Consider the following 57,472-nt stretch of genomic DNA (forward strand, 5'->3'; position numbering starts at 1 on the left):
GCACGCGTTCGAACAACTCAACTGCCAGCGCCACGGCCCGTCGCCGCGAAAGTCCCAGGTTCACCTCCGCCACTTCCGCGACCTGCGCGCCGACCGACATGACAGGATCGAGCGTACCGCCGGGATCCTGGAACACGAAGCCGACATCTTTTCCGTTGCGAGGCGGCTCGGCCAGTCCCGGCCATCGGATGATGCCTTCGCCAGTCGCCTCGCGCGGCAGCAGACCGGCAACTGCCAGCGCCAATGAACTCTTTCCCGAGCCGCTTTCGCCGATCACCGCGACGCGCTCGCCGGCGCCGAGTGACAGATCGATGCCGCGCAACGCCTCCACTTCCGAGACGCCGGAGCGATAGCGGACGCGCAGTCCTGAAATCCCCAGCAGCGGTTTCAGGATAGACTCCTGCGCGCGGCGGATGCCTCAACAATGCCTTCGCCGGTCAGGTAGACACCCAGCACCGACAGGACCAGCGCGATGCCGGGAATGATCGACAGGAAGGGCGCCGAGCGCAGCACCGTCCGCCCCTCGGCGATCATGCCCCCCCAGGTCACTCGGTTTGGGTCGCCAAGCCCGAGGAAGGAGAGCGACGCCTCAATCAGGACTGCGCCCGCGACGATGACAGAGCTTAGCGCCAGCACCGGCGGAAGCGCATTGGGCAGCACCTCGCGCAACGCGATCTCCACCGGATGCATGCCGACGACCCGTGCCCCCGCGACGAAATCGCGCTCGCGCAGCGACAGGATCTCGGCGCGTGCGATGCGCGCCGGTCCGGTCCATGCGCCAAGTGCGATAGCCGCCACGACGGTGGTCAGCGACGGTCCGACGACACTGACGAAAGCCAGTGCCAGCAGGAAGGCAGGGACGGTCTGGAACGCGTCCGTGATGCGCATCAGAACCTCGTCGGTCCAGCCGCCGGCAAAACCGGCCGCGGTGCCGACCATGCTGCCGATCACGATTGCAGCGGCCGCGGCGGCCAACCCGACTGCCAGCGATGTCCGCGCTCCGTGAAAGAGCCCTGCGAGGACATCGCGGCCAAGCCGGTCGGTTCCCAGGGGATGTGCCCAGTCCTGGAAGGGCTGGGTCAGCGGCGGTCCGGCAATGGAGAGCGGGTCCGCGGGAAACAGCGCCGGCGCCAGAAGCGCCATCGCAGCTAGCGCCGCCAGGATCACCATACCGGCGACGGCCTCCGGCGACCGGAAGAACCGCGCGGCATTCATGCTGCCGCCTCACTTGCGCCGACTCGCGGATCGAGGGCTGCGTAGAGGCAATCGACGACGAGGTTGATGAGGATCACCAGGACGGCGCTGACTAGGATGATGCCGAGCAGCAGCGGCGTGTCGCGCGCGCTCACCGCCTCCTGCGCCAGCCGGCCGAGGCCGGGCACGGAGAACAGGCTTTCAATGACGACGCTTCCTCCCAGCATCGCGGCGGATTGCAGGCCGAGCATGGTCACCAGCGGCAGCAGCGCGTTTCGCGCGACATGTCGGATGGCAATGCGCCGCCGCGGTACGCCGCGGGCCCGGGCGGCCAGCACGAAATCCATACGCCAGGCCTCGGCCATTCCAGCGCGCATGACCCTGAGATAAAGCGCCAGATAGATGAAACCGAGGCTGGCCACCGGCAGCACCAGATGCCGGGCGATGTCCAGCGCCCGCTCCAGACCCTGCTTGCCGGAAGCAATGGTCTCCATGCCGCTCACCGGCAGCCAACGCAGTTGAACAGCGAAGACAACCGTCAGCACCAGACCGAGCCAGAACCCCGGCACGGCATAAAGCGCGAGCGAGCCGATCGACAGCAGGCGGTCACGCAAATTGCCCGGCCGTGAGCCGGCAAAGAGTCCCAGCAGCGAGCCGAGCGAGAACGACAATGCGGTGGCGCTGCCCATCAGCAGCAGTGTGTTGGGCAGCCGCTCGAGCACCACGTCGAGCACCGGCCGGGAGAAGGATACGGACTGCCCGAGATCGAGGTGGACGAGCGACCAGAGGTAAAAACCCAACCGTGCCAGCGCTGACTGGTTGAGACCCCAGGATTGCCGCAGCTCTTCGATCATTTTCGCATCGCCGCCGATCGAAACCACATAGGCGTCGACGGCGTCGCCGGGTGCGGCCTCCAGAAGGAAAAACCCGCCGACGATGACGATCGCCAGCACGGGAACAGCGCCGACCAGCCGGCGGAGGATGAGCTTTCGGATGCGGGTCATGACCGCCGGCAAAATGCGAGGAGGGTTGCGCTCACCTCAGGAATTGAGCATTCGCAACGACTCCACGCAAGTCGTACGGGCGCCTCACGCCTCCACCCACGTATCCGCCCAATTCGACACCACCCAGCGCGGGTTGTTGGCGATGTTCTTCACGCTCGTCCGCGCCACCGAGATGAATCCCCATTCGGCGACGTTGATCAGCGGCAGGTCCTCCTCGACCTTTTTCTGGAACTCGCGGTATAGCTCGGTCCGTGCCGCAGGGTCGATCGTCTCGGCTGCCTTGGCGATCAGCGCGTCGATGCCGTCGTTCTTATAGCCGCCCTGGTTGGAGAACGGCACGCCGTCCGGAATGCCGCTCTGTACCAGGATCGTGGTCGAGATCGCCGGGTCGCCGCGGAACACAGGCGGCGCCACCGCCAGATCGAAGGCATGGTCGGTGTAGACCGCCTTCTGGTGGGCGGCGGCGTCGTTGTTGACAAGCTGCGCGTCGATGCCGACGGCGGCCAAAGCCTGACGCAGATAATCGCCGAACTGGCGCGTCTCATTGAAATAAGGAGCCGGCAAAAGTTTGAGCGAGAACCGGTTGCCGTCGGCGCCGCGCTTGTAGCCGGCCTCGTCGAGCAGGGCGTTGGCCTTGGCCACGTCGAATGAATATTGCGGGACATCACCCGTATAGAACTGCTTGTCGTTGACCGGCACCGGGCCGGTCGATGCCGTCGCGTAGCCGAGGAAAATCGTGTCGACCACGAATTTCTTGTCGATGGCATGGGCGATCGCCTGCCTCACCTTGAGGTCGGCCAGTTCCTTGCGGCGATGGTTGATCTCGACGACGAGCTGATAGGTAAGCCCCTCATAACCTCGTGAAACCACCGCGATGCCTGGAACTTTGGAGATGCGGGCGAGGTCGGCCAAAGGCACCGCCGAGAACGCGGCGAGATGGATTTCTTCCGCCTCCAGCGCACCGGCCGCCGCCGCGCGGTCGGGCAGCACGCGATAGACGATCTCGTCGAGATAGGGCAGGTCCTTTCCCCAATAGGAGGTGTTTTTCTCCAACCGGTAGTATTCGCCCGGTTTGTATTCTGCGAATTTGAACGGGCCGGTGCCGACCGGGGCATTGTTAGCCGGATTCTTATCTATCTCGCCGACTTCATAGAGATGCTTCGGCAGCACGCTGGTCAGCGGCGGCAGGGCGTTGCGGATAAGCTGGAACGGCGTCGGTTTCGAGAAGCGGAAGATGGCGGTGTGTTCGTCCGGCGTGTCGACGGCCTCCAGATCCTTGAACACCACGCGGCCGAGATTCTGCAGCGGTTTCCAAACCTGGAGCGCGGAGAAAGCCACGTCGGCGGAGGTGAAGGGTTTGCCGTCATGCCAGGTCACACCCTCGCGCAGCTTGAAGGTGACGGTCAGCCCGTCGGCGGACCCTTCCCAACTGGTCGCCAGTCGTGGCTCCAATCCGTCCTTGCCTTCAAAAGAAGCCTCGGCCAGCGGCTCAACCACCTTGCTCGATACGAAAAAAACGCCGTTCGAGGCGACCATGGCGGGGTTGAGGTTTCGCGGTTCGGAATCGGCGGCGACGATCAACCGGCCGCCTTTCGTCGGTGTCTGTGCCCAGAGGCTCGACGGCAGGGCGGTCGAGGCGAGCAGAGCCGCCGTACCAGAAAGCAGTGAACGTCTCGAAATCGGCAGAAGCGGCATTGTCGTGGGTCCCTGGCTCGGCGTCCTTGCCCAGCATCAATTAGGCAGATTAAGCCGGTCAGCCACAAGGGGCGAGGAAGGAAATGTTGCTGGCACAAGCTTGTCAGGAAATCGGCGTGCCGTGGAAGCACAAAACGGGGAAAAGACCGGTTCCGGCAAGCGCGTGAGAGCTCCGCGTCAGCGCATCTGACCTCCGATACCTTGCCCTTCCGCCTAAGCCTATGATCGGGAACGAAATTACGGACTTGCCGCGGCAAGGATCGGCCTGCCAGATGCGTCGCGCAGCGCCGGATCGCCCACGGCAACAAAGGCGGGATTGGCGAAATCCGCCTCGCCTGCCTGGCCTCGTTTCCCGTAAGTCATTGGAATCCCGTCGATCGTCGCCGTCATTCCGCCGGCGGCGCGCAAGATCGCGTCTCCCGCCGCGGTGTCCCATTCCATGGTGCGCCCGAAACGCGGATAGATGTCTGCCTCGCCGCACGCAATCAGGCAGAATTTGAGCGAGGAACCGCGCGAGACGAAGCCATCGACATCGAAGCGCTCCAGCCAAACCATTGTTTCGTCTGTACAATTCGAGCGGCTGCCGACCGCGGCGAGGCGTTTTGGCACCGGCCGCGCCTTGATCGGCCGCAATTCGTCGGCCAGCCCATGGGTCACATCGGCGCGCCAGGCGGTGCCTTTCGCAGCCACGAAAATCTGACCCAGAGCCGGGGCGTAGATCATGCCCAGAACCGGTTTATCCTTTTCGATCAAGGCGATATTGACCGTAAACTCGCCGTTGCGGTTGATGAATTCGCGCGTCCCGTCGAGCGGGTCGACGAGGAAAAACCGGTCCGAAATCTCTGGCACCCGGCCGGCGGAAACCTCCTCTTCGGCAATCACCGGTATATCGGCCGCTTCAGAGCTAAGCGCCTGAAGAATAACGGCTTCCGCCCTCTGGTCCGCCTCGGTCACCGGCGAGCCGTCGCCCTTGTGAATATGGCGAAATGTGCTGTCGGCATAAACCGCCATGATTTCGCGGCCGGCGGCAAGGCCGATCTCGATCAGGGTTTTTGGCGTCAGGGGCACTGGGCTTGCCGAATTTTGTATGAAATCTTTCGTCTTGGCCTAGCGCACCGGTTTGTCAAAATCCAGACCGATCAAGACATTAGCCCCGCAATTCACGCGCATGGCTGGGATGTATAGACAAGCTTCCCGATTTCATGCTCCGCTGGCTGGATCGGCAAATTTTCCTCCATCCGGGCATCGGCATGACCAATCTTTTCGACCTCAGCGGCCGCAAGGCGTTTGTGACCGGAGCCAGCAGGGGCATAGGCCAAACTATCGCAGTGGCTCTGGCCGATGCCGGCGCCGATGTCGCCATCTCCGCGCGGAAGCTGGATTCGCTCGTGGAAACAAAGGTTACGATCAAGGCACTCGGCCGCAGATGTGTCGTCCAGGCGCAAGACGTCAGCGACGTCAGCGCGTCGGCAGAAGCCATCAAGGAGGCCGCGAAAGCACTCGGCGGCCTCGACATCCTCGTCAACAATGCCGGTTACGAGGAGGTCCGTCCCTCGCTGGAAGTGGATGAAGCCCTGTGGGACCGCATCGTCGAGACCAATCTGAAAGGCGCCTTCTTTGCCGCCCAGGCCGCCTCCAAGATTATGGAATCAAATGGAAAAGGCGGTGCGATCGTCAATCTTTGTTCGCTGACTTCCTATGTCGGCATCCCCACCGCCGTGGCCTACGGCTCCTCGAAGACGGGGCTTTTGGGCATGACCCGGGCGCTGGCCACCGAATGGGCGCCGCTCGGAATCCGCGTCAACGCCATCGCGCCCGGCTATTTCCATACAGCTATGACGGATGTTTTTTATCAGGATGCCGGCTGGCAGCAGGCCATGCTCGACAAAATTCCGCAAAAGCGCTTCGGGACCATGCAAGATATTGGCGGAACAGTGGTTTTCTTGGCGAGCGAAGCGTCGGCCTATGTGACCGGACACTGCATCCCGATCGACGGCGGCTATCTCGCGTCCATCTGAAACCGGCGAAATTTAATCCGGCTTTCGAAGCGAAAACTCTTGTCTACCGAACGGATTCCCGCTTGTATAAGGTTGTATATACGAGTTAACGGCCGCGCCACGCGCTGTTTGGAGGGTAAGCATGCAGCAGGCGATGCGGGCGGCGGCGGCAAAAGATGCCGCGAAGGCCCCGCCGTTCGCAGTCGCGGCGCGGAACGTCGGCATGGATTTCGATGGGATCCATGCGGTGAAAAATGCGTCCTTCGACCTGCCGAAGGGCAAGTTTTTGACGATTCTCGGCCCGTCCGGCTCGGGCAAGACGACGCTGCTCCGAATGATCGCCGGGTTCCAGACGCCCACCTCCGGCGAAATCTTTATCAATGGCGATGCCGTCAGTGCCGTGCCGCCGCACAGGCGCTCGATCGGGATGGTGTTCCAGCGGCTGGCGTTGTTCCCGCACATGACCGCCGCCGAGAACGTCGCCTTTCCCTTGAAAATGCGAAGGCGCGACGCCCGTACGATTCCTCAAAAAGTCGAACGTTATCTGGAACTTGTGAAACTCGGCGGCTATGGCGGCCGGCGAATCCACGAGCTTTCCGGTGGCCAGCAGCAGCGCGTGGCGATCGCCCGCGCGCTGGTGTTCGAGCCGGATCTTTTGCTGCTCGACGAGCCACTTGCCGCGCTCGACCGCAAGCTGCGCGAGGAAATGCAATTGGAGTTCCGCCGCATCCAGCGGGAACTCGGAGTGACGACAATCAACGTCACCCACGACCAGCGTGAGGCCCTCGTCGTCTCGGACGAGATCATCGTCATGGACAAGGGCGAGATCCAGCAGATCGCCCGACCCGCAACGACCTATCGGCAGCCGCACAACGCCTTTGTCGCCAATTTCATTGGTGTGACCAATTTCCTTACGGGCACCGTGCGGAAGGTCGAGGGTGGCCTTGTGTCGCTGGTTCATGACGACGTCGAAATCCAGGGAGCGGCCAGCGACCAGCGGTCGCCGCCTAAGATTGGCGGAACCGCGTCGGGTGCGATCCGCGCCGAACAGATCAGGATCGCGGGCGAAGCCAGCCGACTGACGGAGCTGAACAAGATTCTCGATGGCGTGGTGTCGGACGCGATCTTCGAAGGGGAGCGAGTCGTCTACGAGGTGACGGTCCCTCAACTAGGCGGCTTGCTGTTCAGGGTCTTCGACCATGATCCCGAAGGCCATTCCCAGCATGAAATCGGTTCGAAGGTGTTCCTCGGCTGGAATGCCCGGGACGTGCTCGTATTTTCATAGAGTCAACCAGAGGAGAACGACAATGAAAGAGCAGAAATTGTCCATGCCTTTTGTCAATCGCCGTACCTTGCTGCAGGGGGCGGCTGCGCTCGGGGGCGCATCGGCGCTCGGTCTGCGCGGAGCCTTCGCGCAGGAGCCGCCTAAACCCGCCGAGATCATCGTGCGCGCCTGGGGCGGAAGCTGGGTCGACAGTTTAAAGGCGGGCGTGTCGGACCCCTTTACAAAGGCGACCGGTATCGCCGTCCGCCACGATCTCACCGAGGACAACGAGATCCAGCCGAAAGTGTGGGCCGCTGTGGCGCAGAAGCGCGTGCCGCCGATCCATATCAATTGGGACACGACCACCAACGCCACCAAATCGGCGTTGCGGGGCGTGACGGAGGACCTGTCCGATCTTTCCAACCTGAAGGACGTCACCGATCTCGCCAAGCCGGTCGGGCTGGACGGCTATCCGATCGTCAATACCTATGGCTATGTCTACGTGCTTGCCTACCGGCCGGCAGCGTTCCCGGACGGTGCGCCGAAATCGTGGAAGGATTTGCTCGACCCGAAGCTGACGGGGAGGGTCGCTTTCTACAATGACGGCATCGGTTTCCATTTTCCGGCGCAGGTAGCCGGGGGCGGCAAGCTGGAGGACATTCCAGCCAACATGCAGCCGGCCTGGGATTTCATCACCAAGATGAAGGCGCAGAAGCCGCTGCTCGGCGAGGACCCGGACTTCACGACCTGGTTCCAGAACGGCGAGATCGATGCCGCCTGCACAATCTCCACCAACGCTCGCGAAGCCAAGAAGAACGGCATCGACATCAAATGGGTGGTCCCGGAAGAGGGCTGCAAGTTCGACACGGATGGACTGTGGATCCCGAAGGGCCTGCCCGAGAACGAACTCTACTGGGCCAAGCAGTACATCAATTTCGCGCTGACCAAGGACGCGCAGCAGGTCTGGCTCGACGGCCTCGGCCTGCCGGGCGTCGTGCCCGGCCTGACGCCGCCCGCCGATCTCGTCGGCGACCCGTCCTACCCGACCAAGGAAGAGGATTTCAAACACCTCATCCGCATCTCGTCCAAGGTGCAGGTCGAGAACGAGAGTGACTGGTTCGGAAAATTCAAGGCGATCATGCAGGGGTGAGAAACGTCCGGCCGGAGGCCGGCGAAAAGCCAACGATTTGGCTTTTCGAGTTTCGAACGCCCGGAGCCATAGCGGAGGGCAGGGGCGCGGAGAAAGACGAGTGGAAGATTGAACAGGGGGATGGGTCATTCAAGAGGTACTCCATCCTGAAGCGACCCCACCCCCGCCTTGTCGGCTTCGCTTCGCTCCGAGCGTCGCGCCTCGCCCTCCGCTTTCGCTCCGGGCGTTCGTCGTTCGAAAAGCCAAATCGTTGGCTTTTCGTCCGCTTCGCGGACCACTCCTCACCCCCGCAAGGGGGAGGGTGAGACGGCGCTCATTTGAGTTAGGAATTTGATGGCGACATCACGCACGGCCTATCCCCTCTCCTGGCGCATCATGGATGCGCTGGAAGGTTTTGCGGCGGCCGTATGGCCACGCTCGATGGCGCGCGCCACGCCATACCTGATGCTGGCGCCGGCGCTGCTGTTGGTCGGCCTGCTGGTGCTCGGTCTGCTGCAGATGGCCGATGCCAGCCTGCGCACGCTCGACACCAACACCTTCCTGCTTTCGGACAATTATTCGCTGGCTAATTATCATCGCGCCGTCACCGAACCGCTGTTCGCCGTCGTCGCCTGGCGCAGTTTTCTGGCGGCCGTCATCGTCACCGCCCTCACGCTGATCTTCGCCTTCCCCTATGCCTATCTGATGGTGCGGACGAGCTCGTCCGCGCTGCGAAAGATCCTGCTTATCGCACTGTTCCTGCCCTTCTTCATCGGCCAGGTGGTACGCGCCTATGGCTGGCTGATCATCCTGGGCAACCAGGGCATGGTGAACGAGGCACTCGGCCTGGTCGGCATCCCGCCGATGCGGCTGATCTACAATTATCCGGCGGTGCTGTTCGGCCTTATCCAATACATGCTGCCCTTCGCGGTGCTGATGCTGGCGCCGGCGTTGACGGCGATCCCGGAAGAACTGGAAGCGGCCGCCGGCTCGCTTGGCGCCAACTGGGCGCGCAGCTTCCGTCATGTCGTGCTGCCGCTCTGCCGGCCGGGTTTCATCGGCGCAGGGGTGGTGGTGATGACGTTGTCGCTGACGGATTTCGCCGTGCCGGCCATTCTTGGCGGCGGCTCGCAGGATTTCATCGCCAATGCGATCTACGACCAGTTCTTCCGTACTTCCGACCAGGGGCTGGGCGCGACACTGGCGCTGATGCTCGTGGCGCTGGGGTCGATCGTTGTCGGCCTGGTCTTCGCGCTGTTCGGCGCGGGCACGCTTGCCGTATCGAGGAAGCGCCGATGACCGAGCCGCTGTCCAAGAGACTGGTGCTGTGGGCCTTCGTCATCGTGGCGATCGTGACGCTGTCTGCGCCCACCATCGTGGTGCTGGGCGCCTCCTTCACCGCCGGCAACATCATCACCTTCCCACCTGACGGTTTTTCGCTGAAATGGTACGCGGCGATCTCGCAGGCGAGCGACCTGCGGAATGCCTTTGTGCGCACTTTGTGGGTTGCGGCCGTCTGCACCGTCGTTGCCATTCCAGTCGGCACACTGGCCGGCATCGCGCTCGCCAAGTATGGCGTGCGTTTCGAGCGGACGATCCAGACCTACCTGCTTCTGCCCTTCACCATTCCACTTATCGGCTCGGGCATCGGCCTGATGCTCATTTTTGGCAATGCCGGCATTCTGGGCCAGCTCTGGCCGGTGGGTATAGCCTGCTGTGTCATCAACCTGCCCTTCATGATCTGGGCGGTGACGGCGAGTGCGGCCGGCCTTGATCCGGACCTCGAACTCGCCGCGGCCAATTGCGGCGCCCCGCCACTGCAGGTTTTCTTTTTCGTCACGCTGCCGGCGGTGATGCCGGGCGTCATCACCGGGTCGCTGCTGATGTTCATCCTGGCGCTGAACGAGTTCCTGGTCAGCCTGCTCTTGACCGATGCGCGCATCGTGACCCTGCCGGTGCAGATCTACAATTCGATCCGTTCCATCATCACGCCCGACCTCGCCGCCATTTCGGTGGTGTTCATCGCCTGCTCAGGCCTCGCCATCGTGTTGCTCGATAGGCTGGTCGGGCTCGAAATTTTCCTCAAGTCGAAGTGACCACAGGCCGGCCAAGGCCGGAAGGAACTGCCATGCAAATAAACGTCTCCTTTCACGAACTCGCCAAGCTTGGTCCGGATCAGCGCGAGGCGCTGATGAAGCGTTCGGAGACCGACCTTTCCGGTTTCATCGAGAAGGTGCGGCCGATCATCGAGGCGGTGCGCACGGAGGGCGATGCGGCGCTGCTGCGTTTTTCCCGCGATTTCGACAAGGCCGACGTCAAGCCCGGCGCGCTGAAGGTGACGGAGGCCGAGTTCGACCATGCCTTCACGCTGGTCGATGGCGAGGTTCAGGATGCGATCCGCTTCGGCATCGACAACATCCGGCATTTCCATGAGGAACAGAAACCCGAGGCAATGTGGCTGAAGGAGATTCGGCCCGGCGCCTATGCCGGCGACCGTTTTTCGCCGATCCGCTCCGTCGCGCTCTATGTGCCGCGCGGCAAGGGCGCCTTTCCGTCGGTGACGATGATGACGGCGGTTCCGGCCGTGGTGGCCGGTGTGCCGGACCTCGCCATCGTCACGCCGCCGGCTCCGGACGGTTCCGTGGATGCCGCGACGCTGGTCGCGGCGCGCATCGCCGGGGTCCAGACAGTCTATAAGGTGGGAGGCGCACAGGCGGTGGCGGCGGTTGCCTACGGAACGGAAACGGTGAAGAAGGCGCTCAAGATCGTCGGCCCCGGCAGCCCGTGGGTGGTGGCCGCCAAGCGGCTGCTGGCCGGAACCATCGATCCCGGCCTGCCCGCCGGACCTTCCGAGGCGATCATTTTCGCGGACGACAGTGTGCATGGCGGGCTGGCGGCGCTGGACCTCTTGATCGAGGCGGAGCACGGGCCGGATTCGTCCGCCTATCTCGTCACCCACAGCCGCCGCATCGCCGAGGAGGCTATTGCCGCGTTGCCGGAACACTGGGCGCGCATGACCGAACAGCGCGTCGCCTTCTCCACCGCGGTGCTGACCGGGGCCTATGGCGGCATCGTGCTGACGCCGTCGGTCGAGGAGAGCTATCGCTTCGTCAACGACTATGCGCCGGAGCATCTGGAGATCCTGTCCACCGATCCCTTCACCCATCTCGGCCATATCACCGAGGCGGCCGAAATCCTGATGGGACCGCACACGCCGGTGTCGATCGGCAATTTCGGGCTTGGGCCGAACGCCGTGCTGCCGACCAGCCGCTGGGCGCGCACCTGCGGGCCGCTGTCGGTGACCGATTTCGTCAAGCGTTCGTCGATCGGTTACGTCACGGCCGCCGCCTATCCGCAATTCGCGAAGGCCGCGCGCACACTAGCACGTTACGAGGGATTTTCGTCGCATGAACATGCGGTGTCGGCCGTGCGCGAAAAATATCTGGCGAAGGCATGAGCCGATGAAGGCGGCACGGCTCTATGCGGCTGGCGACTTGCGTGTCGAGGAGATATCCCTCCCCGGCGAATTGGAGCCCGGTTGGGTGCGCCTCAAGGTAGCCGCCGCCGGCATCTGCGGCTCCGATCTGCATAATTTCCGCACCGGTCAATGGATTTCGCGCAGCCCGAGCACGGCCGGCCACGAATTCGCCGGCGTGATCACGGCCGTCGGCGAGGGTGTGGCGGGGTTTTCGCCGGGCGATCCTGCCGTCGCGGATTCGCGCTTTTGGTGCGGCGCCTGCCCGAACTGCCGGGCAGGGCGGAAAAACGTCTGCGAGACGCTGGGTTTCGTCGGCGAGGTCTGCGACGGTGGATTCGCCGAGGAAGTGGCTTTGCCGGCGCGGCTGCTCGTCAGCCATGATCCGGCGCTCGATCCGCGCATTGCGGCGATGGCCGAGCCGGTAGCGGTGGCGTTGCATGCAATTCGCCGGCTAAATATACCGAGAGGCGAGCCGATTCTGATCGTGGGCTGCGGTCCTATCGGTGGCTTCGCTGCGCTCCTTTTGTCGCGGCTGCATGATGGCTTGGTGCTCGTCGCGGACCGCAATGAGGCCCGTGTGAAGCTCGTGGCCGAGGTGACCGGCGCGCATCCGGTCACTCTCGACAAGGGGTCGGTCGCGGCTCTTCTCGGCGACAGCCGTCCGCTCCGCCATGCGCTCGACGCGACCGGCAGCGTGCCGGCGATCAGGGCGCTGATCGACCTGCTTGCGGGCGGCGGCACGCTCGGGCTGGTCGGCATCGCGCATCAGCGTCTCGATCTCGATCCCAACCTGCTGGTCGAGCGTGAGATTTCGCTGGTTGGCTGCCATGTCTATGCCGACGAACTCGCCGAGGTTGTCGGCCTGCTGCCTTCGCTGCAGCCGCAGCTTCTGCGGCTGATCGATGAGGAGATCGGCATCGACGATATACCCGCCGCCTATCGTCGGCTGCTTTCTGGCCAAAGCGCTGGGCTGAAGACGCTTATCCGCATGACCGGGTTGTCGCGATGACCGATCGCGACGCCTCTGCCTCGCAGGGACCATCGACTGGCCTGCCCGATACGGCGAGCCCGCTCTACGAAAAGGTCAAGGATTTTGTGCTGGCCAACATCGGCAGCGGCAAATGGTCGAAGGACCAACGGCTGCCCTCCGAGAACGAGCTGGTGAGCGCGCTCGGTGTGTCGCGCATGACCGTGCACCGGGCGCTGCGGGAGCTGACCTCCGAGGGCCATCTGCTGCGCATCCAGGGTGTCGGCACGTTCGTGGCGCCGCCGAAACCGCAATCGACGCTGATCGAGATCGCCAATATCGCCAGCGAGATCCGCGCGCGCGGCAGCCGCCATCGCGCCGAAGTGGTGCTGGTTGAACAAATCGCGGAACCGGAGCCGGTTCTGGTGGCGGCGTTCGAATTCACCAGCCGGCAGCCGATCGGGCATTCGATCATCACGCATTTCGAGAACGACGTGCCCGTGCAGCTCGAGGAGCGCTTCGTCAATTCGAACCTCGTGCCCGATTATCACCGGCAGGATTTTTCGCACATGACCACCTACGATTATTTGCAGCAAGCGACGCCGCTGACCGAGGTGGAGCAGGTGATTTCCGCCGTTCCCGCCGATGCCTATGTTTCTCGGCACCTTGCGATTCGGCAGGGCGATCCGTGCCTGCTCCTCCATCGCCGCACCTGGTCCGGGCCGGTCATCGCCACGGTCAATAGTTTCACCTATGCCGGAAGCTATTCGCTCGGCAGCCGCTACGCTCCGACTTTGTCCAACTGAGGCTGGCGAGGAGACGCGACGGCAAAGGCTCTCAATTCGGTGACACCCGGCGCTATTCGACGCTGGTTTCAATCTTTTCCATATCGTCGTCGGAGAGGCCGAAATGGTGCCCGATCTCGTGGATCAGCACGTGGTTGACGATCGAGCCGAGCGTCTCCTCGTTCTCCGCCCAGTAGTCGAGGATGGCGCGGCGATAGAGGGTGACGCGGTTCGGTCCCTCACCGGTCGCCGGGTTCCAACGCTCGGCGATGCCGCGGCCCTCGAACAGGCCGAGCAGATCGAAGGGAGTCTCGAGCGACAGGTCGTCCATGATCTCTTCGGTGGGGAACTCGGCGATCTGGATCACCACCTCGCCCGTCAGCGTCCGGAAATGCTCGGGGAGATGGGCGTAGGCCTCCAGGGCCATGAGTTCGAATTCCTCGATCGAGGGGGAGAGCTGGTCGTGCCAGGCGCGGGTCTGGTAGATGCGGGCCATTCCTAGTCCTTTTTCGGGCATATAGCCTTTTGCCCCGCGTGTTTCGAGGCTTTTGCGTACCGGCCAGTGAAAACCAGCAGGGCAAGGAATAAATTCTTGCCCTGTCTCGCTTGACTCTCTCGTTCCGCTCTGGAATCTATTAGAACATAACAGGAACAATTCCGATCGGATGAACCGACATGGCGTCTGTGGCCGTGGCGCGGGATGTCGTGCGCGACCTGCGTCACAAAATCGCGAAGATCGAAGGCCGGCTGGCCGAGCGCTTCGAGCAAACGCAAGAGGCGGGCGGGAACGGTGTGCTGCGGCGCAAGGTCTCCGGCCCGTCCGTTCTGCGTACGGGTGTGGAGCGCTTCGACGGCGTGCTCGGTGGCGGCTTGCCCGCAGCCGGACTGATCGAGGTACATGCGAGCACGGTTCGCGAAGCCGCGTCCGCGACGGGTTTAGTGTTGGCGCTTCTTCGGCGGCTGCCGGCGCCGGAGGCCGCAGCGCCGCTGCTGTGGATCGGCACGTCGGAAATCTTTCGCGAAGCGGGCAGACCCTATGCGCCGGGACTAGCAGCGCATTTCGGTCTCCGGCCGGAAAATCTGCTCATTGCCGAAGCGGAAAAACTTGCCGATGTTCTGTGGGTTGCGGAAGAAGCGGGACGGCTCGACACTTTCCTCGCCGTCCTCCTTGAAATCCGAGGTTCGGCGCCGGTCCTCGATCTGACAGCGACACGTCGCCTGCATCGTCGTGCGCTGCTGGCGGGCCGCCCGCTCTTTCTTGTCCGCGCAGCTTGCGAACCGGAGCCGACAGCGGCGCCGGTCCGCCTGCTGGTGGCGCCGGCGCCGGCTGCGCAGCGCGCAACCTTGTCGGGTCCGCTTACTGGCTCGATTGGGCCGCCTGCTTTCCAAGTCACCGTCAGCAAAAGCCGTACCGCCATCCCCGCCACATTCACGCTGGAGTGGAACGATGATGCATTCCAGGAAAGACGCGACCAGCCCGCAAAGGATACTGGCGCTGTGGTTTCCCTATCTGCCGACCGACAGGCTGCGCCGTCAGCGCTTCGGCCGGTCGTGGCGTTTCCGTCCCGTGAAGGCGCCGCCGCTGGTGCTGAGCCGTCGCGACAGCAATACACAACGCATCGCCGCGCTCGACGCGCAGGCTAGGGCGCTGAATCTGAAAGCCGGCATGGGTGTCGGCGAGGCACGCGCGATGCACCCCAACATCGAAGCGGTCGAGGCGGAGCCGGAAGCGGACCGGCGCCTCCTGGAAGGGCTCGCCGATTGGTGCGACCGCTATACGCCGCTGGTGGCATTAGACGGAACGGACGGGCTTTTTCTCGACATCACCGGCTGCGCCCATCTTTTTGGCGGCGAGCGTGGCATGATGGACGATCTGCTTTGCCGTTTCTTCCACCAGGGTTTTGAAATCCGCGCGGGCCTCGCCTCGACACCCGGGGCCGCATGGGCCGCGGCACGTTTCAGTGGCGATCTGATCGTCGCTCCCGGCCAAGAGGAGGAATTGATCTCGCCCCTGCCCCTGTCGGCGCTGCGCATCGATCCGGGGATTTGCGGCAGTCTCGAAAGCGTCGGCCTGCGCACGGTCGGCGCGGTTATGGCGGCGCCGCGTGCGCCGCTGACGCGGCGTTTCGGACCTACTTTACTCCTGCGTCTGGACCAGGCGCTCGGCCAGCTCGAGGAAGCGATCTCCCCACGTTTGCCGGTCGCGGCGCTTTCGGTCGAACGTCACCTTGCCGAACCAATCATCCTCACTGACGACATCGAGCTTCTGACAAAAATGCTGGCCGAAAGCCTCAAGGCCGGTCTCGAGCGCCGTTGTGAAGGCGCGCGGTCGCTGATGCTGTCCCTTTTCCGGGTTGACGGGGAGGTGAGCCGCATCGCTATTTCGATGACCCGGCCGCTGCGGGAGCCGTCGCTCGTCCAAAGATTGTTTCGTGAGCGGTTCACCGCCCTGAATGGAACGATCGATGCCGGCTACGGTTTTGATCTCGTCCGCCTTTCCGCGCTTTCCGTCGCTCCCTTCGCAGCCTCGCAAGCCGATTTCACCGGCGAAGGAGCCCGCGATGAAACCGACATCGCCCTGTTTGCGGACCGTGTGCGCGCTCGCTTGGGTGACAGGGCGCTGTCGATAGCAGTCGCGGTCGAGAGCCATTGGCCGGAACGTGCCGTGCGCCACCTGCCCTTCAGCGAGCCACCACCCGCCTTCGGTCGGGATAGCAGGGAGGAAAACCTCGATCGGCCCATAAACCTCTTCGCGATGCCGGAGCCGATCGAGGTGCCGGTAACGGAAATTCCCGAGCGACCGCCGCTCAATTTCCGCTGGCGCCGCGCCCTGTACCGGATTGCCCGCTCGGAAGGTCCGGAGCGCATCGCGCCCGAATGGTGGCGGCAGGGCGAGGCAGAGACCCTGCCTCGTGACTATTTCCGTGTCGAAGATGCCGATGGCCGGCGTTTTTGGCTCTATCGCCAAGGCCTCTATGAAGCTGGAAAACCCTCGCCACGCTGGTTCATGCACGGAATATTCGCATGAGCACCCAGGCCACAAAACCCCATGCCGTCATCCTGCCCTCCTATGTCGAGTTGGGAGTTCAGTCTAATTTTTCCTTCCTGCGCGGTGCATCCTCTCCGGAGGAACTGGTGGTGACCGCCTGCGCCCTCGGCCATGCGGCCCTGGGCCTTGCCGACCGCAACACGGTTGCAGGCGTGGTGCGGGCGTGGAGCCAGTCGAAATCCATAAGATTGTCAAAGGACGAGGAACCGGTCTCGCTGCCGTACCATCCGGGTTGCCGCCTGGTGTTCGGCGACGGAACGCCCGATATGCTGGCCTATCCCCAGGATCGCCAGGGCTGGGGGCATCTCTGTCGCCTGCTTACCCAGGCGAATATGCGCCCCGAAAATCCCAAGGGTGCGACGCTGCTGGTGCTGGACGACCTGCTTGAATGGGGCGACCGGATGTCGCTGGCCGCTCTCCCCGACCTGTCATTGCCGATGGATGGAACGCTCGCTCTTCTGCATCGGTTGAAAGCGCGTTTCGCTGGCAATCTGTGGCTCGCCGTCGCGCCGGATTATCGCGGAAACGACCGCTTTCGGATCGAGCAGGCTGCTGCCTGCGCCGATGCGATAAAACTGCCGCTGATGGCGACCAACGATGTTCTCCATCATTCGGCCGCACGCCGTCCGCTGCTGGATGTGCTTACCGCCATCCGGCTGAATGTTCCGGTCTCCGAGGCCGGCTTCGTGCTTTCCGTCAATGCCGAACGCCACATGAAGCCGTCCTCGGAAATGGCTCGGCTGTTCCGCCGCTATCCGCAAGCACTCGCCGAAACCGTGCGCTTCGCTCAAACGCTCGGCTTTTCCCTGCAGGAACTGAAGCATAACTATCCCGAGGAAACGACGGAAGAAGGCGTCGATCCACAAACCGAGCTCGAACGACTGACCTGGGAGGGAGCGACTTGGCGCTATCCCGCGGGTATCCCGGACAAGGTTTCCGGCCTGATCGGGCATGAGTTGAAAATCGTCGGCGAAAAGAAATATGCGCGCTATTTCCTGACCGTCCGCGACATCGTGCATTTTGCCCGCGAGAAAGCAAAAGTGCTCTGCCAGGGGCGAGGTTCGGCGGCGAATTCCGTCATCTGCTATTGCCTCGGCATAACCGAGGTCAATCCGGCCCTTACGGATGTTCTTTTCGAACGTTTCGTGTCGACGGAACGCGACGAGCCGCCCGACATCGACGTCGATTTCGAGCACGAAGAGCGGGATAAGATCATCGAGTACATCTACGAGAAGTACAGCGAAAAACGCACTGCCCTTGCTGCCGCGGTGATCTCCTATCGCGGCCGCTCGGCGTTGCGTGAGGTCGCCAAGGCCATGGGCCTGTCCGACGACGCGCGCGGCGCGCTGTCGGGCTCGATCTGGGGCTGGTCGTCATCCGAACTCGGCGAGCGGGAAGCCAAGGCCGGCGGTCTCGACAGGGCCGATCCTGTGACAAGACATGTGATCGACCGCGCCAACGAGATTCTGGGTTTCCCACGCCATCTCTCCCAGCATGTCGGCGGCTTCGTCATCACCAAGGACCGGCTCGACGAGATCGTGCCCATCGTCAAGACGGCGATGGAGGAGCGCAAGATGGTCGAGTGGGACAAGGACGACCTCGATGCCGTCAGCATTCTCAAGGTCGACGTGCTGGCGCTCGGCATGCTGACCTGCCTGCGGCGCGCCTTCACCTTGATTGAGGATCATTACCGGCTGCGGGACGACTATGGCCGGCTGCTGACGCTCGATACGATGCCCAAGGAAGATCAGCGGGTCTACGACATGATCTGCCGGGCCGACACGCTGGGCGTGTTCCAGATCGAATCGCGGGCGCAGATGTCCATGCTGCCCCGGCTCCGGCCGCGAAAATTTTATGACCTTGTCATCGAAGTCGCCATCGTCCGCCCAGGTCCGATCCAGGGCGACATGGTGCATCCCTATCTGCGGCGGCGGATGGGCATCGAGAAAGTCGACTACCACAGTCCGGTGTTGGAAAAAATTCTGTCCAGGACTCTTGGCGTACCCCTTTTCCAGGAACAGGCCATGGGCATTGCCATCGAGGCCGGTGGATTCAAACCGGGCGAGGCGGACCAGTTGCGCCGCGCCATGGCGACGTTCAAACGCACTGGAACGATCGGAAATTATCGCGAGCGAATGATCAAGGGCATGATGGATCGTAGCTATCCGAAGGATTTCGCCGAGCGCTGCTTCAGGCAGATCGAGGGATTTGGCGAATATGGTTTTCCCGAAAGCCATGCCGCTTCGTTCGCGCTCCTCGTCTATGCCTCCTGCTGGTTCAAGACATTCTATCCGGACGTCTTCTGTGCCGCCATCCTCAACTCGCAGCCCATGGGTTTCTATCGGCCCGCGCAGCTTGTTCGGGATGCCGAGGACCATGGCGTCGAGGTGCGGCCGGTGGACGTCAATCTATCGGATTGGGAATGTACTTTGGAGCGTGCCCGTTTCGATCCCGCACGGGTGAACTCGCGCCATGCCGAAATGCGTCGCGTCATCAAGACCATGCACGCCGTCCGCCTGGGATTCAATCAGCCCAAGGGATTGTCCAAGGATGGCATGAAGCAACTCATCGCCAAGCGTGGAGACGGTTATGATTCGGTGCGTGACGTATGGTTGCGATCGGGCATCGGTATCGACGAGATCGAGAAGCTGGCCAGGGCCGATGCCTTCCAATCGCTGGGTCTCGACCGGCGGGCCGCCCTGTGGGCGGTGCGGGCGCTCGACGGCAAGAGCGCTGCCGAGCGGTTGCCTCTGTTCGACCGGCCGGAAATTCGGCTTGCCGACAACGAGCCCAAGACCGTTCTGCCGATGATGGCACTCGGCGAGCATGTGGTGCATGACTACAGATCGCTCGGCCTTTCGCTGAAGGCGCACCCCGTCTCGTTTCTGCGGGGAAAACTCGATCGGGTCGGCATCATTCCGAACGAAAAATTGGGGGCAGTGGAGGACGGAAAGCGTGTCTCGGTTGCCGGGCTGGTTCTCGTCCGACAGCGGCCTGGCAAGGGGAATGCCATCTTTCTGACCCTTGAGGACGAGAAGGCGATCGCCAACGTCATCATCTGGGCCCGGAGTTTCGATCGTTTCCGCCCTGTCGTCATGGGTTCGAAATTCATCCGGGTCACCGGAAAGCTGCAGACAGAGAGGGGAGTCATCCACATCGTCGCCGAGCGCATGGAGGATCTTTCGTCCTGGCTAGACATGCTGCTCCATGAAAGGAGTGGCGCAGCCGCTGGGGATGGCAATGCGAAGCAAAACCCGGAAAAAACGTCCTATGCTCCTCAGCTTTCGCTTTTGGCCGAGGAAAACAGGGCATTGGTCCGGCAAGTCATGCCGAAAGGACGCAATTTTCAATAAAACCGCACTCCATTCAGGACTGCGCAATCGGTCCAGATTCAGGAAGGTTTTATGGGGACGCGGCTCCGGACCGGTCCTGAGGTACGCCATCGTCGGATATCGGACGAGCCTCCGAAGGGAGCATCACCGGAATGCCGTCACGGATCGGGTAAGCAAGCTTGGCGACGCGCGAGACGAGTTCGCAATTCTCCCGGTCGAAGGTCAAAGGCCCCTTGGTCAGAGGGCAGACCAGAAGCTCCAGGAGTTTCACATCGACCTTTTTCCTGTCAGCCTCGTCACGCATCGGCACGCCCCTATTGCAGGCTTGAGCCGAATTCGTCGTTGTCCCGGGCCAGCGTCATTTCGGTTATGGCGATCAGCGTGTCGGCGCGGGTCTTCAGGTCAGGCGCCTCCAGCAGCGCCTGTTTCTCGGCGGCGCCATAAGGCGCCATCATCGAAAGCGCGTTCACCAGCATCGTATTGTCGGCTCGGCTGACGCTTTCCCAATCGGCTTCCAGCTCGTTGGCCTGCAGATAGGCACGAAAGGCCTTCAGCAGCGCCGGTCGATTGACCTCTCCCGCGCCCCGATCCTCCTCCAGATCGCCGACGAAAGGTGCGATGCGGCACTGCCGGAACGGCGTCCTGACCGTCAGTTCCTGCAGAATCCGATAGCGGCAGATGCCTTGCAGCGAGATCAGATAACGTCCGTCTCCGGTCTCCGACAGCGAAATGATGCGGCCCAAGCATCCTACCTCGCAGAGTTCCGGCTCGGCGTCGGAACGCTTCGACCCGTCAAGCGCCGGCTGCACCATGCCGATGATCCTGTCGCCGCGCATGGCGTCGTCGACCAGTTGCAGATAGCGTGGCTCGAAGATGTTGAGGGGCATCCTTCCACCGGGAAGCAGCAGCGCCTCCGGCAGCGGAAAGACGGGCACCGTGACGGGAAGGTCCGAGGCAAGCCGGTAGTGAGCGTTTCCCGCCTGCATCATTTCCTCCGTTGCGGCTCCGCTCCGAAATCTGGAGCAGCGGCCGAGGTCTGCAAGGCCAAACCGCAATATGCCCTATGCTACCTCAAGAAAACAGGATCGACGACAGCTTGCGCCGCGTCGCCAGCGTCACTTCGTCCATCAACCCCCAGGCCTCGAAAAACTGGAGCAACTGAGCGCGGGCACCATCGTCCTTCCAGCCGCGGTCGGCCTTGACGATCGCCAGAAGGCTATCCGCCGCTTCGGCCCTCTGGCCGAGCGCGTTCTGGATCATCGCGAGGTCGAACCGCGCCTGATGATCCTTAGGGTCGACTGCCAGCCGCCGCTCGAGTTCCGCTGCGTCGCCCAGCTCGCCGGCCTTGTCCGCCAAGGCGATCCTGGCGCGTATGGCGGCGACTGCCGGCACGTCCTTCTTGTCTTCAGGGACGCCGGCGAGAACCTCTTCGGCGCCAGCGCGGTCGCCAGTCTCGAAAAGCAGGTCGGCTAAGCCACCCAGCGCATCGACATTGTCCGGTTGCTCGGCAAGCACCGCATCGAACAGTCCGGCGGCCGCCTGCAGGTCCCCCGTCTCACGAGCCTGCGTGGCGGCGGCAAGCGTTTCGGCAATCTGTGGACCTGCGCCCTTGCCGCCGATACGGTCGACGAACTCGCGGATCTGGCTTTCGGGTACAGCGCCCATGAAACCGTCGACCGGCTGGCCGTTCTTGAACGCGATGACGGCCGGGATAGACTGAATGCCGAGCTGTCCGGCGATCGACGGATGGTCGTCGATGTTCATCTTCACCAGCTTAACCTTCCCGCCGGAGGCGCGTACAACCTTTTCAAGGGCCGGCGCAAGCTGCTTGCAAGGGCCGCACCATGGCGCCCAGAAATCGACCAGCACCGGCTGCTTTCGCGATTCCTGGATAACGTCGGCCGCGAAGGTCGCGGTGGTCGCGTCCTTGTAGATGGGAACTTGATCGCCGGAGGCCTGGCCATTGGCGGCGGGCGGCGCGCCGAACTGCACATTGGCGGAGTAGGCGCCGGCCGCGCCGGCGTAGGGATTTTCCTTGCTCATCTCAAACCTTTATCCGCTTGTTCAGAACGGTTCCTCGAGTTGGAGCGAACGAGGCGCCATCCCGTCGTCGATCATCATCCTCAAACAGTCGATCCGTGCCGTCCGCTTTCGAGCGTCCCCCGCGGATCAGGATTGCCCAGCATGTGGCTATCCTTCCGTTACTTTCAAGATGGCGGGCTCGTGTCCCGTGGCCCGGGCAAAGCTCAGCAGATCGGCATTGCCGATCGATGTGGTGGCCTCGTTCGTCAATGGATGTCCATTGATAATCGCATTCTTCATCAGTGTCTGGTCGATGACGAACCGGACCCGCGCATCATGATCGTTGATCAGCCCAAATACGGTGACCGCGCCCGGCGTGACGCCAAGCAGGTCCATCAGGGCTTCCGGCTTTCCAAACGAGACACGGCTGGCGGCGCCGATGGTGTGATGGATCTGCTTCAGATCCACGATCGCGTCCTCGCCGACTGTGACGAGGAAGAAATTGTCCTTCTTGTCCTTCAGGAACAGGTTCTTGGTGTGTCCGCCAGCGATCTCGCCGCGCAGCGCGCGCGATTCCGCCACCGTGAACAGCGGCGGATGCTTCGTCGTCTTCACCGCAATCCCGAGCGAGTCGAGGAAGGCAAAGAGTTCGTCGGGGGTCTTCGGCATCAAAAAGAGCTCTGTCGGCTTACGCAGCGCCTTATGGCCAAAGCCGGCGCACGACACAAGCCTTGCCATCATCCGCAAGAACCGGCGGTGCGTGGGTTGCTTCGGCGATAATGTCGGAACGTTTCGCCGGACGCGTTTTTCCCGTTGCAATCGTACGTCGCTTCGGCCATATAGGCGCCACTTGCGGCCTAGGCGCCGTGCGAGCGGGTGTAGCTCAGGGGTAGAGCACAACCTTGCCAAGGTTGGGGTCGAGGGTTCGAATCCCTTCGCCCGCTCCAAATTTCCCAACCACTCAAAGCCGCGGAATTCCGCGGCTTTTGCGTTTCTGAACCGGTTGAAAGGACCGGTGTTCTGACCGAGCGCTGAAATCGCGGGAAGTCAATGAGCTGAATATGCCCCGTCGACCAAGTGAAAGCTTCCGGTCACGAAACTGGCTTGATCGGAGAGTAGAAAGCACACAACGGCGGCCACTTCCTCCGCTTTTCCGCGTCTCCCCATGGGCTGGAGCGTCAACATCTTTCGGACCGTGGTCTCCTCAAGGCAATCATTGAGCATTGGCGTATCGATCCAACCCGGTCCGACGGCATTGATGCGAATACCCGTGCGCGCATATTCCATCGCAGCAACCTTGGTCAGTCCGACAATCGCATGTTTTGCTGCCGTGTATGCGGATGCAGTCGGCAACCCAACCGAACCCAGAACCGAGGACATGTTGACGATGGAGCCACCGCCCCTCTGCTGCATCGCCGCGATCTCATACTTCATGCAGTGGAAGGTGCCGTTCAGGTTGACGTTCATGACGGTACGCCACTCGTCAAGCGGGTAGTCCGCGGTGGATTTACGGGCACCGCCAATAGCGGCGCTGTTTACAGCCAAATCCACGCCCCCGAATTTCTCCACGACCGATCTGATAAGCGTTTCCACAGCGCTCGCATCAGCGACATCAACTGTCGAGGCAAAAGCCTTGCCTCCCGCGGTGCAGATCTTGGCGGCTATGTCACCCGCAGCGTTCTCATCCCGATCAGCAACGACAACCTCCGCTCCCTCCTCCGCCAACTGGTGAGAAACGGCGGCGCCAATTCCCGATCCGCCACCGAACACGACCGATACCTTTCCGTCGAAACGCAGCCCCATCGTCGCACCCTTTTATGGTTATGATAACACTTTGCCGTCGAAAGTGGCAGCGATAACAAAGGTTCATCCTCAGCGTTCGTTGGGATGGATTTTGGCGGACTGTCCTCAAGCACGCCTGCAAATTCCGATCTGAATTCCCTAGGTTATGGTGCCCCGGACAGCGGAGGCTGTCCGCGCGAGTGTGCCAGCGGAACGGGAAGCAAGGCGCGAGAAAGAATCGCGATAGATTGGAAGCTACCGATTTCGGTCTGGCGCGTCGAACCCAGAAACGCGCGGGGCATGGGACATGTGGCGCTCGACGGGCCGCGATATTGTCTTCGGTAGCCCTCCGTACCCTCACTACTCCCTACCAAGCGAAAACCTCTTGTGAGCGCAAGGCTCTGGCTTGCTGCCGACACTGGAGACTATTCGCTTGGGCCCGCTTGGACGGTCAGTTGCGAGATGGTAGGGTGTACTCGTCTGGAGAGGTCGTTACTCGGCAAATGGCTGCGAAACACATTGCGCGTCGGGGGTTCCTGCTGGCCGGTTTGACGCTGACGGCGAGCGGATGCATGCCGAGAATCGGAATGCTCCAGGATACAGGTGCCACCTATACACTAGACCGCCGCTACAAGCGGCAACGTGTCCTCTACGAATCCCACGAGCCGACGGGATCGATTGTGGTCGATACCTCCCAACGCTTTCTCTACTCGATCGAATCCGACGGGTATGCGATGCGCTACGGAGTCGCGGTCGGCCAGGAGGGTCTAACGCTCAAAGGCAGAGCCCGCGTCGGGCGAAAAGCTGTCTGGCCCGCGTGGACGCCGACGGCGAATATGATGCGGCGCAAACCGCGACTGGTTCAATATGCCGGAGGCGTTCCGGGCGGTCCGAACAATCCGCTCGGCGCACGCGCGCTCTATCTCTACCGCGGAGATCGCGATACCAAATTCCGTCTTCATGGAACGAACGAGCCGTGGACGATTGGAACAGCCGTATCAAGTGGCTGCATTCGCTTGACAAATGACGATATCATCGACCTTTACGAGAGGACCGCCGAGGGGGCGATTGTGATCGTCATCTGATCTTTTATCGTGTATCCAGTTATTTTTGCACGCAATGGTGGCTGAAATTCGCCGGCCGCCGAACAGAGACACATCCGGTGTGTCTTTTCTGCACTAGGCTCCCCTGTGTTTCAGGCCTATCCTGCCCTTGTTACGTCGCATTGATTCCGCCTGGGGGAAAGGATACCCAATGAGCAGAATTCTGATCGCAGTAACCGCCGCTATCGCTGTTTCAAGCCTAAGTGCTTGCGCCAGTTGGGACATCGGCAAAGGCAAAGGAAAGGCTCCGGCCCCCGCCGTTGTGGAGACGGCACCGGCGCCAGTCTACAAGTAAGTATCCCCTCTTCGAGCCTGGAGGGGCTTCGCCCCCCTGCGGTTATGGTCCATCAAACTTGAGCGATTGTAGCGAATCGCAATCGGGTTTGTTGGTGGCTGAGACGCGACATCTTGGGATGTCGCGTCACGGCTTGGGGCTTTGCTTTGTGGGATTCGAAAATATGACGCTTGCCGGCTACCGTCTGGCGTGTGTTGGTTTGTTGGCTTTCGCGATGGCGGCTTGTCAGTCGAGCGACAAGAGCCCTCAACCGCGATTTGTATCCGTTGGTCGGGATGCTCCGGCTTCGGTGCTGACGGCCCCCGCTCAGCCGCAAGAGATGACGCCGGATGCCGCTCAACGGGTCGATAAAGGATATTTTATCGAGTTCCGCTCCCGTTACGCTCTCAGCTACGGCCATACCTACGTGGTCTTCGGCCGGACGAATTCGGCTGGTGCGATGATCAATCCGGAGGTCGCGGGGCTGCATCCGGCTTCGACCAGCAATGTGCCCTACGTTCTCGGGCACTTCGTACCGGTCCCAGCCGAAACAGGATGGAGCGACGGCGACCTTGAGGAGGAGTACCGTTCCGCAAGCTGGCGTGTGATGCTGACCGAAGCCGAATACAAAGACGTCGTCGCGAGCATCAGGAAGATACAGGCCAGTTCGCAGACGTGGCAAGCATCGGTATACAATTGCAACGCCTTCGTAGCGTCGATCGCGCAATCCATGGGGTACAAGACGCCCGGCATCTGGTTGCGGCCGCAACAGTTCGTAACAAAGCTTCGAGAGATGAACACAGGCTAATGTACGGAGGTGCGGCTCGGCGCCTGGTCACGCGATCCCAAGTCCGCACACGTCGAGACAGCGGGTAGACTTGGTGTGAACAACGCGTTGACTCTCTCCGGCGAGATTATCTGGGTGATCGGAATAGTCGCGTGGTACGTCATCCGATATCCATTCGAGCGCCGAGCAAAGCGTATTCGCATCGTCAGCAGTAGACGGTCGCCTTCCGAAACGGTTGGGCTCGTATCCGCACTCTTCGGATTGGCGATCTTTCCTGCGTTCTATGTCGCGACCGGGATTCCCGGGGCAGCAGACCGTCCAACTTGGCTCTGGTCCATCATATTCGGCACGATCCTCTTCGGATCGGCACTCGTGCTTTTCCGGATATCCCACAAGGAACTCGGCCGAAACTGGTCCGTCACGCTGGAGATCCGCGAAAAACATAAACTCGTGTCCGGTGGGCCGTATCGGTTAATACGCCATCCGATGTATACCTCGTTCCTCCTCATGGCGCTCGGACAGGCTTTTTTGTTGTCAAACTGGCTTGTTGCTCTGGCCGGCCTGGTCGGTTTTGCGATTCTCTTCTTCCCGCGCGTCGGAAAGGAGGAACGGATGATGACGGAAAACTTCGGTCCGCAATATTTAGCTTATATGGAGCGGACGAAGCGGCTCGTCCCATATGTCTATTGAGATCCATTGCGATTCACGTCTCAGAGAGGCATCAATCTCCGAAACGTTCGAAGCCGTAGCCCGCCAGCCGCAAGGCATTGAGATTACTGGGACGGGAGAGGTCATGCCATGAAAGGCCGTGTTCTCAAGCTTTCAGCGCCAAGACGGCTGGTATGCGACCTGATGCGGTTTTCAGTTTCGGTGCCACGCGTCACCGTCCAGCGCCGCATGAATTTAGGCACGTTGTTGGATACACGTGACGCATCGGAACCCCGGCCGTCATGGACCGCGATCTTCCTGAAAGGATATGCTCTTCTCGCCGCTGAGACGCCCGAGTTACGTCGCGCCTACATCAAATTCCCCTGGCCACGGCTTTACGAATACCCTTCGAACGTGGCCTCCGTGGCACACGAACGCGACTACGAAGGTGAACGCGCAGTATTGCTTAGCCGCATCAAGGAACCGGAACAGCGCTCCATTTTGGAACTCGATCGGTTGATCGAGGCGGCGCGTTCCCGTCCGATCGAGGAGATCAAGGAGTTCCGGCAGGCCCTGAAGTTCGCTGGCATGCCGGCAATTCTCAGGCGTCCGCTCATGTGGCTGGGATTGAACATCGGCCGGCAGCGGGCGAATCATTTCGGCACCTTCCAGCTTTCCGTCTATTCCGGCCTCGGAGCCGAATCGCTCAATCCGCTGTCTCCCCTGACGACGCTGTTCAACTACGGCAGGATCGACAAAAGCGGATTCGTGGATGTTCGGATCCACTATGATCATCGAGTCATGGATGGGGCAAACGTCGCCCGCGCGCTCGTAAGATTCGAGGCCATACTCAACGAGACGGTCTCGGGCGAGGTGACGCGGCTGGCGGGCACCGGGCGGAGGGATCCAGCCAATGACCAGCAGCGCTGATGCTTGTTCATCGGGAGGGCGCTCTGCCGTTTCCATTGATGAGCGCGGCCCGTCGACATTCGAGACACTGCAACCAGCTATCATCATCACCGGTGGCTCTGCTGGGATTGGCAGGGCCATGGCGATGTCTGCGCGCCGCGAGCACGGCACGGTCGTGCTCGTTGCTCGTTCACCGAAGAAGTTGAATGCCGTGGCAGACCAAATCCGGCAAGCCGGTGGCAAGGCGCTGTCGTTCGCGGTTGATCTTATCTCGGACGATGCACCGGCTCGCCTGTCGGATTTTCTGTCAAGGCACGGCCTTGTCTGCCACATACTCGTCAACAGCGCCGGCTATGGACTGCGGGGGGAGGCTGCGAAACTGCCAATCGAGGAACAGGTTGGCATCGTCGACGTCAACATACGCGCTCTGACCGGACTGACGCTCCAATTCCTGCCGGGGATGGTGGCCCGAGACCGAGGGGGTGTGATCAATCTCGGTTCAGTGGCCGGGTTCCTCCCCGGCCCGCATATGTCCGCGTATTACGCGAGCAAAGCGTATGTCAGATCGTACTCGAACGCGCTCCACGAGGAACTGCGCCGGACGGGCGTCACAGTCACATGCGTGACACCCGGTCCAGTCCGAACGAAATTTCTTGAAAAGGCGGGGGCCAGAAAGGCGCCTCTCTTTCGATTTCTGCCGAAGACGGACGCCGAGTTCGTCGCTGAATGCGCATGGCGCGGCTTCGAACGAAAGCGCCGACTGGTTGTGCCTGGCGTTTCAGCGAAGCTGGCGGTTCTCGCTGCTTCGCTAATGCCGACGGCAATGATACTGCCTCTTATCGGGCAGTTGCAGCGAACACGAATATGACGGTCTAACGGGCGGCGAGTGGAACTCGTGGCGGTGATGCGCCTTTCGAAGAACGGTTTCGTCGCATCCGGGTTTCATGACCGATCATTTTATCGATCACGAACGCGGCGGCTGGTATCCTGATCTCAACGGCGAGCGTCGGCAAGCCCGATCCCTGTCACGCCTTCCAGGCGTACCTCATCCCGCTCGTCCCGGCGAATAGCAGCGTCATCCGCGGCCTGCGGGGAAATGCCTCAGTGCGTTCGCTTGGCAGACACAGAAGGCAGCGCATGGCAAAGCCACTTGCGAAGCGCTTTGGCATCCACCTTTTTCTTCGTCGTGTCCACAGTCAGCACCGGTCCGAACCGTATCGGCTCGGCGCGACTGGCTAGTGCAATCAGTTCGGGGACGTAGTCGGCGCCAGGATGGCCAGGCAGGCGCTTACCCACCCGGGCGCCATAGCGCGCGCCGATCGTCTCGGGAGGTGCTGTGCACCAGATTTCGGCAATAGCATCTACCTCTGATCCGGCAATCAAATCCGCCAGCAATTCGCGGGGCTGGAATCCGAACCATGCGTCCATGATGACGGTTGCATCCGCCGGCGCTTCAGCCAGGACCGCGAACATCGCCTTGAGGCTCGCCCGGCCGAGCTTCCGGTTGAAGGTCCTGTCGACCCCTTCGATCTCTTCAAGGAACGGGTTCTTCACCGTGTCCAGCGAAAGCAGCGGCCAGCCGGTCGCCTCGGCCAGTTTTTTCGCGACCCGGCTCTTGCCGCTGGCCGGCACGCCGTTGACCATGACCAACCGCTTGCCGGCCGGCGCCGCCGCCCGCAACGCGGTGACGCCCGCGCCGATCACGCCGGCATCGTCGCCCAGCATGGCTGCAACGACATGGCTGCGGAACCATGATTTTGCTTCCGGCACTGCGACAAGGGCCACGCAGGCCGCCTCGCCGAGACCACCGCCGAGCACGACGATATCGGGATCGAGGGTCGTCACCAGATTGTCGATGGCGAGGCGCAGCGGCGCGGCCCAGGCATGCAGGATATTCGTAGCGGCTGCGTCGCCCTGATCGCGCCGCGAAAGCAGTTCCGCCGCCGTTGTGCCCGCAGCAAGGCCGGCCTCGGCGATGTGCCGGCCGAGCGCGGTGCCCGAACTTGTCGTCTCGACGCAGCCACGCTTGCCGCAGGCGCAGATCAGCCCGTTCGGATCGATGCCGATATGGCCGAGCTGACCCGCCGTCGCCCGCCCGCGCACCACGCGCCCGGCCTCGATCGCCGCGCCGCCGATGCCCGTGCCGATGGTCAGCATGACGACGTTTTGAAGCCCCTTCGCCGCGCCCAACGCGGCTTCGGCCACCAGCGCCATGGTGCAGTCGTTGTCGACCGTCACCGGGCGCCCGAACCGCTCCTCGATCCGCTCGGCCAGCGCCACACCGGAAAGGTTGACGAAGCCACCCGAGAATACCTTGCGGCTGGCGAAATCGACCCGGCCGGGGACGCCGATGCCGATTGCGGAGACCGTCGGGGTGTCCAGTCCGGCGATCAGCTCCCCGATCCGTTCGAGCACGACTTGCGGATCTGGCGAACTTGCCGCCCTGGCGCGTTTGAGGATCGTGCCTTCCTCGTCGACGAGTGCGGCGCGAAGATGCGTGCCGCCGATGTCGACGCCTATCGCGCTCCTGCTCATGGCGTCGGGGTCAGGCGACTTTCACGGCCGGTGCGCGATGCCGGCCGATCACGGCCTGGATCTCGCGCAGGCGCGGTACGGCGACCGTCTCCAGCCGCTGCCGGGTGAGGGTGCGGTCGAGCGAGATGCAGTCTTTCCACAGCGAGCGTCCGGCAATGACGCCGGACGCGCCGTTCGCCATGGCGACGTCGACCTGGCCCAGAAAAGTCTCGTGGTTGACGCCGGCCGACAGCACCGCCCACGGCACGTCGCCCGCAAGTTCCGTCACCGCCGCACAGGATTCCGGGGAACCGGGATAGGGGATTTTCAGCACCTTCGCGCCATGATCCAGGCAGATCTTCGAGCCGCCCTGGATCAGTTCCGGTATTTTTGCCGCATAGGCCTCGGGGCTTTCGCCCTCCAGTGCATAGGTCAGGAACTCGACCACCAGCAACAGGTCTTCCCCGGCGAAATCGTCGACGACCCGGTCGAGGATGTCGATATTGTGCGTATTGGCGGCCGGCGTGTCGGAGCGCAGATAGACCATGATCTTGCCGCCGGTGCCGCCAAGTTCGCGCACGCGCCGCGCCGTGATGCCATCGACCAGCTTCGACAGTCTGTAACCCTCGGGCGACGTGTCCCAACCCGAAGCGTCGATGCCGATGAGCAGCGCCGTGCCACGGTCGATCAGGCCCTTGTCGACCAGGTGCGGCACCGCGCAGACCGGGTCGACCAGCACGCAGGACGCCTTGCTCGCCAGATATTTCGTGATGTCGGCCTTGACGTCGCCGAGCATGTCGTTGCTGATCTTCGCCTGCTCGTCCTTGTCGCTGGTAAGCAAGGACCGCATGCTGCCGCGCTGGTCACAGGCGATCACCATCATGGCCCCGTCGCTGCCGCAAATCTGGTGGTAGCCGCGCAGTTCTGCTGTCGTCATGCGTGCCATGGGCGTCTTCTTCCATCTATATGTTCATGCGGCAACGATGCCTGGCATCGTTGCCAACGGATTGGTCATTGCGGAGCGAGGTACTTGGCGCTACGCTGTAACATATTGCTGAAAGGAATTGCAAGCTGCCTGCGCAACCATCGGACATAAACTCGCGCGCCACGCTGCACGCGGTCGCCAAGCTTCACTACGAAGGCGAGATGAGCCAGGTCGACATCGCCAAGCGTCTCGGCGTGTCGACCGCGACGATCTCGCGCCTGCTGCAACGGGCGCGCGCCGAAGGCATCGTGCGCATCGAGATCCGCGATTTGGCCGCCCCCGATGCGCTGACCAGCGATCTGATCGGCAAGCTCGGGCTCAAGCGGGCTGCCGTGGTCGAGGCCCCGAGCGCCGGCATTCTTCCGGCGCTGGCGGACCCATTGGGCGCGATGCTCGCGCAGGCCGGGCTTCATGCTGGCTCCGTGCTGGCGATCGGCTGGGGGCGGGCGGTGCGCGCCGTGGTCGAGGCCGGCCTGCCGGCAATTCCGGGCGTGTTCGTCGTCCCCGCTACCGGCGGCATGCAGCAGCATCAGCCGCATTTCCAGGTCAACGAGTTTGTGCGTTTGGCGGCCGAGCAGACGGGCGGCGTGCCGCACTTCGTCCACGCACCCTACCTTCCCTCATTGTCTTCCCGCGACGCCTTCCTTGCCGATCCCGTCATCGCGGACAGCACGGCCTTGTGGGATCGCATCGACGCGGCGGTCGTCGGCGTTGGCTTGCCGCATGGGGCCAACACGCCCGACGCCAGCGCGGCCACGCCGAGCGAGCAGGCGCTGGTTGACGCGGCGGGCGACGTCATCCGCCATTATTTCGACGCCGCCGGCAGGCTGATCGACTGGGAGGGCGAGGACCGCATGATCGCGGCGTCGCCCGAACAGCTTCGGCGTGCGCCGCTGGTGATCGGCGTCGCGGTCGGCGAGAACAAGGCCGAGGCAATCGTCGGCGCGGCCCGCGCCGGCCTGATCTCGGCCGTCGTGACAGACACGCGCACGGCGGAAGCGATCCTCGATCGGGCGTAGATCACGAGCGTCGAATTTTTCTTCGCGGAAAAATTCAGGTTTCCGCGCATAAATCTATTGACAGTGCGATGGCCGAGGCATGTTATTTGACGGAGGCATGGGAGCGAGAACGGGGAGGGATATTACGCGAACGCTTGGCGTCGCGCAGCGTTGACAGCAGCATGAACAAGGGGTGTTGGCGGCTCTATCCAGTGCAGGATTTTGCGTCGATCGCCTTGTGAAATTGTTTTCAGCAAAAAATTACTTGACGAAAGACCAAGTCGAACCAATCATATGTCCATTGAGCGATCGAAGCTCAGTGAAATCGATTCAGAGCAGCTCATCAGGGAGGAAACCATGGAGCGTCGTTCAATTCTGAAAGCCACCGCGTTGGTGGGCATTGCCGCTGCGATCGGGCTGGGGACAGTCTCGGCTAACGCGCAGGACAAGAAATACACCATCGCCCTCATTCCGGGCCTGACCACCGATGCCTTCTACATCACCATGCGCAAGGGCGCGCAGGCCGCCGCCGACGCGCTCGGCGTCGAGCTGGTGTTCCAGGGTGCGCCCGACTTCAACCCCGTCACTCAGGTTCCCGTACTGGATGCCGTGATCGCGAAGAAGCCTTCGGCAATTCTGATCGCGCCGACCGACAAGACCCAGTTGGTCGAGCCGCTGCGCAAGGCGAACGAAGCCGGCATTCCCGTGATCACCGTCGACACCTTCATCGGCACCGGCATGTACCAGACCGGTGCCGGCGACGCCGACTTCCCGCTCTCCTACATCGCTTCGGACAATGTGCTCGGCGGCAAGATGGCCGCCCGCGCGTTGGCTGCCGCGATCGGCGGTGAAGGCAAGGTCTATGTGTCGAACGTCAAGCCGGGCATCTCGACCACCGACCAGCGCGAAGAAGGTTTCAAGGCCGCTATGGCCGCGGAATTCCCGAAGGTCACCGTGCTCGAGACGCAGTTCAACGACAACGACGCCAACAAGGCGGCGAGCCAGCTGCAGGCGGTGTTCGCCCGCAATTCGGACCTGAAGGGCGTGTTCGGCGCAAACCTGTTCTCGGCTCTGGGCGCCGGCAACGGCGTCCAGCAGGCCGGCCAGACCGGCACCATCCGGGTCGTCGCCTTCGACGCTCCGACCTCGATCGTCGACAACATCAACACCGGCCTCGTCGACGTGGCGATCGCCCAGCATCCGGCCGAGATCGGTTACTACGGCGTGGTGTCGGCCTTTGCGCATCTGAGCGGCCAGTCCATCCCGGTCTCGATCGGCACGGGCTTCACGGTCATCGACAAGAGCAACGTCACCGATCCGAACGTCGCCAAATACGTTTATTCCGATTGAGCGCGAGCCGGCTCCCCGGCATATCCGGGGAGCCGATTTTCTCCGCTTGACCAATTCTTGCGCGCCGGCCCCTAGGCTGGCGCCGACAAGGTGCAGCCATGACCACAACAAAGGCCGACGCATCGGTCGCCGACACGCATGCCAAGCCGCAGGCAGACCACGCCGACCGCGCCAAGACGCTGGTGCAGCGCATCGCCGATTTGCGCGCCTGGCTGTTCCTCGCAGGGCTGATCCTGGTCTTCGAGGCCTGGGCCCGCTTCGATTTCGGCGGCACCTTCATCCTCAACCCGTTTAACCTGCAGTCGATCGCCATCTTCGCCGTCGCGCCGCTGCTGCTGGCGACAGGGCAGACTTTCGTCATCATATCCGGCGGCATCGACCTTTCGCTCGGCTTCATCATGGGCCTGGCGGCGGTGGTCGCCGCGCATGTCATCAACGCGGTGACACCGTCACTCGGCATCCCGTTTGCCGTGCTGCTCGGATTCCTGGGGGGCGTGCTTGTCGCCCTGGTGCCGGGCGTCATCAACGGCCTTCTGGTATCGCGGCTGCGTGTCCCGCCCTTCATCGGTACGCTCGGCATGTTCGGCGTGGCGCGCGGCGTGGCCTTCCTGCTTGCCGGTGGCACCACGGTGCCCGTCAGCAACTCGTTCTTCGCGGTGATCGGCAACGGCCGCTTCCTCAGCATTCCCTACATCGTGCTGATCACTGCGGTCTTCGTCCTGGTCATGCACTACGTGCTCAGCCAGACACGGTTCGGCCAGCACAATTACGCCATCGGCGCCAATGTGCAGGCGGCGCGGCGCGCCGGCATCGACATCAAGGCACACCTGCTCAGGCTCTACATCCTGTCGGCCGGGTGCGCCGGCCTGGCCGGCGTGCTCTATTCCGCGCGCTTCAATGCGGGCGCGGCCCAGGCGGGCGAGCCGCTGCTGCTCGACTGCGTGGCAGCGGTGGTGATCGGCGGCGCCAGCCTGTTTGGCGGCTCCGGCACCATTTTGGGCACGGTTGCCGGCGCCTTCGTTATCGCGGTCATCCAGTACGGCCTGGTCTTCGTCAATGTCGAGCCTTTCTGGCAGTTCATCAGCGTCGGCGTCGTCATCATCATCTCGGTGCTGATCGACCAGGCGCAGCGCCGTTTCAGCGGAGGTCGGGTGGATGAATAACGCGGCCCAGCCCCTTCTCGAGATCAATGATCTCTCGAAACATTTCGGCGCGGTGCAGGCACTGCGGGATTTCTCCATGGTCGTGCGCCCCGGCGAGGTCGTGGCGCTGGCCGGCGACAACGGCGCCGGCAAGACGACGCTGATCAAGGCGATCTCGGGTGTCTATCGCCCGTCGTCGGGCGAAATACGGCTCAAGGGCGAGCCAGTCAGCTTCTCGACCCCCCAGGAAGCGCGCGACCGGGGCATCGAGACGATCTACCAGGATCTGGCGCTCGCTGACAATCTGTCGATCGGCGCCAACATCTTCCTCGGCCGCGAGCCGATGCGGAAGGCGTTCGGCTTCCTGCCGGTGCTCGACCGCAAGAAGATGGCCGACGCCGCGCGCGACACCATGGCGCTGCTCGACTTCCACGTTTCGCGCATGGAAGCGCCGGTCAGCAACTTTTCCGGCGGCCAGCGCCAGGCGGTGGCCATCGGCCGCGCGGTGTACTGGAACGCCCAGATCCTGATCATGGACGAGCCGACCGCGGCGCTCGGGGTGCCGGAGCAGCGCAAGGTCATCTCGCTGATCCACCAACTGAAGGCGCAGGGCCGGGGTGTCATCTTCATCTCGCACAATCTGCAGGACATTTTCGCAGTGTCCGACCGCATCATCGTGTTGCGCCGCGGCATCACCGCCGGCGAGCGCAGGATTTCCGAGACGACGCATGACGAGGTGGTCAAGCTGATGGTCGGCGGCTGAGGCCGCCCGCGGACGGCCTCTCAGGCGGAAGAGCGCAGGACGAGATCGGCGTTGACCAGGACATGTTCGCCGCGCCCGCGCGGCTGGTCGAAGACCCGCGAATTGTCGATGCGCGAAAGCAGAAGGTTGATCGCCAGCCTGCCCATCTCGGCCGTGTTCTGTTGCACGGTGGTCAAGGGCGGCCAGATGTATTCGGACAGGGGCTGATTGTCGTGGCCTGCTACCCTGAGATCGCAATCCGGCGAGATGCCGACTTTCTTGCCTGCCTGGTTGACGGCGGCAAGCACGCCGAAGGCGACGCGATCGTTGCCGCACAGCACTATGCTGGTTGGGAAGCCGCCCTCGCCGAGGATGCGGTTCGCCTCGTCGAAGGCATAGCGCTCGAAATCCCAGGTCGTCGAATGCTGCACCGGGATCACTTCCGGCTCCAGTCCCCGCCGGCGCATCGTCGCGATATAGCTTTCCCGCCGCCCCTTCGCGTTGGAATTGACCCAGGGCATGTCAAAATAGCAGGGCCGGTCGCCGAGCCGGGTAAGATAGTCTGTGATCAGCGCCATCGACTGCTCGTTGTTGGTGCCGACGAAGGCCTCCTCGTCATCGAAGGGGGCGTCGATGAAGACCACCGGGATGTTGCGCGCCAGCGTCTTGACCTTGCTGCGATGTGCCGCGTCTCCCCCGACCGGCACCATGATGACGCCCGCGGCGTTCAGCGAGGTCAGCGTCTCCAGCGCCTCGGCTTCAAGCTCCGCCTTGCCGTCGGAGGAAAAGACGAAAGGCAGGTAGCCGCTTTCCGTGGCTTCCGTTTCGATGCGGCGGCGCAGGCCCATGTAGAAAGAATCGAGCGAGGTCGGAAAAATCACGCCGAGGATTTTCGAGCGGCGGCGATTGAGATTGACCGCAAAAAGGTTGGGTCGAAAGCCGGTCGCCTTCAGCCCCGCCTCGATCTTCTCGCGCACTTTCGGTCGAACCGACGCGGCGTCCTGAAAATACTTCGACACCGTCGGGCGCGACAGGCCGACGCTTTCGGCGAAGGCTTCCATCGTCCTGACAGGTTTTTCCTTCATCGGCTTGTCCTGTGGTCGACTTCCGGCAAGCAGAAATTTGCCAGCCGGAAAAAACCGATCCTACTATGAGTTAGCGCGCGAAAACCAGTATGTTTACATGCATCAACAACATTTGGAAGCGCTGGCAATGAGCGGGAAAGAATCTGGCGGGATCGGCTCGCTCGGCGAATTGCTGGTGGAATTCGTCTGTACCGAGAAGGACGGTCATAACCGCCGCGCCGCACCCTATGTAGGGCCGTTCGCATCGGGCGCGCCGGGTATATTCATCGACCAGGCGGCGCGTGTCGGCGCAAGGGCGATTTTCGCCGGCGCGGTTGGTGACGACGCCTTCGGCAGTGTGCTGCGGCAGCGTCTGACAGAGGTCGGCGTCTCTGACAAGCTGATCGCCACGGTGCCGGGAATACCGACCGGGTCGGCCTTTGTCAGCTACAATACCGACGGCAGCCGCGACTTCGTTTTCAACATCGCCCATTCCGCTGCCTCGCATTTTCCGAGAGATTCCAAGGCATTGGAGACGCTGAAGCAGTTCGGCCTCGCCGCGTTCCACATTTCCGGCTCGACGCTTGGTAATCCCGCGATGGCGAAGGCCGCGCTCGTCATCTGCCGGGCGCTCCATGATGCCGGCGTTGCAATTTCGTTCGATCCCAACATCCGCAAGGAACTGCTGGCCGACCCGTCCTACATGGAAACCGTTCGCTCGCTGCTTGCGATATCGGCATTCGTCCTGCCGAGCGCGGAAGACTTCGAGGTGCTGTTTCCGGGTGAGGAATTTGGCACGTTCTCGCGCCGCTTCCTCGATGGAAGAGCGCGGTTTGTGATTCTCAAGCGCGGCGAGAAGGGCTGCGTCGGCATGGATGCGAGCGGAGTAGTCGAGGAATTCGACGCACACAAAGTCGAGGTCGTCGATCCTACCGGCGCCGGCGACTGTTTCTGCGCCACCTTTGTGGCCCTCGTCACATCTGGAAACTTTTCCTTCCGCGAGGCGCTGCGGCGGGCCAATGCGGCCGGCGCGCTCGCCGTCGGCAAGATCGGTCCGATGGAAGGAAACAGTTCGCTTGCCGAGATCGAGGCGTTTCTGGGGTGCCGCGCATGAGCGTGCTCGGCGACACCGTACGCGCCAACCGGGCCGGCCAGCGGCGTGGCATCCCTTCCTTCTGCACTGCCCATCCCGAGACTCTGCGCGCCATTTTCGCCGCCTACCGGGACGACGAAGCGCCGATCCTGATCGAGGCAACCTGCAATCAGGTCAATCAGTTTGGCGGTTACACCGGCATGAAGCCAGCGGATTTCCGCGTCTTCGTCGAGGGTCTGGCGCGGGAGGCCGGTGTCGAGCCGACGCGGCTGATTCTTGGCGGCGATCATCTCGGGCCGAATCCGTGGAGGAACCAGCCGGCCGCGAGCGCAATGGCGAAGGCGCGCGACATGGTCACGGCTTATGTCGCCGCGGGTTTCACGAAAATCCATCTCGACGCTTCGATGGCGTGTGCGGATGATGTTGCACTAGACGAAGCGACGATGGCCGCGCGCGCAGCAGAGCTTTGCGCTGTGGCCGAAGCGTCCGGCCAGGCAGATCTTTGCTACGTCATCGGAACCGAGGTGCCCATTCCCGGCGGGGAAACCGAAGTTTTGGACACGCTTGCAGTGACGGCTCCAGAAGCGGCGGCGCGAACTTACGAGTTACACCGACAGGCCCTTGCCGCGCGCGGCCTGATGTCGGCATTCTCGCGCGTCATCGGCATTGTCGTCCAGCCGGGCGTCGATTTCGGCAACGCCCAGGTGTTCGGCTTCGCGCCGCAAAAAGCTGAGGCGCTGTCGCGGTCGGTCGAAGAGCTGCCAGGCCTCGTTTTCGAGGCGCATTCCACTGATTACCAGTCCCAAGGTGCGCTCTCCGAACTGGTCGCTTCGCATTTCGCCATCCTCAAGGTTGGGCCGGAACTCACCTTCGCGTTCCGTCAGGCGGTCACGGCGCTTGCGCATATCGAAGCCGCGTTGAACCTGACCGAGCCGTCCCGCATCCTTGAGGTGATCGCCGAGGAAATGCGCGCCAATTCACGCGACTGGCGCGCCTATGTCGCTGCCGACGATCACGAGGTGACGATGATGCTTTACGGGCTGTCCGACCGTGTCCGCTATTATTGGCCGCGCCCCGCGATCCAGACCGCGCTCAAGAAGCTCTACGCCAACATCGCCTCTGTGCGACCGGAGCCGGGTCTGGTCGCGCAGTTCACAGGACGGCTGGTCGAGGCCGGCAGCGAACCGGCAGGGCTCGCCCGTCGCATCATCGACACCATGGTTGGCGAGGTGGTGCGCAAATACCGTGCCGCCACCGGAGATTGAACGGATGGAACGTTTCAGGAGGCTTTCGTGCCAGTGAAGCAGGAGCGACGGCTCAAAGTCGGCGTGCTGGGCTGCGGCCCGATTGCGCAGGCTGCGCATTTCGAGAGCTGCACCAAGGCACGCAATGCCGACCTTTATGCAATCTGCGACGTGGCTGACGACCTGCGCGCCCGTATGGCCGCGATCCACGCGCCGGACAAGAATTTTGCCGACTATGATTCCATGCTCTCTGATCCCGATCTCGAGGCGGTGATCATTGCGACATCGGACGCCTTCCACGTGCCTGCCGCGATCCGCGCGCTGGAGGCGGGAAAGCATGTGCTGTGCGAAAAGCCGGTCGCCACCAGCGTCGAGGCGGTCGGGGAACTGAAGGCGGCGGTCGAAAAAAGCGGCAAGGTGCTGCAGGTCGGGCACATGAAGCGATTCGACCCCGGCCTTCAGGCGGCGCGCGCCTTCATCGACGACGGCATGGGTGCGATGGTGGCGCTAAAAGCGTGGTATTGCGATTCCACCCACCGCTATCCCATGACCGACGCCGTGCAGCCGCTGATGGTGACCAGCAAGGCGGCGCGAAGACCGTCGGCCGATCCCAAGGCCGACCTCGATCGCTACTACATGCTCGCCCATGGCAGCCATCTGGTCGACACGGCCCGTTATTTTGCCGGTGAGATTGTCGCGGTCGACGCGCGCCAGAGCAAGCAGGGCGGTATGCGCTGCTGGTTCGTCGATATTGAGTTCGCCAACGGCACGCTGGGCCATCTCGATCTGACGGTCGCGGTGCGCATGGACTGGCACGAAGGATTCCAGATCTATGGCGAGAACGGCTCGATCCTCGGTAAGACCTTCAATCCCTGGTATTACAAGTCGAGCGAAGTCGACATCTTTCACGAGTCTGAGGGCGGATCGCGTCGCGCGCTCGGGGCCGACGGCCATTTTTATCGCCGGCAGTTGGAAGGTTTCGCCGACGTCATCCTCGACGCCGCGCCAATGACAGGTGCGGATATCCATGATGGCATCGCTTCGGTGCGCGCCATGGTCGCGATCGCCCAATCGGTGCGCACAGGAAAATCCGTCCGCCTCGACGAAACCTCCGGAGAGGTCTGATGCGGCTCGGCATTTTTGCCAAGACTTTTGCCGGCACCGATCCGTCACCGATCTTCGCGGAGGTCAAGGCTGCCGGCTTCGCCACCGCGCAGTACAACATGGCTTGTTCCGGCCTGCCCTCCATGCCGGATGAGATCGCGCCGGATGTCGCCATGGCGGTCGCTCGGGCGGCGGAAGCCAGCGCGGTCTCGCTCTGCGCCGTTTCCGGCACCTACAATATGGCGCATCCCGACCCGGCCCACCGAGCCGACGGTTTGCACCGCCTGGAGACGATTGCTGCCGCGTGCCGTGTCATGGGGTCCGGCCTGATCACACTCTGCACCGGCACGCGCGACCCCGACGACCAATGGCGCGGCCACCCGGACAACGCCACGCCGGAAGCCTGGCGTGACATGCGGGCCGAGATGGAGAAGGCGGTGGGGATTGCGGAGCGGTTCGGCTTGCGCCTGGGCATCGAGCCCGAGCTTGCCAACATAGTCTCCGACGCTGCGAAGGCACGCCGGTTGCTCGACGAGATCGGCAGCTCGGCACTGGCGATCGTGCTCGATCCGGCGAACCTTTTTGAGCGCGCGGAGATTTTCGAACAGCATCGGATCGTCGCGGAGGCGATCGATTTGCTGGCCGATCGTACGATCATGGCGCACGCCAAGGACCGCACCGCATCGGGCGGCTTCACCACGGCCGGGCAGGGCGTGCTCGACTATCCGCATTATATTGCGCGCCTGCGCGCAACTGGCTTCGACGGCGACCTGGTTGCCCACGGCCTCGCGGCGCATGAGGCAGCTGCGGTGGCTGCGTTTCTCGGTGGCGTCGTCCGATGAAGTTCGAGCGGCTGCGGCGCTTCGATTTCATGCGCGACAGGCTGAGGCTCGCCGCATACGATTCCGGCGGCTACGGTTTGCCGGTCGTTTTCCAGCACGGACTCTGCGGCGATGCGAGGCAAACGGCGGAGGCTTTTCCGGACGATCCGGCTTTTCGGCTGATCACTCTGGAGTGTCGTGGCCATGGCGCCTCGCAGGCCGGTGAAGACTTTTCCATCGGAACATTCGCAGACGATATCGTCGCCTTCATCGAACAACTCGGCCTCGGGCCAGTCGTGCTTGGCGGCATCTCTATGGGGTCGGCGATATCGAGCCGTCTTGCGGTCCGTCGCCCGGATTTGGTTCGAGGCCTGGTTCTGGCGCGGCCCGCCTGGGTTGTGGAAGCGGCGCCGCTGAACATGAAGCCAAACTTGGAAGTCGGCGAACTTCTAGCGAGATTGCCGCCGGCTGAGGCGCGAAGAAAATTCGAAGCCAGCGAGGCATATGCGGTGCTTGCCCGAGAGGCGCCCGACAATCTCACTTCGCTGCTCGGCTTCTTCAACCGTGAGCCGATCGCCGTGACATCGTCGCTGCTGACGAACATCTCCGCCGACGGGCCGGGCATTACGGAGGCAGACCTGATGGAGCTTGCCGTGCCTGCGCTCGTACTGGCGACCGGCCAGGACTTCATTCATCCGGTCTCGCACGCCGAGCGGCTGGCTCGGGTGATCCCAGGCGCGGTGCTCAAAACCCTTACTCCCAAGGGTGTCGACAAGCCGGCCTATCTCGCCGATTTCCATGCCGAGCTCGGCGCCTTCCTCAAGGATTTCTGACCATGCCCAGCCAAAAAACCTGGCTCGCCGACCTGCCGCGCGACCGACTGCTCGCCGAGTTCTCCATGTGGTCGGCCGACCTGATCCATCTCGCCGCCGACCTGAAGCGCATAGAGGGCCATGCCGACGTGCTCCACATCGACGTCGCGGACGGCCATTTCGCGCCGGCGCTTTTGTTCTTTCCCGATCTCGTGGAGCGTATACGCAAGGCGTCCGACCTGCCGATCCACGTCCATCTGATGGTCGCCGATGCGGTTCTGCTCAGTCAGGTCGAGCAGTTCGCCGAGGCGGGCGCCGACCTGATCAGCGTCCATGCCGAGAACGGCAATGCCGGCGAGGCGGTGGCCCTCATCAGGGATCGCGGCATCGCCTCCGGTGTGGTGCTGCGTGTGGAGACACCCGTCGCGGCAGCGCGGCCTTTCCTTGATTGCGTCGATTTCCTGACGCTGCTTGGCACGGCGATCGGTGTGAAGGGGCAGGGACTCGATCCGACCGCCACCAAGCGCCTGCGAGAAGCAGGCCGTTTCATCGTCGACGCCGGCCGGCAGATCGTTCTCGCTGCCGACGGCGGCATCCGCGAGAATACGGTGCCGCCGCTGCGGAAGGCGGGTGCGCAAACCGTTGTCATGGGGTCGCTCGCCTTCGGGGCGGAGGATCTGCCGGCCCGCATTCGCTGGCTGCGCGCACTTTGACCGCTCTCCCGAGGTTGTGACAGTCACTACAAAAGTTTACGCGAGCAAATTTTATTCTTGATGAACCGAAGGATCGGCCCTAGCGTCTGGTGAACGATCGCAGCAAACATCGTCTGGGAGGAGAAAAATCATGGGACTGTCCGGCAAAGTAGTGCTTGTCACGGGCGCGAGTTCCGGAATCGGACGGGCGACGGCGAAGGCGCTCGCGGCTCAAGGCACAAAGCTGGCCTTGGTCGGCCGATCCGCGGAACGCCTCGATGCGGTGGCCGCGCAAATCGGCAAAGAGACTGCGCTGCCGTTGGCCGCCGATTTGACGAAGCGCGGGGAAGTCGACCGGGTCGTCAAGGAAACGCTAGACCGCTTCGGCCGGATCGATATCCTTCTGCCCAACGCCGGGCTCTACATTCCGGGCGACGTGGTCGACGGCAATCCGGACGCTTGGGACGAGTTGCTGTCGATCAACGTCAACAGCGTCTTCCGGCTGGTCCATGCCGTGCTGCCGGGCATGATCGAACGCAAGGCCGGCCATATCCTGGTCACCTCGTCGATTTCGGGACATCAGGCGCTGCAGTGGGAGCCCGTTTATTCAGCCTCCAAGCATGCCATCCAGTCCTTCATCCACGGCCTGCGCCGCCAGGTCGCCCCGCACAACATCCGCGTCGGTGCTATCGCGCCAGGCGTCGTTCTCAACGAACTGTGGGGCTACACGGACCCGGCGGCAATCGAGGCCAAGGTCGAAAGCCGCGAGGGCCTGCGTTCGGAAGATGTCGCAGACGCCATCCTCTACATGCTGACGCGACCGGCCAACGTCACCATCCGTGATCTGGTCATCCTGCCGCAGAACCAGGACATCTGAGGCTTGGAGCCGTTTGACTATCTCATCGTCGGCGCAGGCCCGGCCGGATGCGTACTCGCTAGCCGGCTAACGGAAGATCCGGCAGTTCGCGTCGCATTGGTCGAGGCGGGGCCGGACCGCAACGCGCGCAAGGCGATCGTGCGCATTCCTCTTGCCATGGTGACGTTCATGGCACCAGCCCTGGCCTTTCTCGGCGGGCCAAAATTCATGTCGTGGTTCGAGACTGAGCCTGAGCCTGGGCTGCAGGGCCGATCGATCGCTCTGCCGCGCGGCAAGGGCACCGGCGGCAGCAGCAATGTCAACGGCCAGATTTTTATGCGCGGCCAGCGCGAGGATTTCGACGGCTGGCGAGACCTCGGCTGTGTCGGCTGGGGCTACGATGACCTGCTGCCCTATTTCCGGAAGTTGGAGCGTTTCGAACTTCTGGCTACGCCACGCTCGGGCGGTCACATACGCTTCGGTAAGCGCCCACTTTCGGAACAAATCGACCCAGCCTTCCACGGCATTGACGGGCCGCTCAACATTGCGCCGCTGCGCAGCGTAAACCCGATGGCGAATGCCTATCTCGAAGCCGCGCAACTTGCCGGCTACGAACTCAATCCGGATTTCAACGGCGCGCGCCAAAATGGCGTCGGTCTCTACACTTTTACGCAGAAGAACGGACAGCGCGTCACGGCCGAGGGCGCCTACCTCGACCCGGTTCGCCATCGACCGAATCTGACGATCATGCCGGATACTCAAGTCACCAAAGTGCTGTTCGAAGGCCAGACGGCGACTGGGATCTCATGGAAGCGTGGCGGCGAGACAGGCACCATCACGGCGCGGGAAACAATCCTGGCTGCCGGCGCCTTCGTTTCTCCGCAACTGCTGATGCTGTCGGGCGTCGGCAAGGCGGTCGAGCTGGCGAGACACGGCATTCCGCTGGTGCATGACCTGCCGGGGGTGGGCGAGAATCTGCAGGACCATCTCGATGTAACACTGGAATACCGTGCGAGGTCGACCGCACCCTATGGTATCTCGTGGAAGGCATTTCCGCGCAACGTGCTACACGTGCTCGACTGGATTTTCCGTAAGCGCGGGCTGTTCTCGTCGACCACAGGCGAGGGCGGCGGCTTCATCTCTACCGATCCAAATAGCGACAGGCCAGACATCCAATTGTTCTTCTGCACCGGCCGGGCCAACACTCAAGCGGCTTCGGGATTTACCGGCCACGGTTTTCTCATGCATGTCTGCCAGCTCAGGCCGGGCAGCATCGGGCGCGTAGCGCTGAAAAGCGCCGATCCCGACGATCGACCGTCGATCCTTTACAATTTTTTCCGGGGCGAAAGCACTATGGACGTGTTGCGCAATGGCATCCGACTGGCGCGGAAGATCATGGCGCAAAGACCCTTCGAGCCGCATCTCGACGCCGAGGTCGATCCGGGGCCGGAGGCCGAGAGCGATGGCGCGCTCGATGCGTTCATCCGCCAAACCGTCGGCACGCTGTTCCATCCTGTAGGCACTTGTGCCATGGGCCAGGGACCGCAAGCGGTGGTGGATCCGGCGACGCTCCGCGTGCACGGCATTCACGGCCTTCGGGTGATCGACGCCTCGATCATGCCAACGATCGTCTCCGCCAATACAGTCGCCGCCACTTATTGCCTTGCCGAGAAAGGCGCCGACCTGATCAAGCGCGAGTAAGGTTTCAATGAAAGGCCTGATACACAGTGGCCAGCCGCTTCATTGCCAAAGCTTGAGCGTGCACTCAATAGTGCCGCGGGCCACGCATCGGCCATTTCGCCCACGGTCAAGGCAAGTTTTTATTGGTTCTTTGCCGCAAAGCTTCAATTCGATTGACGTCCTACGCAAAACCAGGAGCGACCGGCAATCGTCCCGCCGCGAAACAAAAACTATTCAACATCGCTCGCGCGACTTGGAATTCTCGTCATTTCCAGGAAGATGCACCTGGAAATTGTAACAGGCGAGGTACCTCGTGGCGAAACATATCGACCGGAAGCTGCGGGTGACGGCCATCGTCCTGGGTACCGTTACGATGAAGGATCTCGGGGCAGCCTTCCGGCACATTAATCCGGCGACAGCCTTCGACATCGATCGCGCCCACAAATGGATGCAGGGTCGCGCCAGCCCGCGACAGGTTCAAATCTACGACGATTGGGCCAAGGTGCTCGATCTGCGGGAGGCAGGCAGTTGGATAGCCGAGGTGGATGCGGAGGCGTTCATAGAAGTCGTCGCCCTTCGCCACAACCGCGACGCCAACGAGTTGAGGCAGAAAACGGAGGCTCCGAACGGCCACGCTGCGCGTCCGGACCGGGGACCTGAACTCGCTGGAACGTATGCGTGTTATTCCCACGCCTGGTCGCCCTACTTCAGGGGCCGGAAAATCCGGGGAGAACTGTCGATCGGGATGGGGTCGAGCGCCAAAAGATTGAAGGCAAGCTACGCCGAGGCGTTGCCAACCGGGCGACTGCATCTCGAAGGTCCCGTTTCGATCGAAAAGCGGGCGATTCATCTCGACCTCCGCGCCCCGGCAGGCGATGCACATTTCGTCTATTTCTTGATGCCGCCCACCCCACTGGTGAGCGTCCTGGTAGGGCTCATGTGCGGCGCCACCATCATCGGACCTTCGGCGCAGCCTTCCGTTACCCGCATCGCGATGGTGAGACTGCCGGCCTCGATCCCGCGGCTCAGAACGGCTGAGGCATATCTGCCGATAAAAGGCTCGATCGCGGAGGACCTCGTTTCGCTAGGCCTGCCAATCTCCGACGTTGCCACGGTTGATCGGAGATTCGATGCATTCTTTGCGGAAAGGAGCGGCCTCGATCAGGTCGCGGACGCCGAATATCACCCCCTGGTCGATGCACTGGACCAAGCCTGGTTAAGATTTCCCGGCAGCGTCGGCGAGTAGGCCGCGCAAAAGCGGTGTACGCGAAAGTCTCTGATAATCAGAAGCCTCCACGTTACGTTGCTCGTTGGGGTGGCCGCTCAATCGGTGTCGTGGCTCACAGAATATCTAGATCACTAGAAAATCCGCGGCAGTGAGGGTCAGGCCGGGCAACAGCGACGCGAACTTCACCTCGGCGGCTCCGCCGAGCCCGTCCGCATAGTAGAACAGCGACCCGGTGTCGGAATTGTAGAGGATGCGGTCGTCGGCATCTATCGGCGCCAGGACATTGTCCTTGAAGGCGGATGCGTCGAGCGCACCGACCGCGAGCGCGGTAAAGATGGTGTGGTCGAGCCTTATCGTGTCGTCGGCCACGTTGAAGTCCAGGATCGTGTCGACGTTGCCGGCGCCCAAGGCGGTGGAAAACACAAAGACATCCTTGCCGCCGCCGCCTCGTAGCATGTCGGCGTCGGCTCCTCCGTCCAGCACATCATCGCCGCCGCCGCCAAAAAGCGTGTCGTTGCCGCTGTCGCCAAACAGCGTGTCGTTGCTCAGCTCGATTCCGGCCGGCGGGATTTCCGCCGCGGAGACATGCAACTGATAGTCCTGACCCAGCGGGATCGGCGACAGCCCGTCGCCCTGGGCGACTATGATGGTGTAGACGCCGCCGCGATCCACGGTGTGGGTGAGAAAAGAATCGAGCGTGCTGGCCGAGCCGCCTGCACCCTGCGTGGGCAGGCTGTCGTTATTGCTGGCGATCACATCAAGGCGGTCATTGTAAAGCCAGATGCCGCTGTCCAGACCACCGGTGGTTTTGTCGATATCCAGGGTCAACGTTGCCCGGTCGGACAAGTAGACCCGATACCAGTGATATTGCCCGTTGCCCGCCGCGCTGACCGTCACATGCGGAACTGTCTCGGAATCGACGATGTCCGGATCGGCCGCGAGGCTGAACGCGTTGTCGAGGTCTATCGTGTTGCTGCCTGGCGGCTTGGCAATGCTGCCGCTGCCAAGCCCTACGACCCAAGCGGGCGCAAGCTCGCCGTAAATCGTGTCGTTGCCAGCGCCGCCATGCAGCGTGTCGTTGCCCAGGGCGCCTTCTATCGTATCGTTGCCACCCTTGCCGTCGATCCGGTTGACGCCGTTGTTGCCGATGATCTCCTGGCCGAACTCGTTGCCGGTCAGGTCGCGATTGTAGGTTGCACTTTGGCTGGTGGTGCGCAGCGACTCGACCTCGACGCCTTGCGCCAGCACATAGTCGACACTGGTGGACACACGGTCGTAGCCTTGCCCCTTGGCCTCGACGATCACCGCGGACGAATTGTGGATCGTGTAAAAGTCGTTGCCGCCTTTGCCGACCAGTGTGTCGATGCCTTTCGCGCCGCCGTCATCCAGCCTGTTGCCGCCGTCATTGCCGATGATGGTCTGGGCAAACTCATTGCCGGTGAGGGCGATGGCACCCGTGCCATCGGGGTCGGCTGTCGTCAGGACTTCGATTTCCTGCCCGGCGGCCAGCGTGAAGTCGGTCCGCGTCGACACCCGGTCGTCGCCGCCGCCACTCGCTTCGAATACCACGTCGCCCGCATCGACGAAAAAGACGTCGTCACCATCGCCGCCACGCATCGTGTCGGTGCCGCCGCCGCCGTCCAGCGTGTCGTTGCCGTCGCCGCCGGCGATGGTGTCGTCGCCTTCACCGCCGTAAAGCGTATCGTTGCCGCCGCCGCCGTTCAGTATGTCGTTGCCGCCGCCGCCACTCAGGATATTGGCCCCGGCATTGCCGACGATGGACTGCGCGAACTCGTTGCCGGTGAGATTGATGGCAGCAGTGCCCGCGAACGACGTGGTCGTCAGCAACTCGATCTCGGTGCCGGCCTGCAGCGCATAGCTTGCCCGCGCGGATACACGATCGGCCGTGCCTTCGCCGGCGGCTTCGATCACGACATCGCCGGCATTGTCGACGATGAACATGTCGTTCCCGGTTCCGCCATGCATCGTGTCGGCGCCGGCTCCGCCGTCCAGCAGGTCATCGCCGCCGCCGCCCCACAGGGTATCGTCGCCGCTGTCGCCATAGAGACTGTCATTGTCGGATTCGACCGGCCGGATGCCGGCCGCGGAGATGTGCAACTGGTAGTTCTGACCCGGCCAGGCCGGCGTGTCCTTGCCCAGGACCGCGATGTAATACGTGCCACCGGTCGTGACGGTATAGGTGAGAAAGGAGTCGAGATCGCCCGTCGATCCGCTGTCGGGGACCATGAAACCGCTGTCGTCGTTGCTGGCAAGCAGATCGAGATTGCTCGTGAGAAGGGAGATTCTGGTGTTCAGCCCGCCGGTCGTGGCATCGATGTCCAGGGTCAGCACTGCTCCGGCCGTCAGATCGACCCTGTACAGATGAGGATTGTCGTCGCCCCTCGCATTGATGGTGACGTGCGGTGTGTAGGTTGAATCGACGACGTCCGGATTGGCAGCCAGGTTGAATGCTTTGCTGACGTCCAGGGTGTCGAGATTACCGGTAGGTCTCGTGACGTTGCCGCTGCCCTTCGCGCTCACCGGGTAAGCGGCCGCCCTTCCGCCATAGCCGCCATAAATCGTGTCGTTGCCAGAACCGCCATGCAGCGTATCGGCGCCCAGGCCTCCCTCTATCGTATCCGCGCCGCCCTTGCCGTCGATCCGGTTGACGCCGTCGTTACCGACGATCTCCTGGCCGAACTCGTTGCCGGTCAGGTCGATGCTATAGGTTGCATACTGGTTGGTGGTGCGAATCGATTCGATCTCCACCCCTTTTGCCAGCTCATAGTCGACGCCGGCGGCGAGACGGTCGTAGTCGCCCTGTCCTTTGGACTCGATGATCACCGCGTCGGAATTGTACACCGTATAATAGTCGTTGCCGCCGCCGCCCCGCAGCGTGTCGGCTCCTCCTACGCCGCCATCGTGCAGCCAGTTATTGCCTTCGTTGCCGACGATGGTCTGGGCCAATTCGTTGCCCCTGATGTCGATGGAACGGGCGGCATTGGAGTTGGTCGTCGTGAGGAGTTCGACCTCCTGGCCGCCGCTGAGCACGAAGTCGGACTGCACCGCGACGCGGTCACTGCCGCCGCCCACCGCTTCGGTCACGACGTCGCCGGTGGTGACGTAGTAGGTGTCGTTGCCGGCGCCGCCGATCAGCTTATCGGCGCCGCCGCCGCCGTCCAGCACGTCGTCGCCGCTGCCGCCCGTTAGCTGGTCGGCGCGCAGTCCACCGCCAACACTGACGCCCACGGTGTTCTTGGAGAAGTCGACGGTGAGGCCATGATTGAACGCGGCGGCGTTGATGACCTGGGCGGCATTCGAACTGCTCGCGGTCGTATCGATCGTCACGCCGAAACCGGTCGACGCAACGCCGCCGAAAGCCTGCGATGCGCTGCGGCCGAGCGTCAGGTTGACGGCCTGCGCGCCCAGCGCGATCCCCTCCATGTCGGAGACCCGGCGGAAATTGCTGTCGACCAGCGTCATCGCGCCGGCAAGCACAAGCGTATCCGAGCCGTTGCCGCCATCGAGATGGACAAAGTTTGCGTCGTTGATGATCAGTGTATCGTCGCCTTCGCCGCCGCGCAGCGAATCGGCTCCGCCGCCGCCCGAAAGCGTGTCGCCGTCTCGGCCGCCGACCAGCACATCCGCGCCAGCGGTGCCCGCGAGCGTGTCGGCTGCGTCGCCGCCGGCCGGCTGGGTAAGTTGGCTGGTCGAGCCCCCGATCGTCGCGGAACCGAAGATGACATAGGTCTCGCCCGCCCCGACTGCCGCCGAGGGAGCGCCAACCATCAGGTCATCGAATCCGTCACCGTTGACGTCTCCGGCCGAGGACACCGAAGAGCCTGCTCCGTCCAGGATGTTCCGGCCGTAGATAATGAAGCCCTTGCTGCCATCGCCGGCGGCGATGTCAGCAAGATCGAGGGGTGCGTCGAAGGCGCCCGCCTTGCCGAACACCACATAGGCGGCGCCGGAATTTTCACGCGCTCCGGCCGGGCCGTCGACTTGGGCCGCCCCGACGATCAGGTCGTCGATGCCGTCGCCATTGACGTCTCCCGCCGAGGACACCGAAAGGCCGGACCCGTCGTCCGCCTGTGCGCCGTGAAGCACGAAGCCGAGGCTGCCGTCGCCGGCTGTGATGGCGGCAAGATCGAAGGTGGCCGCGAATCCGCCCTGCCTGCCGAACACCACATAGCTGTCGCCGGCATTTGCACGGCCGTCCGCCGGGCCGTCGCCATCCTTGGCGCCGACGATCAGGTCGTCGATGCCGTCGCCGTTCACGTCCCCCGCGGACGCGACGGAAAAGCCGGAATGGTCGCCGGCCGTCTCGCCCCGCAGGACGAAGCCTTTGCTGCCGTCACCCTTGGCGATATCGGCGAGATCGAGCGTGCCGCCAAATCCGCCCGCCTTGCCGAACACCACATAGCTGTCACCGGCTGCGTCACGGCTGTCACCTGGGCCGTCGCCCAACCTTGCTCCAACGATCAGGTCATCGAAGCCGTCGCCGTTGACGTCCCCCGCCGATGCGACGGAGAAGCCGGACTGGTCCCCCGCCTGTTCGCCTTTGATGGCAAAGCCGTTGACACCGCTGCCGGCGGACATGGAGTCGAGAAGAAAGGTCGGCCCGAATCCGCCGGCTTTGCCGAACACCACATAGCTGACGCCGACCCCGGCTGCCCTTTCCTGCGGGAAGCCCACGATCACGTCGTCGAAGCCGTCGCCATTGACGTCCCCGGCCAACGAGACCGACGGGCCCAAACTGGTCGTGGCGTCTCCTCCGAGCGTAAACCCCTGGCTGCCGTTGCCTTTCGTGATGGCGGCCAGATCAATGCTTTTGTCGAAGCCTGAGCCTTTGCCGAAGATCACATAGCTGAAGGCGCCCGCCGGGGTGCCATTGATCGCACCGTTTCCGGCGGGCGCCCCGACGATAAGGTCGCCGTAGCCGTCGCCGTTCAAGTCACCGGCCGAGGAAACCGAATAGCCGGCCCCGTCGGCGACATCCTCGCCAAGGATGGCGAAGCCCTGCGTGCCGTCGCCCGTGGCAATGGCTCCGAGATCGAGGGTGGCCGCGAAACCGCCCGCCTTGCCGAACACCACATAACTCGTGCCGACATCAGCCAAGCCGGCGAAGGGCGCCCCGACGATCACGTCATCGAAACCGTCCCCGTTCACATCGCCGGCCGAAGATATGGAGGAGCCCGACTGGTCGAGTTTCGTGTTGCCGCGAAGAACGAAGCCTCGGCTGCCGTCGCCGTTGACGATATCGGTCAGATCAATCGGCATGGTTGGTCCTCATCACGCGTGCAAACGCACCGCGTGTTCATCGATGCACGCGGGGCCAACCTTAGGTGGTATTCGAGAAGGACGGTGCCGGATACCGCGGCCGGCTGGAATGCCGTGGAATTCTTTGTCTTTTCCAGGCGCGCGACTGGAAATTCCACGACACGGACTTGTGAACGCAGGGGAAGTTTCGGTCTCTGATCGGGCTATTCCGCGGCTAAACGGCAAAGGGTCGCCGGAGCTGAGGTTCACGGGACGGGTGGACTTGACTGGTCTTCGATAGCTTGGTCACCTGCTTCAACGGTACCGCGGCGGGTGCCGGTGGGTGGGTGAAGGCCGAGTTGAGCCGGACCACCAGCGCGGATGGCGTGCTATCAGCAGAAGTATGGCCTACCTTTGCTTGAGAGCGCCGGCGCGGCGGTCAGCAGGCCGGGGCACTGGTCGCGCTTTGCACCAGCGCGCTGGCCTCAGCGTCCGCCAAGCAAAGTCACTGATCCATTTCCCCGCAGGCCGCGGGTGACGCTGCCGTTCGCCGGGACGAGCGGGATCAAACAGGCCTGGAAGGCATGGTAGAGATCGGGTTTGCCGACGAAAACGCGGCTGATCGGCTTCAGCTCGCCGTTCAGCTCCGGATACCAGCCGCCGCGTTCGTGATCGATGAAATGATCGGTTACGAAACCCCAGATGCGGCGATACCACTCCTCGAATCTTGGGTCCTCGTCAACGGACCCCAGCACGGCCGCCGCGCCAATACCTTCCGCGCACGGCCACCAGAAGCGGTCCGACTGGTCCGGCCGGTTGTCCCAGCCGAGCGTGTAATAAAAGCCGCCGGTCTTGCTGTCCCAGCCTATTGCCGTTGTGGTCAGGAAGAGCTGCTTCGCCGCCTCCTTCATCCAGCCTTGCTCGCGGCCGCCGAGTTCCCAGAGCTGGATCAGCAGGCGGCTCCATTCCAGCGCATGTCCGGGCGTCGTGCCTTGCGGGCGGAACATCGGGTCGCCGACGTAGTTGCGGTCGACCTGCCACTTGCCGTCGAAATGTTCGGCGACGCGCCAGCCCTGCTCGCGTGCGTGACGGCCGATGATCAGCGAAGCGATGCTTTCGGCCATGTCGAGATAGGTCCGGTCGCCGGTCGCCTCGAAAGCGGCCATCGTCGCCTCGGTCAGATGCATGTTGGAATTCTGGCCCCGATAGTCACCGAGGGGCTGCCAGTCGGCGGCATATTCCTCGGTCGTCGCGCCGACGGTCTTGTCCCAGAAGCGCGTATTCAGGACTTCGGTGATATCGGCCAGAAGCCGGTCCGCATCCGGGTGCCCGACGACCTTCGCCGACGAAGCGGCCAGCAGGACGAAGCCGTGTCCATAGGCCTGCTTGGTGGCGTTGGTGGGCCGCTCGTCGTCGACGCCCCAGAAATAGCCGCCCGACTGTTGATCTCGGTGGCGTTTCCACAGGAAGGCCATGCCGTGGTCGATGACGCGGTCGGCGCCGGGAAAGCCGAGCATGTGCGCGATGGCATAGCAATGCACCATGCGCGTCGTGTCGTGGATTTGCCGTTCCGCCCCCGCGTGGCCGGGCTTGGGTGGAAGAGGGCGGCCGAAATCGTCAAGCGGAAAGAAGCCGCCCGACGGGTCGAACAGATTGCGGCTGAAGAAACGCAACAGGTCCTGCGCCTGCCCAAGCAGCCAGTGCCGATGCGCCGCGCGCTCAACGAACCTTGGCCCGGAGCTTCCGACCCAGTTCCCCGCAGTTTCCGGCTTCGGCATTGCTTCTTCTCCCACCCGGAAATCCAGGCCGCTGACCGTCTCTAGAGGAAGACAGAGCTGGCTGGAAGCGACCGCGAACGCACCGGAGCGAAATCCCGGCGTTTGCCTTGGATACGGTCGAGACACCCAGGCCTGGGAATCGTTCATGCTCGGCATAAGGCAATGTGCGGGGGTCCGCCTCATCGTCCACTTCGAGTCAGGTTGCGACACAACCCTGGCGAACCTCCCCGTCTCCCTCAGCGCCGATCCAGGCGCTCAGGGCCCGCGACGCCGCCGAGGCGCATTTGGATGGAAAAAACGTTGGCGACTTCCAGCGCGGATGCGACCTGGCCAATCTCGATTTCAACGCGCCGATCAGCCGACCGATGTCGGAGATCAGTTAGAATTTCATCGGCCGGACAGGGCTTGTGAAACCGCCTCCAAGAGGCACTTGCGCTTACCCTTCGCCATGCCCGGCGATCATCATCGCCTCCAGCGCCAGCCGCTCGGTCTTTTTCATCCGCTCGGATTCGGACTTGAGCTGGCCGCAGGCGGCGAGGATGTCGCGGCCGCGCGGCGTGCGGATCGGCGAGGCGTAGCCGGCATTGTTTATGTAGTCGGCAAATCTTTCGATCGTCTCCCAGTCCGAGCACTGGTAGTTGGTGCCGGGCCAGGGGTTGAACGGGATCAGATTGATCTTGGCCGGGATGCCGCGCAGCAGCTTGACCAGCGCCTTGGCGTCGTCGAGCGAATCGTTGACGTCCTTCAGCATCACATATTCGAAGGTGATGCGCTTGGCGTTCGACAGGCCGGGATAGGCCTTGCAGGCGGCGATCAGCTCGTTGAGCGGGAAATTCTTATTGATCGGCACCAAGAGGTCGCGAAGGTCGTCGTTGGTGGCGTGCAGGGAGATCGCCAGCATCACGCCGATCTCGGCGCCGGTGCGCGCAATCTCGGGCACGACGCCGGAGGTGGACAGCGTTATGCGGCGCTTCGACAGCGACAGGCCGTCGCCGTCCGAGGCAATGAGCAGCGCCTTCTTCACGGCCTCGAAATTGTAAAGCGGCTCGCCCATGCCCATCATCACGATGTTGGAGACCTTTCGACCCTCCGCCGGCACGATGGCGCCGTCCGGCGTGTCGCGGTCGGGGAAATCGCCGAGCCGGTCGCGTGCGGTCAGAAGCTGCGCGAGGATTTCCTCCGACGTCAGGTTGCGCACCAGTTTTTGCGTGCCGGTGTGGCAGAAGGAGCAGGTGAGCGTGCAGCCTACTTGCGACGAGATGCACAGTGTGCCGCGCCCCTCTTCCGGAATGTAGACCGTTTCTATTTCGACGGGTCTGCCTGCTCCTCGCGCGGGAAACCGGAACAGCCATTTTCGCGTGCCGTCGGAGGAGATCTGCTCCTCGACGATCTCGGGGCGTCCGATCGAAAAATGCTTGGCAAGGGCCGCGCGCAGATCCTTGGAGATGTTAAACATGTCGGCAAAATCGGAGACGCCGCGCACATAAAGCCAGTGCCAGAGCTGCTGCACGCGCATCTTCGCCTGCCGCTCCGGCACGATGCCGGAGGCGACCAGCGCCTCGCCCATCTCGGCGCGGGTCAGGCCGATCAGCGACGGCTTTTCGGCGAGCGAAGGTTTTGCGCGAAAGGCATCGCGCCGGTCGGGCGTGGTGAGGTCGAGGGTAAGCGTCATGGCAAGCCTATATGGGGATGCCGCCGAAAATTCAAAGCGATCCGCCGCGCCATAGCATGAAGAGCAGGCCGCGTCACGGCCCGGACGAATTCCGTCGCGGCAATGGTTGGAGCGATGTCCGGACCAGACGGGCGACGGGCTCAATAGGCTGTACCGTCGATGTTCGTTGGTCGGCGGCCAAGCGGCACCGCCGCCAGACCGCGGAAAAATCCGCGGCGGCCTTCGATGCCTGCCATTTTTCAGCGTTCCGGCCCCGCCGTCAGGACGTATCTGGGGTTTCGAGCGCATAGACGGCCAGCGCGTGAGCGTGCGCCAGAATTTCGTCGATCTCGCGGACGTTGCGGGGACGGGTGGCGGTCGGGTCGTAGCGCGACAGCCGGCCGCCGGGCGCGCGCCCATGCCGCAGCGGCGAGATGCGCCGGAACCGGACGGCCCCTTTGCCTTGCGAGCCGCCTTGCCGCTCTTGCAGGAGCACCGCGTCGCGCCGCGCCTTCCAGCGGGCGAAGCGTTTGGCTTGGCCGGGCAGATCGTCCAATGCCGTAGTCAGCGCCCGAAGGCGCAAGCCGAGACGCTCGGCGTCGATGGGATCGTCGGGCGAGGGAGGCGGAGGCAAGGGGCTGAGGCGCGCGTCGAAACCGAGTACCGAAATGCGCGGGATGGCGAAGGCGGGCTCGTGGGGGCGGTAGGGCCGGAACGGACGCGGCATCGGATCGAACAGCGGCAGGCTTGCGCGCGGGGCGGGTTTTGGCGGTCTCTTCGGCCCGACCGGCAGGAAGGCGCGGGGTCCTCGCCGGACCGCGGGTTGCGGCGTGCGCGGACGCAGCGGCGGCAACGTCACCACCAAGCCGCGCGCCGCCGCGATGATCAGCCGGCGCGCTACCGCCTCGGCGGGAAGCAGCAGTTTCAGGATAGCGCGGTAGAGGTGGCGGGGCAGGGTAAAAGCCGGGGACAGTTTATTTTTTTCCGCTTGCACGGGGCTCGAAGCGGCCGCGCTTTTCAGCGGAAACAAAACAAACCGTCCGCCAGCGCCAAGCTCGGCCATGGCGACGAGCATGGCGAGGACGCGCTTCAGCGCTTGCCAATTTTGATCTATTGCCGCCTTCCCGTCGTCCACCGCCGACTTTCTCCCGCACAGCCTGCGTCATTCTCATGCCGGTCTGGAGGGGTGGGGAAAATCGCGGCGGAGACGAATTTTTCCGGGATCGTCAACCCTTTGAAAACGCGGGAAAAAGCCAAGTGCCGTTTTCTGCGAAAGACGAAAAAGGTATAAAACCGTCCATCACCGCGACATCGGAAATGTCGCAAACCGGATAGTTCTGACCTTGCGAAATCTGCTCGTTCCCGGCGCTGCCGTCAGCGCCGAAGGTTGACGATCACCACGCCGCCCAGCGCCAGCAGGCCGCCGACGACGCCGAGCAGACCGGGAACCTCGGCCAGCCAGACGAAGCCGATCAGCGTCGCCACAGGCGGCACGCAATAGAGATAGTTGGAGGCGCGCGACGCCGGCAGGCGCGACAGCGCGACCGCCCAGCTTCCATAGGCGACGAAACTCGGGATGATGCCGAGATAGACGGCGGACAGCAGCGCCTCGGAATTCGCCGTCACCGCCTGCGACAGCGCAGAAGGCAGGGCCGGCGACAGCAGCAGGCCGCCGACGACCATGTTCCAGGCCGCCACCGTCAGCGGCTTGTGGCGCGCGAACAGCGGCTTTTGCACGATGGTGTTGACGGTGGTGCAGACGGCGCCGCCGAAGATCAGCAGTGCGCCGGTGTCGAGCGACAGGCCGTCGCCCTCGCCGAGCGCGATCAGGCCAACGCCGAAGAACGACACGAAGGTGCCGACCCAGGCCAGCGCCCGGAACCGCTCGCCGAGCAGCAGCGTGGCCAGGATGGCGGTCAGGATCGGGCTGACATTGATGATGAAACTCGCCGCGCCTGCCGAGACGGTCTGCTCGCCCATGTTGAGCAGCACGGTGTAGAGCGCCACGAACACGACGCCGCCGGTGGCGAAGCGCCATGCCTCGCCAAGCGAAGGCAGGGCCGGCCTCATGACCAGCAGATAGACAAGCGCCGGTAGCGCGGCGATGCCGAAACGGATGGCGCCAAGCTCGATCGGTCCGAAAGCCGTCAGGCCGGCGCGGATGGCCGGGAACGCCGAGGCCCAGCCGATCACGGTGATGGCGACAGCGGCGACGGTGGCCAGTTCGAGGCGAGGCTGCGTGTCGGAGGTAAGTGCTGCGGCGGACATTTTTGGTCTCCCAAAATTCGATACCGGCTCAAATGCCGTTCCGGGAGCGATTTGACAAACGAGAGATTCGATGACCTGCTGTGAGCCAGGCTCACAGCTCAAATGGATTCCTGGCGCAATGACGATGATGGATCACACCTCGGACCGCTCCATGCCTCCCCTGGACACGCTCCGCGCCTTCGAAATCGCCGCCAAGACCGGCAGTTTCAGCGCGGCGGCGGAGAGGCTGAACCTGACGCATGGCGCGGTCAGCCGGCAGATCGCCAAGCTCGAGCATTGGCTCGGGCTGAAAGTTTTCGACCGCGGCGCGCGCGGCGTCGCGCTGACCATCGAGGGCCAGCGGCTCTATCTGCGCACCAGCGAGGCTTTTGCGCTGATCGCCGACAATACCGACCGCTGGTCAGAGCCGCGCGGCGCGGCGGTGGTGCGCGTCACCTCCATTCCGTCGATCAGCGGACTATGGCTGATGCCACGCCTGCGTCTGCTGGAGAGCGGGCCGTCGAAACTGCGCATCGTGCTCGACGTCGACAACCGCCAGGCCGACCTCGCCGAGGAGGGCCACGACCTGTCGATCCGCTGCGGGCGCGGTCGTATCCCCGGGCGCGTCTCGGTGCAGCTCTTCGAGGAACACTGTTTTCCCATCGCCTCGCCGGGATTGGCGAAGGAGATCGGAAGCGGAAATCCGGAACGCCTGCTGGCGCATCCGCTGATCAACGATTCCGATGCTTCGGCCTGGCGTGCCTGGTTCGGCGCGCAGGGCATCGACTATCGC

Annotated in this window: 50 protein-coding genes and 1 tRNA gene (2 of these 51 only partly in view); 32 read left to right on the plus strand and 19 right to left on the minus strand. The window is 63.0% G+C overall.

What is annotated here, in order from left to right; translation table 11 throughout:
• The 5 genes from ABMA59_RS09275 to cysQ all read right to left on the minus strand — a co-directional run.
• Positions 1-391, minus strand: the beginning of a protein-coding gene (locus ABMA59_RS09275) for an ATP-binding cassette domain-containing protein (RefSeq protein ID WP_425475885.1). Its footprint begins 395 nt before the window's first position; the window shows 391 of its 786 coding nt (coding positions 1-391); its start codon is at positions 389-391; the stop codon falls past the left edge of the window.
• Positions 388-1,215, minus strand: a complete 828-nt coding sequence (locus ABMA59_RS09280; protein WP_349005052.1) for an ABC transporter permease — start codon at positions 1,213-1,215, stop codon at positions 388-390. The genes ABMA59_RS09275 and ABMA59_RS09280 overlap by 4 nt, the downstream gene beginning before the upstream one ends.
• On the minus strand, positions 1,212-2,198 hold the full coding sequence (locus ABMA59_RS09285) for an ABC transporter permease (protein ID WP_349005053.1): 987 nt from the start codon (positions 2,196-2,198) through the stop codon (positions 1,212-1,214). The genes ABMA59_RS09280 and ABMA59_RS09285 overlap by 4 nt, the downstream gene beginning before the upstream one ends.
• 84 nt (positions 2,199-2,282) lie before the next feature.
• A complete protein-coding gene (locus ABMA59_RS09290; protein ID WP_349005054.1) occupies positions 2,283-3,893 on the minus strand; it encodes an ABC transporter substrate-binding protein in 1,611 nt (536 codons plus the stop codon).
• Positions 3,894-4,130: 237 nt separating this feature from the next.
• Entirely contained in the window at positions 4,131-4,961 is an 831-nt protein-coding gene (gene cysQ, locus ABMA59_RS09295; RefSeq protein ID WP_349005055.1) for a 3'(2'),5'-bisphosphate nucleotidase CysQ, read from the minus strand.
• Positions 4,962-5,143: 182 nt separating this feature from the next.
• Between cysQ and ABMA59_RS09300 the strand changes: the two genes are divergently transcribed.
• The 8 genes from ABMA59_RS09300 (at position 5,144) to hutC (ending at position 13,534) form a co-directional block, all read left to right on the plus strand.
• Positions 5,144-5,911, plus strand: coding sequence for an SDR family NAD(P)-dependent oxidoreductase (locus ABMA59_RS09300; RefSeq protein WP_349005056.1), 768 nt, complete (start codon positions 5,144-5,146; stop codon positions 5,909-5,911).
• 133 nt (positions 5,912-6,044) lie between these two features.
• Positions 6,045-7,175 (plus strand): ABC transporter ATP-binding protein, encoded by a 1,131-nt coding sequence (locus ABMA59_RS09305; RefSeq protein ID WP_425475886.1) that lies wholly within the window; start codon positions 6,045-6,047, stop codon positions 7,173-7,175.
• 22 nt (positions 7,176-7,197) lie between these two features.
• Positions 7,198-8,304, plus strand: coding sequence for an ABC transporter substrate-binding protein (locus ABMA59_RS09310; RefSeq protein ID WP_349005058.1), 1,107 nt, complete (start codon positions 7,198-7,200; stop codon positions 8,302-8,304).
• Between the two features lie 333 nt (positions 8,305-8,637).
• Positions 8,638-9,582 (plus strand): ABC transporter permease, encoded by a 945-nt coding sequence (locus tag ABMA59_RS09315; protein ID WP_349005059.1) that lies wholly within the window; start codon positions 8,638-8,640, stop codon positions 9,580-9,582.
• Positions 9,579-10,379: an ABC transporter permease gene (locus ABMA59_RS09320; protein WP_349005060.1), complete on the plus strand. Its 801-nt coding sequence runs from the start codon at positions 9,579-9,581 to the stop codon at positions 10,377-10,379. Before ABMA59_RS09315 ends, ABMA59_RS09320 begins: the two co-directional genes overlap by 4 nt.
• 32 nt (positions 10,380-10,411) lie before the next feature.
• Positions 10,412-11,740 (plus strand): histidinol dehydrogenase, encoded by a 1,329-nt coding sequence (gene hisD, locus ABMA59_RS09325; RefSeq protein WP_349005061.1) that lies wholly within the window; start codon positions 10,412-10,414, stop codon positions 11,738-11,740.
• A gap of 4 nt (positions 11,741-11,744) precedes the next feature.
• Positions 11,745-12,770, plus strand: coding sequence for a zinc-dependent alcohol dehydrogenase (locus ABMA59_RS09330; protein ID WP_349005062.1), 1,026 nt, complete (start codon positions 11,745-11,747; stop codon positions 12,768-12,770).
• Positions 12,767-13,534: a histidine utilization transcriptional repressor HutC gene (gene hutC / locus ABMA59_RS09335; RefSeq protein ID WP_349005063.1), complete on the plus strand. Its 768-nt coding sequence runs from the start codon at positions 12,767-12,769 to the stop codon at positions 13,532-13,534. The genes ABMA59_RS09330 and hutC overlap by 4 nt, the downstream gene beginning before the upstream one ends.
• Before the next feature lie 52 nt (positions 13,535-13,586).
• On the opposite strand, the gene ABMA59_RS09340 is transcribed toward hutC, so the two are convergent.
• The gene (locus ABMA59_RS09340) at positions 13,587-14,009 is read right to left on the minus strand and encodes a metallopeptidase family protein (protein WP_349005064.1); all 423 of its coding nucleotides are present in this window, start codon (positions 14,007-14,009) and stop codon (positions 13,587-13,589) included.
• Between the two features lie 179 nt (positions 14,010-14,188).
• Here ABMA59_RS09340 and ABMA59_RS09345 point away from each other — a divergent pair, with 179 nt between their 5' ends.
• Genes ABMA59_RS09345 through ABMA59_RS09355 form a run of 3 tightly spaced genes read left to right on the plus strand, consistent with a single transcriptional unit; the run spans position 14,189 to position 19,915 of the window.
• A complete protein-coding gene (locus ABMA59_RS09345; protein ID WP_349005065.1) occupies positions 14,189-15,157 on the plus strand; it encodes an ImuA family protein in 969 nt (322 codons plus the stop codon).
• Positions 15,099-16,541 carry a Y-family DNA polymerase gene (locus ABMA59_RS09350; protein WP_349005223.1) on the plus strand — a complete coding sequence of 481 codons (1,443 nt, stop codon included), beginning with the start codon at positions 15,099-15,101 and terminating at the stop codon, positions 16,539-16,541. Before ABMA59_RS09345 ends, ABMA59_RS09350 begins: the two co-directional genes overlap by 59 nt.
• Positions 16,538-19,915, plus strand: coding sequence for an error-prone DNA polymerase (locus ABMA59_RS09355; protein WP_349005066.1), 3,378 nt, complete (start codon positions 16,538-16,540; stop codon positions 19,913-19,915). Before ABMA59_RS09350 ends, ABMA59_RS09355 begins: the two co-directional genes overlap by 4 nt.
• A 49-nt stretch (positions 19,916-19,964) precedes the next feature.
• Here ABMA59_RS09355 and ABMA59_RS09360 read toward each other — a convergent pair whose 3' ends face one another.
• From ABMA59_RS09360 to ABMA59_RS09375, 4 genes are all read right to left on the minus strand, one after another.
• Positions 19,965-20,198: a Trm112 family protein gene (locus ABMA59_RS09360; RefSeq protein WP_349005067.1), complete on the minus strand. Its 234-nt coding sequence runs from the start codon at positions 20,196-20,198 to the stop codon at positions 19,965-19,967.
• Positions 20,199-20,208: 10 nt separating this feature from the next.
• Positions 20,209-20,880, minus strand: a complete 672-nt coding sequence (locus ABMA59_RS09365) for an LON peptidase substrate-binding domain-containing protein (RefSeq protein ID WP_349005068.1) — start codon at positions 20,878-20,880, stop codon at positions 20,209-20,211.
• An 85-nt stretch (positions 20,881-20,965) separates the two neighbouring features.
• Complete coding sequence (trxA, locus tag ABMA59_RS09370) at positions 20,966-21,937, minus strand: thioredoxin (protein ID WP_349005069.1); 972 nt, start codon at positions 21,935-21,937, stop codon at positions 20,966-20,968.
• 147 nt (positions 21,938-22,084) lie between these two features.
• On the minus strand, positions 22,085-22,585 hold the full coding sequence (locus tag ABMA59_RS09375; RefSeq protein WP_349005070.1) for a prolyl-tRNA synthetase associated domain-containing protein: 501 nt from the start codon (positions 22,583-22,585) through the stop codon (positions 22,085-22,087).
• Between the two features lie 203 nt (positions 22,586-22,788).
• On the opposite strand from ABMA59_RS09375, the gene ABMA59_RS09380 reads away from it, so the two are divergent.
• A tRNA-Gly gene (locus tag ABMA59_RS09380) sits at positions 22,789-22,863 on the plus strand.
• Between the two features lie 100 nt (positions 22,864-22,963).
• Here the strand turns inward: ABMA59_RS09380 and ABMA59_RS09385 are convergent.
• Entirely contained in the window at positions 22,964-23,719 is a 756-nt protein-coding gene (locus ABMA59_RS09385) for an SDR family NAD(P)-dependent oxidoreductase (protein WP_349005071.1), read from the minus strand.
• Positions 23,720-24,201: 482 nt separating this feature from the next.
• Between ABMA59_RS09385 and ABMA59_RS09390 the strand changes: the two genes are divergently transcribed.
• The 6 genes from ABMA59_RS09390 (at position 24,202) to ABMA59_RS09415 (ending at position 28,287) form a co-directional block, all read left to right on the plus strand.
• Positions 24,202-24,783, plus strand: coding sequence for a L,D-transpeptidase (locus ABMA59_RS09390; RefSeq protein ID WP_349005072.1), 582 nt, complete (start codon positions 24,202-24,204; stop codon positions 24,781-24,783).
• Positions 24,784-24,952: 169 nt separating this feature from the next.
• Complete coding sequence (locus tag ABMA59_RS09395) at positions 24,953-25,096, plus strand: ABC transporter (RefSeq protein ID WP_349005073.1); 144 nt, start codon at positions 24,953-24,955, stop codon at positions 25,094-25,096.
• Between the two features lie 163 nt (positions 25,097-25,259).
• Positions 25,260-25,883: a hypothetical protein gene (locus ABMA59_RS09400; protein WP_349005074.1), complete on the plus strand. Its 624-nt coding sequence runs from the start codon at positions 25,260-25,262 to the stop codon at positions 25,881-25,883.
• A 75-nt stretch (positions 25,884-25,958) separates the two neighbouring features.
• Positions 25,959-26,552, plus strand: a complete 594-nt coding sequence (locus tag ABMA59_RS09405) for a protein-S-isoprenylcysteine O-methyltransferase (RefSeq protein ID WP_349005075.1) — start codon at positions 25,959-25,961, stop codon at positions 26,550-26,552.
• 108 nt (positions 26,553-26,660) lie between these two features.
• Positions 26,661-27,440, plus strand: a complete 780-nt coding sequence (locus ABMA59_RS09410) for a hypothetical protein (protein WP_349005076.1) — start codon at positions 26,661-26,663, stop codon at positions 27,438-27,440.
• Entirely contained in the window at positions 27,424-28,287 is an 864-nt protein-coding gene (locus tag ABMA59_RS09415) for an SDR family NAD(P)-dependent oxidoreductase (RefSeq protein WP_349005077.1), read from the plus strand. Before ABMA59_RS09410 ends, ABMA59_RS09415 begins: the two co-directional genes overlap by 17 nt.
• Before the next feature lie 233 nt (positions 28,288-28,520).
• On the opposite strand, the gene ABMA59_RS09420 is transcribed toward ABMA59_RS09415, so the two are convergent.
• Complete coding sequence (locus ABMA59_RS09420) at positions 28,521-29,954, minus strand: ROK family protein (protein WP_349005078.1); 1,434 nt, start codon at positions 29,952-29,954, stop codon at positions 28,521-28,523.
• A gap of 10 nt (positions 29,955-29,964) precedes the next feature.
• Positions 29,965-30,879, minus strand: coding sequence for a tagatose-bisphosphate aldolase (locus ABMA59_RS09425; protein ID WP_349005079.1), 915 nt, complete (start codon positions 30,877-30,879; stop codon positions 29,965-29,967).
• A gap of 146 nt (positions 30,880-31,025) precedes the next feature.
• Between ABMA59_RS09425 and ABMA59_RS09430 the strand changes: the two genes are divergently transcribed.
• The 4 genes from ABMA59_RS09430 (at position 31,026) to ABMA59_RS09445 (ending at position 35,171) form a co-directional block, all read left to right on the plus strand.
• Positions 31,026-31,937: a sugar-binding transcriptional regulator gene (locus ABMA59_RS09430; protein ID WP_425475887.1), complete on the plus strand. Its 912-nt coding sequence runs from the start codon at positions 31,026-31,028 to the stop codon at positions 31,935-31,937.
• Between the two features lie 336 nt (positions 31,938-32,273).
• A complete protein-coding gene (locus tag ABMA59_RS09435; RefSeq protein WP_349005080.1) occupies positions 32,274-33,266 on the plus strand; it encodes an ABC transporter substrate-binding protein in 993 nt (330 codons plus the stop codon).
• Between the two features lie 98 nt (positions 33,267-33,364).
• On the plus strand, positions 33,365-34,429 hold the full coding sequence (locus tag ABMA59_RS09440) for an ABC transporter permease subunit (protein ID WP_349005081.1): 1,065 nt from the start codon (positions 33,365-33,367) through the stop codon (positions 34,427-34,429).
• Positions 34,422-35,171: an ATP-binding cassette domain-containing protein gene (locus ABMA59_RS09445; RefSeq protein ID WP_349005082.1), complete on the plus strand. Its 750-nt coding sequence runs from the start codon at positions 34,422-34,424 to the stop codon at positions 35,169-35,171. Before ABMA59_RS09440 ends, ABMA59_RS09445 begins: the two co-directional genes overlap by 8 nt.
• Before the next feature lie 20 nt (positions 35,172-35,191).
• On the opposite strand, the gene ABMA59_RS09450 is transcribed toward ABMA59_RS09445, so the two are convergent.
• A complete protein-coding gene (locus ABMA59_RS09450; RefSeq protein WP_349005225.1) occupies positions 35,192-36,211 on the minus strand; it encodes a LacI family DNA-binding transcriptional regulator in 1,020 nt (339 codons plus the stop codon).
• Positions 36,212-36,362: 151 nt separating this feature from the next.
• On the opposite strand from ABMA59_RS09450, the gene ABMA59_RS09455 reads away from it, so the two are divergent.
• From ABMA59_RS09455 to ABMA59_RS09495, 9 genes are all read left to right on the plus strand, one after another.
• Positions 36,363-37,328 (plus strand): carbohydrate kinase family protein, encoded by a 966-nt coding sequence (locus tag ABMA59_RS09455; RefSeq protein ID WP_349005083.1) that lies wholly within the window; start codon positions 36,363-36,365, stop codon positions 37,326-37,328.
• The gene (locus ABMA59_RS09460) at positions 37,325-38,572 is read left to right on the plus strand and encodes a class II D-tagatose-bisphosphate aldolase non-catalytic subunit (RefSeq protein ID WP_349005084.1); all 1,248 of its coding nucleotides are present in this window, start codon (positions 37,325-37,327) and stop codon (positions 38,570-38,572) included. Before ABMA59_RS09455 ends, ABMA59_RS09460 begins: the two co-directional genes overlap by 4 nt.
• 27 nt (positions 38,573-38,599) lie before the next feature.
• The gene (locus tag ABMA59_RS09465; RefSeq protein WP_349005085.1) at positions 38,600-39,676 is read left to right on the plus strand and encodes a Gfo/Idh/MocA family protein; all 1,077 of its coding nucleotides are present in this window, start codon (positions 38,600-38,602) and stop codon (positions 39,674-39,676) included.
• The gene (locus ABMA59_RS09470; RefSeq protein WP_349005086.1) at positions 39,676-40,497 is read left to right on the plus strand and encodes a sugar phosphate isomerase/epimerase family protein; all 822 of its coding nucleotides are present in this window, start codon (positions 39,676-39,678) and stop codon (positions 40,495-40,497) included. Before ABMA59_RS09465 ends, ABMA59_RS09470 begins: the two co-directional genes overlap by 1 nt.
• Positions 40,498-40,526: 29 nt before the next feature.
• On the plus strand, positions 40,527-41,309 hold the full coding sequence (locus ABMA59_RS09475; RefSeq protein WP_425475888.1) for an alpha/beta fold hydrolase: 783 nt from the start codon (positions 40,527-40,529) through the stop codon (positions 41,307-41,309).
• A complete protein-coding gene (locus ABMA59_RS09480; protein WP_349005226.1) occupies positions 41,306-42,001 on the plus strand; it encodes a ribulose-phosphate 3-epimerase in 696 nt (231 codons plus the stop codon). Before ABMA59_RS09475 ends, ABMA59_RS09480 begins: the two co-directional genes overlap by 4 nt.
• Before the next feature lie 130 nt (positions 42,002-42,131).
• Positions 42,132-42,857: an SDR family oxidoreductase gene (locus ABMA59_RS09485; protein WP_349005088.1), complete on the plus strand. Its 726-nt coding sequence runs from the start codon at positions 42,132-42,134 to the stop codon at positions 42,855-42,857.
• 3 nt (positions 42,858-42,860) lie between these two features.
• Positions 42,861-44,537, plus strand: a complete 1,677-nt coding sequence (locus ABMA59_RS09490) for a GMC family oxidoreductase (RefSeq protein ID WP_349005089.1) — start codon at positions 42,861-42,863, stop codon at positions 44,535-44,537.
• A 292-nt stretch (positions 44,538-44,829) separates the two neighbouring features.
• On the plus strand, positions 44,830-45,762 hold the full coding sequence (locus ABMA59_RS09495; RefSeq protein ID WP_349005090.1) for a hypothetical protein: 933 nt from the start codon (positions 44,830-44,832) through the stop codon (positions 45,760-45,762).
• A gap of 105 nt (positions 45,763-45,867) precedes the next feature.
• Here the strand turns inward: ABMA59_RS09495 and ABMA59_RS09500 are convergent, their stop codons facing one another.
• From ABMA59_RS09500 to ABMA59_RS09520, 5 genes are all read right to left on the minus strand, one after another.
• Positions 45,868-51,024, minus strand: a complete 5,157-nt coding sequence (locus ABMA59_RS09500) for a beta strand repeat-containing protein (RefSeq protein WP_349005091.1) — start codon at positions 51,022-51,024, stop codon at positions 45,868-45,870.
• 464 nt (positions 51,025-51,488) lie between these two features.
• Positions 51,489-52,781, minus strand: a complete 1,293-nt coding sequence (locus ABMA59_RS09505; RefSeq protein WP_349005092.1) for an AGE family epimerase/isomerase — start codon at positions 52,779-52,781, stop codon at positions 51,489-51,491.
• Between the two features lie 436 nt (positions 52,782-53,217).
• Positions 53,218-54,453 carry a dual-specificity RNA methyltransferase RlmN gene (rlmN, locus tag ABMA59_RS09510; protein ID WP_349005093.1) on the minus strand — a complete coding sequence of 412 codons (1,236 nt, stop codon included), beginning with the start codon at positions 54,451-54,453 and terminating at the stop codon, positions 53,218-53,220.
• A gap of 259 nt (positions 54,454-54,712) precedes the next feature.
• The gene (locus ABMA59_RS09515; RefSeq protein WP_349005094.1) at positions 54,713-55,567 is read right to left on the minus strand and encodes a hypothetical protein; all 855 of its coding nucleotides are present in this window, start codon (positions 55,565-55,567) and stop codon (positions 54,713-54,715) included.
• Positions 55,568-55,806: 239 nt separating this feature from the next.
• A complete protein-coding gene (locus tag ABMA59_RS09520; protein WP_349005095.1) occupies positions 55,807-56,700 on the minus strand; it encodes a DMT family transporter in 894 nt (297 codons plus the stop codon).
• A 127-nt stretch (positions 56,701-56,827) separates the two neighbouring features.
• Between ABMA59_RS09520 and ABMA59_RS09525 the strand changes: the two genes are divergently transcribed.
• Positions 56,828-57,472, plus strand: the 5' portion of a protein-coding gene (locus tag ABMA59_RS09525) for a LysR family transcriptional regulator (RefSeq protein WP_349005227.1). Its footprint extends 285 nt past the window's final position; the window shows 645 of its 930 coding nt (coding positions 1-645); its start codon is at positions 56,828-56,830; its stop codon lies beyond the right edge, outside the window.

The sequence above is a fragment of the Mesorhizobium yinganensis genome, from assembly GCF_040081985.1.
In the GTDB taxonomy this organism is placed as follows: Bacteria; Pseudomonadota; Alphaproteobacteria; order Rhizobiales; family Rhizobiaceae; genus Kumtagia; species Kumtagia yinganensis.

Coding starts and splice junctions, on each gene's coding strand:
- ABMA59_RS09290 (WP_349005054.1), bottom strand. CDS start 3,893: ATGCCGCTTCTGCCGATTTCGAGACGTTCACTGCTTTCTGGTACGGCG.
- ABMA59_RS09440 (WP_349005081.1), top strand. CDS start 33,365: ATGACCACAACAAAGGCCGACGCATCGGTCGCCGACACGCATGCCAAG.
- ABMA59_RS09340 (WP_349005064.1), bottom strand. CDS start 14,009: ATGGCCCGCATCTACCAGACCCGCGCCTGGCACGACCAGCTCTCCCCC.
- ABMA59_RS09500 (WP_349005091.1), bottom strand. CDS start 51,024: ATGCCGATTGATCTGACCGATATCGTCAACGGCGACGGCAGCCGAGGC.
- ABMA59_RS09410 (WP_349005076.1), top strand. CDS start 26,661: ATGAAAGGCCGTGTTCTCAAGCTTTCAGCGCCAAGACGGCTGGTATGC.
- ABMA59_RS09420 (WP_349005078.1), bottom strand. CDS start 29,954: ATGAGCAGGAGCGCGATAGGCGTCGACATCGGCGGCACGCATCTTCGC.
- ABMA59_RS09315 (WP_349005059.1), top strand. CDS start 8,638: ATGGCGACATCACGCACGGCCTATCCCCTCTCCTGGCGCATCATGGAT.
- ABMA59_RS09310 (WP_349005058.1), top strand. CDS start 7,198: ATGAAAGAGCAGAAATTGTCCATGCCTTTTGTCAATCGCCGTACCTTG.
- ABMA59_RS09520 (WP_349005095.1), bottom strand. CDS start 56,700: ATGTCCGCCGCAGCACTTACCTCCGACACGCAGCCTCGCCTCGAACTG.
- ABMA59_RS09450 (WP_349005225.1), bottom strand. CDS start 36,211: ATGGAAGCCTTCGCCGAAAGCGTCGGCCTGTCGCGCCCGACGGTGTCG.
- ABMA59_RS09285 (WP_349005053.1), bottom strand. CDS start 2,198: ATGACCCGCATCCGAAAGCTCATCCTCCGCCGGCTGGTCGGCGCTGTT.
- rlmN (WP_349005093.1), bottom strand. CDS start 54,453: ATGACGCTTACCCTCGACCTCACCACGCCCGACCGGCGCGATGCCTTT.
- ABMA59_RS09320 (WP_349005060.1), top strand. CDS start 9,579: ATGACCGAGCCGCTGTCCAAGAGACTGGTGCTGTGGGCCTTCGTCATC.
- ABMA59_RS09475 (WP_425475888.1), top strand. CDS start 40,527: ATGCGCGACAGGCTGAGGCTCGCCGCATACGATTCCGGCGGCTACGGT.
- ABMA59_RS09375 (WP_349005070.1), bottom strand. CDS start 22,585: ATGCCGAAGACCCCCGACGAACTCTTTGCCTTCCTCGACTCGCTCGGG.
- ABMA59_RS09360 (WP_349005067.1), bottom strand. CDS start 20,198: ATGCGTGACGAGGCTGACAGGAAAAAGGTCGATGTGAAACTCCTGGAG.
- ABMA59_RS09460 (WP_349005084.1), top strand. CDS start 37,325: ATGAGCGTGCTCGGCGACACCGTACGCGCCAACCGGGCCGGCCAGCGG.
- ABMA59_RS09385 (WP_349005071.1), bottom strand. CDS start 23,719: ATGGGGCTGCGTTTCGACGGAAAGGTATCGGTCGTGTTCGGTGGCGGA.
- hisD (WP_349005061.1), top strand. CDS start 10,412: ATGCAAATAAACGTCTCCTTTCACGAACTCGCCAAGCTTGGTCCGGAT.
- ABMA59_RS09300 (WP_349005056.1), top strand. CDS start 5,144: ATGACCAATCTTTTCGACCTCAGCGGCCGCAAGGCGTTTGTGACCGGA.
- ABMA59_RS09445 (WP_349005082.1), top strand. CDS start 34,422: ATGAATAACGCGGCCCAGCCCCTTCTCGAGATCAATGATCTCTCGAAA.
- ABMA59_RS09485 (WP_349005088.1), top strand. CDS start 42,132: ATGGGACTGTCCGGCAAAGTAGTGCTTGTCACGGGCGCGAGTTCCGGA.
- ABMA59_RS09400 (WP_349005074.1), top strand. CDS start 25,260: ATGACGCTTGCCGGCTACCGTCTGGCGTGTGTTGGTTTGTTGGCTTTC.
- ABMA59_RS09355 (WP_349005066.1), top strand. CDS start 16,538: ATGAGCACCCAGGCCACAAAACCCCATGCCGTCATCCTGCCCTCCTAT.
- ABMA59_RS09330 (WP_349005062.1), top strand. CDS start 11,745: ATGAAGGCGGCACGGCTCTATGCGGCTGGCGACTTGCGTGTCGAGGAG.
- ABMA59_RS09455 (WP_349005083.1), top strand. CDS start 36,363: ATGAGCGGGAAAGAATCTGGCGGGATCGGCTCGCTCGGCGAATTGCTG.
- hutC (WP_349005063.1), top strand. CDS start 12,767: ATGACCGATCGCGACGCCTCTGCCTCGCAGGGACCATCGACTGGCCTG.
- ABMA59_RS09395 (WP_349005073.1), top strand. CDS start 24,953: ATGAGCAGAATTCTGATCGCAGTAACCGCCGCTATCGCTGTTTCAAGC.
- ABMA59_RS09365 (WP_349005068.1), bottom strand. CDS start 20,880: ATGCAGGCGGGAAACGCTCACTACCGGCTTGCCTCGGACCTTCCCGTC.
- ABMA59_RS09425 (WP_349005079.1), bottom strand. CDS start 30,879: ATGGCACGCATGACGACAGCAGAACTGCGCGGCTACCACCAGATTTGC.
- ABMA59_RS09390 (WP_349005072.1), top strand. CDS start 24,202: ATGGCTGCGAAACACATTGCGCGTCGGGGGTTCCTGCTGGCCGGTTTG.
- ABMA59_RS09415 (WP_349005077.1), top strand. CDS start 27,424: ATGACCAGCAGCGCTGATGCTTGTTCATCGGGAGGGCGCTCTGCCGTT.
- ABMA59_RS09280 (WP_349005052.1), bottom strand. CDS start 1,215: ATGAATGCCGCGCGGTTCTTCCGGTCGCCGGAGGCCGTCGCCGGTATG.
- ABMA59_RS09345 (WP_349005065.1), top strand. CDS start 14,189: ATGGCGTCTGTGGCCGTGGCGCGGGATGTCGTGCGCGACCTGCGTCAC.
- ABMA59_RS09435 (WP_349005080.1), top strand. CDS start 32,274: ATGGAGCGTCGTTCAATTCTGAAAGCCACCGCGTTGGTGGGCATTGCC.
- ABMA59_RS09305 (WP_425475886.1), top strand. CDS start 6,045: ATGCGGGCGGCGGCGGCAAAAGATGCCGCGAAGGCCCCGCCGTTCGCA.
- ABMA59_RS09470 (WP_349005086.1), top strand. CDS start 39,676: ATGCGGCTCGGCATTTTTGCCAAGACTTTTGCCGGCACCGATCCGTCA.
- ABMA59_RS09505 (WP_349005092.1), bottom strand. CDS start 52,781: ATGCCGAAGCCGGAAACTGCGGGGAACTGGGTCGGAAGCTCCGGGCCA.
- trxA (WP_349005069.1), bottom strand. CDS start 21,937: ATGAGCAAGGAAAATCCCTACGCCGGCGCGGCCGGCGCCTACTCCGCC.